35 protein-coding genes and 1 tRNA gene are annotated in these 47,800 nt (G+C 60.6%); 20 read left to right on the top strand and 16 right to left on the bottom strand.

Going from position 1 to position 47,800, the window contains the following annotated elements:
* Window positions 1-225: 225 nt before the first annotated feature.
* A complete protein-coding gene (locus U862_RS0127235; protein WP_025113296.1) occupies window positions 226-1,188 on the top strand; it encodes a Dyp-type peroxidase in 963 nt (320 codons plus the stop codon).
* A gap of 27 nt (window positions 1,189-1,215) precedes the next feature.
* Here U862_RS0127235 and U862_RS0127240 read toward each other — a convergent pair whose 3' ends face one another.
* The 11 genes from U862_RS0127240 to mug all read right to left on the bottom strand — a co-directional run bounded on the left by U862_RS0127240 (window position 1,216) and on the right by mug (window position 15,222).
* Window positions 1,216-3,204 (bottom strand): U32 family peptidase, encoded by a 1,989-nt coding sequence (locus tag U862_RS0127240; protein ID WP_025113297.1) that lies wholly within the window; start codon window positions 3,202-3,204, stop codon window positions 1,216-1,218.
* 290 nt (window positions 3,205-3,494) lie between these two features.
* Window positions 3,495-3,875 carry a RidA family protein gene (locus U862_RS0127245; protein ID WP_025113298.1) on the bottom strand — a complete coding sequence of 127 codons (381 nt, stop codon included), beginning with the start codon at window positions 3,873-3,875 and terminating at the stop codon, window positions 3,495-3,497.
* A 171-nt stretch (window positions 3,876-4,046) separates the two neighbouring features.
* Window positions 4,047-4,121: transfer RNA gene (locus U862_RS0127250), tRNA-Gln, on the bottom strand.
* Between the two features lie 137 nt (window positions 4,122-4,258).
* Window positions 4,259-4,642: a DUF1801 domain-containing protein gene (locus tag U862_RS0127255; protein WP_025113299.1), complete on the bottom strand. Its 384-nt coding sequence runs from the start codon at window positions 4,640-4,642 to the stop codon at window positions 4,259-4,261.
* A 37-nt stretch (window positions 4,643-4,679) separates the two neighbouring features.
* Window positions 4,680-5,075, bottom strand: a complete 396-nt coding sequence (locus tag U862_RS0127260; RefSeq protein WP_025113300.1) for a hypothetical protein — start codon at window positions 5,073-5,075, stop codon at window positions 4,680-4,682.
* Window positions 5,076-5,302: 227 nt separating this feature from the next.
* A complete protein-coding gene (locus tag U862_RS0127270; protein ID WP_025113301.1) occupies window positions 5,303-5,566 on the bottom strand; it encodes a PAAR domain-containing protein in 264 nt (87 codons plus the stop codon).
* Between the two features lie 136 nt (window positions 5,567-5,702).
* Window positions 5,703-6,131, bottom strand: a complete 429-nt coding sequence (locus U862_RS0127275) for an SMI1/KNR4 family protein (protein WP_025113302.1) — start codon at window positions 6,129-6,131, stop codon at window positions 5,703-5,705.
* A 10-nt stretch (window positions 6,132-6,141) separates the two neighbouring features.
* Entirely contained in the window at window positions 6,142-10,833 is a 4,692-nt protein-coding gene (locus U862_RS0127280; protein WP_025113303.1) for an RHS repeat-associated core domain-containing protein, read from the bottom strand.
* A complete protein-coding gene (locus tag U862_RS0127285) occupies window positions 10,830-13,754 on the bottom strand; it encodes a type VI secretion system tip protein VgrG (protein WP_025113304.1) in 2,925 nt (974 codons plus the stop codon). The genes U862_RS0127280 and U862_RS0127285 overlap by 4 nt, the downstream gene beginning before the upstream one ends.
* A 127-nt stretch (window positions 13,755-13,881) precedes the next feature.
* Window positions 13,882-14,397, bottom strand: coding sequence for an Hcp family type VI secretion system effector (locus U862_RS0127290; RefSeq protein ID WP_025113305.1), 516 nt, complete (start codon window positions 14,395-14,397; stop codon window positions 13,882-13,884).
* A gap of 303 nt (window positions 14,398-14,700) precedes the next feature.
* The gene (gene mug, locus U862_RS0127295) at window positions 14,701-15,222 is read right to left on the bottom strand and encodes a G/U mismatch-specific DNA glycosylase (RefSeq protein ID WP_025113306.1); all 522 of its coding nucleotides are present in this window, start codon (window positions 15,220-15,222) and stop codon (window positions 14,701-14,703) included.
* Between the two features lie 86 nt (window positions 15,223-15,308).
* Between mug and U862_RS0127300 the strand changes: the two genes are divergently transcribed.
* Window positions 15,309-16,253, top strand: coding sequence for a LysR family transcriptional regulator (locus U862_RS0127300; protein ID WP_025113307.1), 945 nt, complete (start codon window positions 15,309-15,311; stop codon window positions 16,251-16,253).
* A gap of 44 nt (window positions 16,254-16,297) precedes the next feature.
* Here U862_RS0127300 and U862_RS0127305 read toward each other — a convergent pair whose 3' ends face one another.
* Both U862_RS0127305 and U862_RS0127310 read right to left on the bottom strand, forming a co-directional pair.
* Entirely contained in the window at window positions 16,298-16,549 is a 252-nt protein-coding gene (locus tag U862_RS0127305) for a DUF2790 domain-containing protein (protein WP_025113308.1), read from the bottom strand.
* Window positions 16,550-16,878: 329 nt separating this feature from the next.
* The gene (locus U862_RS0127310) at window positions 16,879-17,331 is read right to left on the bottom strand and encodes an Lrp/AsnC family transcriptional regulator (protein ID WP_025113309.1); all 453 of its coding nucleotides are present in this window, start codon (window positions 17,329-17,331) and stop codon (window positions 16,879-16,881) included.
* Window positions 17,332-17,511: 180 nt separating this feature from the next.
* Between U862_RS0127310 and U862_RS0127315 the strand changes: the two genes are divergently transcribed.
* Both U862_RS0127315 and U862_RS0127320 read left to right on the top strand, forming a co-directional pair.
* Complete coding sequence (locus U862_RS0127315; protein ID WP_025113310.1) at window positions 17,512-18,129, top strand: LysE family translocator; 618 nt, start codon at window positions 17,512-17,514, stop codon at window positions 18,127-18,129.
* A 375-nt stretch (window positions 18,130-18,504) separates the two neighbouring features.
* On the top strand, window positions 18,505-19,476 hold the full coding sequence (locus tag U862_RS0127320; RefSeq protein ID WP_025113311.1) for an AraC family transcriptional regulator: 972 nt from the start codon (window positions 18,505-18,507) through the stop codon (window positions 19,474-19,476).
* Window positions 19,477-19,748: 272 nt separating this feature from the next.
* Here U862_RS0127320 and U862_RS0127325 read toward each other — a convergent pair whose 3' ends face one another.
* On the bottom strand, window positions 19,749-21,668 hold the full coding sequence (locus tag U862_RS0127325; protein WP_025113312.1) for a tyrosine-protein phosphatase: 1,920 nt from the start codon (window positions 21,666-21,668) through the stop codon (window positions 19,749-19,751).
* Window positions 21,669-22,045: 377 nt separating this feature from the next.
* A complete protein-coding gene (locus U862_RS0127330; RefSeq protein WP_025113313.1) occupies window positions 22,046-22,489 on the bottom strand; it encodes a carboxymuconolactone decarboxylase family protein in 444 nt (147 codons plus the stop codon).
* A 310-nt stretch (window positions 22,490-22,799) separates the two neighbouring features.
* Here U862_RS0127330 and U862_RS0127335 point away from each other — a divergent pair, with 310 nt between their 5' ends.
* From U862_RS0127335 to U862_RS0127350, 4 genes are all read left to right on the top strand, one after another.
* On the top strand, window positions 22,800-24,233 hold the full coding sequence (locus tag U862_RS0127335; protein ID WP_025113314.1) for a PLP-dependent aminotransferase family protein: 1,434 nt from the start codon (window positions 22,800-22,802) through the stop codon (window positions 24,231-24,233).
* 123 nt (window positions 24,234-24,356) lie between these two features.
* A complete protein-coding gene (locus tag U862_RS0127340) occupies window positions 24,357-24,650 on the top strand; it encodes a putative quinol monooxygenase (protein ID WP_025113315.1) in 294 nt (97 codons plus the stop codon).
* A gap of 213 nt (window positions 24,651-24,863) precedes the next feature.
* Window positions 24,864-25,265 (top strand): cupin domain-containing protein, encoded by a 402-nt coding sequence (locus U862_RS0127345; protein ID WP_025113316.1) that lies wholly within the window; start codon window positions 24,864-24,866, stop codon window positions 25,263-25,265.
* Between the two features lie 241 nt (window positions 25,266-25,506).
* Window positions 25,507-26,220 (top strand): hypothetical protein, encoded by a 714-nt coding sequence (locus U862_RS0127350; RefSeq protein WP_025113317.1) that lies wholly within the window; start codon window positions 25,507-25,509, stop codon window positions 26,218-26,220.
* Between the two features lie 150 nt (window positions 26,221-26,370).
* Here the strand turns inward: U862_RS0127350 and U862_RS0127355 are convergent, their stop codons facing one another.
* Window positions 26,371-31,266 carry an NAD-glutamate dehydrogenase gene (locus U862_RS0127355; RefSeq protein WP_025113318.1) on the bottom strand — a complete coding sequence of 1,632 codons (4,896 nt, stop codon included), beginning with the start codon at window positions 31,264-31,266 and terminating at the stop codon, window positions 26,371-26,373.
* Window positions 31,267-31,770: 504 nt separating this feature from the next.
* On the opposite strand from U862_RS0127355, the gene U862_RS0127360 reads away from it, so the two are divergent.
* The 12 genes from U862_RS0127360 to U862_RS29230 all read left to right on the top strand — a co-directional run.
* Complete coding sequence (locus U862_RS0127360; protein WP_007968580.1) at window positions 31,771-32,124, top strand: hypothetical protein; 354 nt, start codon at window positions 31,771-31,773, stop codon at window positions 32,122-32,124.
* Between the two features lie 270 nt (window positions 32,125-32,394).
* Window positions 32,395-33,354 (top strand): MoxR family ATPase, encoded by a 960-nt coding sequence (locus tag U862_RS0127365; RefSeq protein ID WP_003218556.1) that lies wholly within the window; start codon window positions 32,395-32,397, stop codon window positions 33,352-33,354.
* 5 nt (window positions 33,355-33,359) lie between these two features.
* Complete coding sequence (locus tag U862_RS0127370; RefSeq protein WP_025113319.1) at window positions 33,360-34,304, top strand: DUF58 domain-containing protein; 945 nt, start codon at window positions 33,360-33,362, stop codon at window positions 34,302-34,304.
* Window positions 34,301-34,798, top strand: coding sequence for a DUF4381 domain-containing protein (locus U862_RS0127375; protein WP_025113320.1), 498 nt, complete (start codon window positions 34,301-34,303; stop codon window positions 34,796-34,798). Before U862_RS0127370 ends, U862_RS0127375 begins: the two co-directional genes overlap by 4 nt.
* On the top strand, window positions 34,791-35,870 hold the full coding sequence (locus tag U862_RS0127380; RefSeq protein WP_025113321.1) for a VWA domain-containing protein: 1,080 nt from the start codon (window positions 34,791-34,793) through the stop codon (window positions 35,868-35,870). Before U862_RS0127375 ends, U862_RS0127380 begins: the two co-directional genes overlap by 8 nt.
* Window positions 35,867-37,603, top strand: a complete 1,737-nt coding sequence (locus U862_RS0127385) for a tetratricopeptide repeat protein (protein WP_025113322.1) — start codon at window positions 35,867-35,869, stop codon at window positions 37,601-37,603. Before U862_RS0127380 ends, U862_RS0127385 begins: the two co-directional genes overlap by 4 nt.
* Window positions 37,600-39,237 (top strand): BatD family protein, encoded by a 1,638-nt coding sequence (locus tag U862_RS0127390; RefSeq protein ID WP_025113323.1) that lies wholly within the window; start codon window positions 37,600-37,602, stop codon window positions 39,235-39,237. The genes U862_RS0127385 and U862_RS0127390 overlap by 4 nt, the downstream gene beginning before the upstream one ends.
* A 142-nt stretch (window positions 39,238-39,379) precedes the next feature.
* On the top strand, window positions 39,380-41,383 hold the full coding sequence (locus tag U862_RS0127395) for a type VI secretion system tip protein VgrG (RefSeq protein ID WP_025113324.1): 2,004 nt from the start codon (window positions 39,380-39,382) through the stop codon (window positions 41,381-41,383).
* A complete protein-coding gene (locus U862_RS0127400; RefSeq protein WP_025113325.1) occupies window positions 41,380-42,246 on the top strand; it encodes a DUF4123 domain-containing protein in 867 nt (288 codons plus the stop codon). Before U862_RS0127395 ends, U862_RS0127400 begins: the two co-directional genes overlap by 4 nt.
* A complete protein-coding gene (locus U862_RS0127405; RefSeq protein WP_025113326.1) occupies window positions 42,243-45,869 on the top strand; it encodes a toxin VasX in 3,627 nt (1,208 codons plus the stop codon). Before U862_RS0127400 ends, U862_RS0127405 begins: the two co-directional genes overlap by 4 nt.
* Complete coding sequence (locus U862_RS0127410) at window positions 45,853-46,980, top strand: SoxR reducing system RseC family protein (RefSeq protein WP_029977879.1); 1,128 nt, start codon at window positions 45,853-45,855, stop codon at window positions 46,978-46,980. Before U862_RS0127405 ends, U862_RS0127410 begins: the two co-directional genes overlap by 17 nt.
* A gap of 65 nt (window positions 46,981-47,045) precedes the next feature.
* Window positions 47,046-47,800: hypothetical protein (locus U862_RS29230; RefSeq protein WP_025113328.1), on the top strand; the 755-nt coding region annotated here is incomplete at its 3' end.

Here is a 47,800-nt window from a genome sequence, read left to right on the forward strand (position 1 = left end):
GCAACTTCTTGCGCACTTGGCTGTAAGGCTCGGCCTAGAGCGTCGGCATCACCACTACGGAACATAATTCACACATCAACTGCGCAACTTCTTGCGCAGTCGCATTCTGACGCTGTGATCCGGATCAGCCCTCCATGCGCCACGCTCAACGATAAACTGCGACGATTCTGCTAAGGTCATGCAACTTTGTCTGACCGTTCATGCAACAGTTTCAGGATCGCCAAAATGCCAGTTGATCAAACTTCCCCGGAGCCGCAAGCCATCTGCAACCCGATCACCAGCAGCGCGATTTTCATCGTCGCCACGCTGATGCCCGGCAGCGACGCCGCCAGCCAGGTGCGCGGCTGGTGCGGCGACATCGCCGCCCTCACCCGTTCGGTCGGCAAACGCGTGCCCAACGGCAACCTGTCGTGTGTCTGCGGTTTCAGCGCCAGCGCCTGGGATGCCCTGTTCGGCAGCCCGCGCCCGGCTTCGCTGCATCCGTTCCGTGAGTTCGGCGTGGAAGGCCGCCGCGCGGTGGCGACGCCGGGGGACATCCTGCTGCACATCCGTGCCGACCAGATGGATCTGTGTTTCGAACTGGCGACGCAGTTGTGCAGCGCACTCAATGGCGCGATCACGGTGGTGGATGAGGTGCAGGGTTTCCGCTACTTCGACATGCGCAGCATCATCGGTTTCGTCGACGGCACCGAGAACCCGGTGGGGCGCAAGGCAGACCACTTCACCCTGATCGGCAACGAAGACCCGGCGTTTGAATCCGGCAGCTACGTGCTGGTGCAGAAGTACCTGCACAAGATGGAGGCGTGGAATGCGCTGAGCGTCGAAGCTCAGGAAAAGGTGATCGGCCGCACCAAGCTGGCCGACATCGAACTGGGTGAAGAGGTGAAACCGAGCAACTCCCACAGCGCCCTGACGACCATCACCAAGGACGGCCAGGAGCAGAAGATCCTGCGTGACAACATGCCGTTCGGCCGCCCGGGGGCTGGCGAATTCGGCACCTTCTTCATCGGCTACGCGCGCTCGCCCGAACCGATCGAGCAGATGCTGGAGAACATGTTTGTCGGCAAACCCGTCGGCAACTATGACCGTTTGCTGGACTTCAGCACGGCGGTCACCGGGGGGCTGTTTTTCGTGCCTTCAGCCGACTTGCTCGAAGCGCTGGCGGATCGAGAGCCCGCGCAGGCGTGACACCGTAGCGCCACGCCCGCCCGTCACTCAGTGTGGCGCGCGCGGGATGGTTTTCAGCAGGTCTTCGGGGCTGATGTGACCCACCACGCTGCCCGGTTGCGGCATGTTGAGGATGTGGCCTTTCATCTTCCCGATGATGTGCATCTCGCACGGCTTGCAGTCGAACTTCAGGGTCAGCACTTCGTCGCCGTGAATCAACTGCATCGGCGCAACCTTGGTGCGCACACCGGTCACACCCTTGGCCTGTTTCGGGCACAGGTTGAACGAGAAACGCAGGCAGTGCTTGGTGATCATCACCGGCACTTCGCCGGCCTCTTCGTGGGCCTCGTACGCCGCATCGATCAGCTTCACACCGTGGCGGTGATAGAAGTCCCGCGCCTTCTGGTTGTAGACGTTGGCGAGGAACGACAGGTGCGACTCCGGGTACACCGGCGGCGGCGTGGTTTCGGCCTTGCGGCCACCCCGCGGGTGCGCCGCGACGCGGGCGGCGGTCAGCGCTTCGATCACTTCGCGGCGCAAGGCCTTGAGCTGCGAGTTAGGAATGAAGAACGCCTGCGGTGCATCCAGCTTCACGTCGATCGCGTGGTACTGGGTGGTGCCGAGCTGGCCGAGCAGGTCTTGCAGTTGCTCGAGCGCCTGCTCCGGCTTGTTGGCCACGCCGAAGGGACCGTTCAGGGTCACGCTGGCACTGATGCCCTCTTCACTGGTGGCGGTCACTTCCAGCTGTTCTTCACGCAGACGCGCAACCCAGCTCAGGGCCACGCGGCGCTCGGCGGACGTCTTCTGCAGCGCCTGTTGCCAGTTGTGGTCGAGGTTGCGGTTCAGCGGATGGTTCGGGCGCAGCTTGTACAGGCCGTCCGGCATCTCGTTCGGCTCGACGCGGTAGCGATAGCGCTTCTCGCCGTCTTCTTCGAACTCGCCCTTGGGCTCGGCGATGTTGGCGCGGAAACCCACCACTTCACGCTTGACCAGTACGTTGAGGCCATCGCCGTTGGACAGCGGCTCCTGGGTCACCACCTGCATGTCACGCTTGCCGACTTTCTCGACCGTGCCCACTGGCAGGCCGGTGAAGGTCGGCGAATCGAACGCGCCGATGTCGATCTTGCGATCGGTGACGAAGTAGTCGGTGCTGCCACGGTGGAAAGTTTTTTCCGGGTCCGGCAGGAAGAAATGCGCGGTACGGCCGCTGGAGGCGCGGGCCAGGTCCGGGCGGTCTTCGAGCACGTCGTCGAGGCGTTGGCGGTAATAGGCGGTGATGTTCTTCACATAGCCCATGTCCTTGTAGCGACCTTCGATCTTGAACGAGCGCACACCGGCCTCGACCAGCGCGCGGATGTTGGCGCTCTGGTTGTTGTCCTTCATCGACAGCAGGTGTTTTTCGTAGGCGATCACCCCACCCTTTTCGTCTTTCAGGGTGTACGGCAAGCGGCACGCCTGGGAGCAGTCGCCACGGTTGGCGCTGCGGCCGGTTTGCGCATGGGAGATGTTGCACTGCCCGGAGAACGCCACGCACAGGGCGCCGTGGATGAAGAACTCGATGGCGGCATCGGTTTCATCGGCGATGGCGCGGATTTCTTTCAGGTTCAGCTCACGGGCCAGCACCAGTTGCGAGAAACCGGCCTGATCGAGGAACTTTGCCCGCTCAAGCGTACGGATGTCGGTCTGGGTACTGGCATGCAGTTCGATCGGCGGAATGTCCAGTTCCATCACGCCCAGGTCCTGGACGATCAGCGCGTCGACACCGGCGTCGTACAACTGGTGGATCAGCTTGCGGGCTGGCTCCAGTTCGTTGTCGTGCAGGATGGTGTTGATGGTGGTGAAAATGCGCGCGTGATAGCGGCGGGCAAACTCCACCAGCTCGGCGATTTCGCTCACCTCGTTGCAGGCGTTATGGCGTGCGCCGAAGCTCGGACCGCCGATGTACACGGCGTCGGCGCCGTGCAGGATGGCTTCACGGGCAATGGCCACGTCACGGGCGGGGCTGAGCAGTTCCAGGTGATGCTTGGGCAAGGACATAGTTTTTTTAGTCAGGCTGTCACGGTTAAGGCGCGCATTGTATCTGCGAAACGCCCGGCCGGCACGTCTGTGCTGCCAAGTGGCAGGCCTTGTGCGAGGGAATCTGCGGCAGGTTGAAGGTTTTTTTGGCAGACAGGCTGGCTGACGCTCACAGGGAACTGCGGTGGCCCGCTATAGGCGGGTTCGCACAAATCAATGTGGGAGCGAGCCTGCTCGCGAAAGCGATTTGTCAGTCAGAGATGTTTTGTCTGACAGGCGCTTTCGCGAGCAGGCTCGCTCCCACAGGGAAATCAGGCCTTGGCGGCCATCGCGGTGACTTCTACGCGCATACCCTCAACCGCCAGCGACGCCACGCCAACAGCAGCGCGCACCGGCCATGGCTTGGCGAAGAAGCGCTTGTAGACTTCGTTGAATGCCGCGCGATCAGCCATGTCGGTGAGGTAGATGGTCAGGTGCATGACCCGATCCATCGAACTGCCCGCCCGCTCCAGCGCCACCTTCAGCGCCTGCAAGGTGCATTCGCTTTGCAGGGTGATGTCGCCCAGCTCCAGGCTGCCGTCGGCGCGGGTCGGGATCTGGGTCGAAACCAGGATGCCGTTGAAACCGACAACGTCGGAGGAAATCGAATCCGCATCCGGATCAGGGGTGAAGCTGAGGTCATGATTAGCCATGTAAGTCTCTTGTCTGGAGAGAGTGAGGGTCGCCGGGCAACAACCCGCCGGGACTTTTCGCGGGGGAGTTTACAACAGTCAATCGCTCCGGCTCAGGCAACTGTCTAGGCCAGACACAAATCGCGCGCATAAAAAAACGCCAGCCCTTTCGGACTGGCGTTTTTCTGAATATGGCAGGGGCGGCTGGATTCGAACCAACGCATGGCAGGATCAAAACCTGCTGCCTTACCGCTTGGCGACGCCCCTGTATCTCAAGCTCTGTAACAAGCTCTGCGAGAATGGGCCGCAATTTACCAACCTTTTTCTGATCTGGGAAGCCCTGCGTGCAAAAAAATTTGTTTTAAAACAGCCAGTTATTCCTGAACCAAGACAAACGCCGCGATTCACTTCGACAAATTCAACGCAATCGCCTCGCGAATCAGCGCTTTCAAGGCCTGCGCATCGACCTGGTCGCCCTCGTGAAAATCAATCGCCCGCCGAGTGTTGCCCTCAAGGCTGGCGTTGAACAACCCCGCAGGATCGGCCAGCGCCGCGCCCTTGGCGAAGGTCATCTTCACCGCCGCCTTGTAGGTCTCCCCGGTGCAAATGATGCCGCCCCGCGACCACACCGGAACACCCCGCCACTTCCACTCCTCCACCACCTCGGGGTCAGCCTGGTGAATGACCTTGCGAATCTCGCCGAGGATGGCACCACGCCAATCGACCAGTTCAGCGATTCGAGCGTCGATGAGTGCCGAGGCGTCGGTGAGCGGTTTTTTGGGTTTCATGGCGAGGTTCTCCTCGGTGTCGTTTGAATCGTTTCGATTACAAGCCGATTTGCTTGAGCCCCTCACGCATCCCTTGATCCGCTTGCTCGCACCATTGCTTGAGGTTCAGATCCGGCGGCAGGTTGCCTTCCAGGCTCTTGTATTGACCGTCAGCCAACACTTCGCCTTTGCGACCGAAACCTTCGCTCTTGTCGCCATCGGCCTTGTCGAACTCGCCCGGCATATTCGCAACGAACGCCACCATTTTGTTGGCGTTTTCAGTGCTGTCCGCTTTCAGGTAGCCCTTGTCGACGCAATGCTTGATCAGGCCCGACATGTTACGGCCGCTGTCGTACATGCCTTTCAGGGTAGCGGGATCTGGCGCTTCTGCGTGGGCCAGACCAGAGAGGCCGACAGTGGCGGCGATAGCGAGAAACAAAGAAGTGGCTTTCATATTTATTCCTTTAACATCCAGAGAGTTTTGAGTTCCATCGTTACTTCAATTACCGGCTTACTCGAACAGCCTGACGTTGATCCAGCCTGTAAAACCCTCGGCTTGTTGGTTGGCATCAATATTCAGGCGATGCAGTAGAACGACTTCATTCATGCTTCAAGTACCCTTCAAACAGGCGGCAGGAACCCACCGCCCTGCAAAAGGCAATCGATGCACAAAATATGGATTCAGCTGATCACAGCCCCTTTCGGCCCACTGGCAATCAACGCCGCACCGCAGGCGGTCTTCATGCCGTCGAGTGCGATGGGTACGCCATCGACGGTGTAGGTGCTGCTGCCCTCGGCAATCGGGAAAATCCCCTTGCACAACGGGCAACTGACCTTGTGCCCAACCCCGGCAATCGGCTTGCCGTTGAGGTCGGTCCGAGAAAAGGCTTCGAGGACCTTGCCACCGTGAGTGGTGGAGTCGCCCAAGCGAATGGCGTCTTTCATGTTGTCACTCCTTTGACTCTGAGCTGGATGGCGTTACTCCGTCATCCAGCTGCCTTCAAACCCTTCGGGGTCGAGCATCAATTTCGCACCTGTGGGCAGGCTGCGACTACTCATGACTAGCGCCAGCATCAAAACATCAGCCTGGCCGCCCCGGCATGACAAGAAATGCGGCAAAACTTTCCGCTACCTGGTCAATTTCACCGGTTTCGTGAGACCACAAGACCACGACCGGCTCTCCTGTCTGCCCCGTTACCGCATAGTTAAAGCAGTAATAATCCCCCGTGCCAAACTCGGCGAACGGCAGAAGTCCTGAAAAGTCGGTAGAGGTATCGGAAAAATTCTCCAGCCAGTCCTGCCAGTCCTTCTTAAAGTGATGATCGATCGATTCCCAGGTCTTCCTTGGGTCACGAGCGTCCAGAACGGGGAAAATCGTTAACGCCCCCAGTGACTTTCCGTTATTTGAAAGAAGCCAATCGGAAAAGGACTTGGGCAGTGTTCGGCCCAGTTTCTTTTCTTCTTCCTGAATAGCGTCTGTCGTTGTACCAATCACACGTGTCTTAGACATAAATCCTCGCTTATGGAAGCGCCCCTCGTTTAGGCAGACTTAACTTACCCGTTCCCGGAAAACCCGATTTAGGCATTCTCGCAGTCCAGCATCCGCCGCGTTTTCGCCAGTAACGGTGTTGAATGCCGCGGTGATCGGCTGCCAGCATCGGGTCGGCGTGAGAATAGTCATACCCTGAGTCATTCTCGAACCGTGGACGGTGTGCCAACTCATAGCCTGGCGGTGCCTTGATATTGGCTTGCTTGCCGGCGTCTACTCGGCTTGCCTGATTTTTGATCCAGCCGCGCATTGAAGACGGCGTATTCGGATCTTCCATGACCTGGCGCCAGCGTGCGTCCTGGTTGACGTAAGGCTCACCACAGCAACAGGTTTTTGCCAGCCCGAGCGGATCGATCCAGCCGGTAGGATTGGGTGCATAACTGTAAAGATTCAATCCACCGACGTAGCTGATCGGGTCCTGCCCGATAAATCGGCCGGTATCGGGATCGTAATAGCGGTGTCGATTGTAATGAAGTCCGGTTTCGTGGTCATGGTACTGCCCCTGGAACCGCAGCGGATTGGTTACACCCTCTCGCCGTGCACCCGAAGAGCGCTGTTCCTGAACCGAGCCCCAAGCCTTGTATTCGGCACTCCAGGCGATCTCACCCTGCGCATCGGTCAACTCTCGCGGCGTTCCCAGATGGTCGCATTGATACCAGTTCAATACGTCAACAGGTTGAATGGCAACTTTATGGTTCCATAACGGATCATCTTCCAGACTGTAATCACCACTGGAATCAGGCAATCCCGTCAGATCGATGGCTCTATGGATCAGCGCCTGGGCAACCGGGACAAAAGTGCCGGGTTCAAAGATGTAATGCACGGTGCGCCCCGTGCCGACGTCCTGTTGGGACGGACTGCTTTCCCAGGCAAGATTGTCACCGTCCCATCCATACAATGTGAAACCGCAGCCAGACTCCCGCTGTTTTCGAGCATATTCACTTTGATTCCACAGCGAACCCGCTTCCGGGCGCTGTTTGAAATGCACGTTGGAGTTTTTATACAGACGTCGGCCCAGAGCATCGTAAGCAAAATCCACGGCCAGGCGAGCGTCGTCAAAATGCACCAGTCGATCGAAAAGATCCCAGCGCATCTCGCGGCGGCTACCGTTATGCCAACGCACCGTCTCATTGCCGCGCTCGTCGTATTCGTAATGGGTACCTGCATAGTGGCGCAGCAAGTTATCGATCAGTTTGCTGCGTAGCGGCGTCTGTTCCAGCGGTCGGCGGATCTGCGTGGTCTGGTTGTCCAGAAGATTACCGGCCGGATCGAAGTCGAAGGTTTCCACTCCCTGTCGAGTGGTGGCTGCAAGCAAGCGTCCCACCGGGTCATAACGGTAGGACGACAAACCATGAAAACTGTCGTCCAGATCCGTCAGTTCACCCACGGCATCGTATTTGTACTCACGCTTCAATACGGCTGTTTTGCTGTCGCCGTGTATGAGCAGTTGCTGTTGCAACTTCCCGGCCGGATCCCATTTTTGGGTTTGCAGCAGGCGATTACCCTGATGACGAACCACCTCTCGATGCAAATCGTCGCGCTCATAGCCGACCAGTTCGTGCTCGTCCAGCCGTAGCCCCAACAAATGGCCGCTGCCATACGTGAGCCAACTGACCCGGTGACCATCAGGACGCGTCGTTGCGACACGCTGATTGAGTACGTCGTACTCGTGCTGCCAGACCGCAACCAGTGGCTTTTCCAGGCCAAGATAGTGTTGGTGCTCACGCAGCAGGTTCCCGGCAGGGTCATGGAACCATTGCAGTCGGCTGTCAGCATTGCTCGCCATGACCAGGTTCCCATTGCCGTCATAGGCGAAGGTCTCGCTTTGCTGTTGATTGCCCAGACTGGCGCGACGCTCCGTTATGCGGCCCATCGGATCGTAGCTCAGAGCAATGCTGCGCTCTGCGGTACGGGTGCCCACCAGCCGACCTGAGACGGAGTCGTACTGATAGCGTGTCGTTCGACCGTCGAAGCCGGTCTCCATCAGGAGACGTCCCACCGGGTCGTAGTGGAACTGCGCACTGCTCTCGTTTTCGTTTTCCAGATTCGTCAATCTTCCGAGCCGATCCCAGCGATAACGCAAGGTCTGTTCGGCTGCATCGACTCGTTCGGAAATCAATCCGGCGGCGGTGTAGCTCCAGGTGGTGCAACGATCCAGTCCATCGGTGTAAGCCAGCAACCGCCCCTCGGCATCGCGCTGAAAGCGCTCCTCGGTCTTGTCCGGGTGCTTGATCAATACCAGGTGCCCAGCCTTGTATTGATATTCAGTGCTGTTCCCGAGCGCATCGGTGAAGCAAACCATCTGGCCCGGTTCGTTGTATTCCCAGGCGCTGGTCTTGCCCGAGCAATCGACATACTCCACCAACTGTCCGGCATTGTTGTAGGCCAGCGTTTTCTCGTTGCCGTTGGCGTCCTTGATCGCGGTCGGCCGGCCAGTCTTGTCGTAGGCGTATTCCGTCTTGTTGCCCAACGGATCGACAGTTTCGACGAGATTCCCCTGATTATCGTAGGCACGAAGCCATTGACCGCCCTCCGCGTCACTTATCTTGATCAGCAAGTCCTGATCGTTGTAAGCGAAATGCACTACCGTGTGATCAGCCTGGATGTGTTCGAGACGGTTGCCGCGCTCATCGTAGCGATACTGATCCGTGCTGCCATCGGCATGTACATGACGAATCACGTTCTTGGCTTCATCTCGGAACAACCATTCCGAACGCTCATCCGGGTATCGAATGCGGTACGTGTAACCAAGAATGTCGTAGTAATGCCAAGTCTCGCCGCCATGCGCGTCGGTGACATAAGTCAGGCGAATGTTTTCGTCCCACTCAAGGCGTGTATCGAAGCTGCCATCGTCTGCCCATTCACGAATGGCTCTGGCATCGGCACCTGTACCCTGCCACTGCAGATTCATTGCGCGGTGGGTACGGTCGGTGTAACGGGTAATCAAGTGATGCTGGAACTCATACGTCCATGCCGCACCATTCTCGTCTTGCGCCTGAATCAGATCGCCAAAATCGTCGTAGCGGTAAGCGCAGAGTTGGCGCAGCGGTGCGCCATTGCAAATTTCCCAAAGGCCTGTGAGGCGCCCGTGATGATCGATCAGGGTGCCGAGGTGCAAGTGGACTTTGCTGATGTCGTTTTCCTGATAGGTAATCAGGTCTGAGAGCACCGCTCGCTCGCCGTGACGATGCTCGTAATGCAGCATGATCCCGGCGCCATTGCGCAACACGATGCCGGTCAACACATAGGTTTGGCCACGCCGGACATAGGTTTCCTTGCGTTCGAAGCCACGGCACAGCAACAACTGATCGTCGCTGGCCCGAATCAGGGTGGTGTTTTCGATGGCGTCGTAATGGGACAAGCCTGCCTTGGGCAGAGGGTACGAATGGCTGCGACCGTCGGCATCGTGGAACGACAGGCCATCGTCAACGCAATCAAAGCGCGTGGTGAACTCACTGATCCAGCGAGCGCCAATTTCGCCCTGATCATAAGCCCCGAGGCGTGAGTGGTAGGTTCGCGTCCACTCGACCGGAAACGGCCCAGGCAAACTGAAATCGGTATGACTGAGGGTTTCCGAACCCAATGCAAAATTGATGCTGTTACAGGTGCTGCTGCAGGTGCCGTTTTTCTGCGGGTCCGGTGCGTGAGTTGCCGGAGCCTGTTGACTGGTGGACTCCAGGCGACCCTCTCCCGCCTGATGTTGAGACTTCGAGGTAGTTCCCGGTTTGACGCTTGCGCCTTGCCCATGTGATCGCCGCTTGCGCCAGGTCACGACAGCGCCCGCCAACATCTGCAGCAACCAACCGATGGAGTGCTGCACGCCCGGATCACCGAGCTTTTTCATCTGCGTTTTAAGTTCCACACCCAAGGTACGCAGCATCCCGGTGTTGCTGAGCACAAGTGCCTTGGCGTCTTCCGGCAGCAAATGCTTCGCAGCACTGTTGGCGACACCTTTCCCCGCCGCCTTGTAGGCACTGTATGTAGCCCCAAGAAAGTTACCGATTGATGCTTTGGGGTCATGCCAGAACTGGTTGCCCGCGGCACTCATTTTGGCACCCGCCGCCTTGAGGTCACCCTTGGCGTCGAGTTTGCCGTTAACCACGGTTTCCAGACCCTTGGCGATCTCGTTCACCGCCTTCTGACCTAGCTCTCCCGCATCATCGAGGATGCTTGCCAGCTTGGGCTTGGCTTGCTCCACAAAGTCATCGATCGTACCAACGATGGTGGCATTCAAATGCCCGATCAACACCTCGATCAAAGAGTCGCCCAACAACATCTTCGCGCTGTTGCGCAGTTCCTGACGAACCAGTGATAACGTCGGACGCAAGGTCATCCGCGCCGACGCCATGGTCGGCGGTGCCGGCAGTACGCCGATCAGGTTGATACCCAGGCTGACCCAATCCAGCAATTGACGCTGCTTGCTCTTCGCCAGGGTGACTATGTCTCCGAGGGCGTCAACCAGAGCCATGATATTGCCCACTACCGGCAGCGCGCCGGCAACGTTCTTGACCCGTTCAAGCGTGACCACGCCACCGCTGATCGACTGCAGCCATGCATCGAACCTGGCAGCCCCACGCCCGACGTCCTTGATATCGATAGTGTTGAGCGGCACGACCGCGACTTGCGGCTCGCGTTTTTTCACAACAGGTGTTGGTGCAGTCATGACAACTTCTCATCGGGCAGCAGAGTAGAGGCGAAACTCAAATCCGGGGTTTTCAAGGAAGGCTTCGGTAGCATCGGCGCCGGCAGCCCCGGCAACTTGCCGCTCTTGCTCGCCGCCCCCAAAATCCCCGAAGCACTCGGCAGCGCCGCACTCGCCAGTTTCGGCAACCCGGTCGCCCCGCCCTGCACCACCCCTTTCACTTGCTGCGCCGTTTGCATCGCGCCTTGTGCGGATTGCATGGCGCTCATCCCGTTTTGCGCCAGTTCCTTACCCTTCTCCAACATGTCCCAGTTCTTGTTCGGCAGAACCTGCGCCACCATCGCCTGCACCTGGCTCGGCACGTCTTCCGCGCCCGGCGGATTCAACGGCCATTCCGGTTTGCCGATGTAGCTGCCGTCGCTCCAGGTGTCCGCCGGATCCTTGCCGAACAGCACCCGCGCCGGCCCCGGCGCTGCACCCGCGACGCTGGCAAAACCCTTGGCGTCGAGCTTGCCCTTGATGCTTTTGCCCAAGGCGTCGATGACTTCGTAATCGCCTTCCTTGATACCCTGACGGCCTGCGTACTGGTTGAACAGTTCCAGATTGCCCTTGCCCGGTTTCGGCGGCTCCGGGAACACCCCCGCCAGACTTTTCGCCCCGGTGTAGGCGAAGTTCGCCGCGTGCGCGGTGTACGGGCCGCTGGTGGCGTGGGTGATGCCGCCGGCGTTGTAGGTGGTCGCGCTGCCGCCGCCCTGGATCACCAGTTCGGTCTTGGCGGTGATGGTGATGCGGTCTGCGTTGGCAGTGATGTTGAGTTTGGCCAGCAGGTTGATGCTGTCCTTGAGTGCCTTGACGTCGATGTCGCCGGAGGCCGCGACCAGGCGCCAGCCCATGCTCTGCACAAACAGGCGCATGCCACGGCTGGCACTGGCCAGCAGGCGTTTGCCGATGGAAAAACTGGTGTGGCCGGTGCTGCTCAGCGCCAGGTGTTCGCCGGTGGCGATGTGGCTGGAACGCGGTGTGGTCAGGGCGATGCCGGCGGGACTCGCGAGCACCAGATGCGGCTCGGTGAACTCCGGAAATTCGTTGGCGGTCATGTTCGCCGGGCCACTGCCAAGCACACCTTGATGCTGCGCGTGCAGGGCTTTGGCGACGTCGTCCTGATCGCCAGCCTCTTGGGCCTGAAGCTCTTTGGCCTGGGTGGCGAAACCGTCCTGCTGATCGCTCGCGGTGGCGAGGCGTTCGGCGGTTTCCGGCAGGTCCTTGTGGTGCCTGGATTCGTTCGGGCGCGGTTCGGTGGTGATCAGCAGACCCGCACCGGCACGCACGGCGCCGTGGCGGTCGGTGCGCAACTCGAACCCTTCGCCACGCGGCTGGCCGCCACTCGGGCGCGGATGGGTCAGGTAACCGAGATTGATCGCGCTCGCGCCGTGGTCACTGCGCAGCGCAATGCTGATTTCGCTGGTGGTGTCGTCAATGCGCAGTTCGTTGGCGCGGCTGCCCTTGTATTCCTTGCTCTTGACCGTGGCCAGGGTCTTGAAGTCCGGCAGTTTGTACGGCGGCAGGTTGGCGCCGTGGTACAGGCAACCGGTGATCAGCGGCTGATCGGGATCGCCTTCAAGGAAGGTGATCAACACTTCCATGCCGACCCGCGGAATGTTGATCGCGCCAAAGGTTTCGGCGGCCCAGTTCGACGCCACGCGCATCCAGCAACTGGTCTTGTCGTCGTGCTCGCCTTCGCGGTCCCAGAAGAACTGCACCTTCACCCGGCCGTACTGGTCGCAGTAGATCTCTTCGCCCTCAGGGCCACAGACCACGGCGCTCTGGGTGCCGAGCACCTTCGGTTTCGGGTGATCGAGCGGCGGACGGTACGGCACGTCCCACGGGATCGCGTTGAAGCGGTTGCGATACCCTTGGTGGAAATCGTCCTTGTTGTCGGCGGTGTCGCTGGTCACCGACTCTTCCAGCACTTGCGGCTGTTTGCCTTCGTGGAAGATCTCGGTCAGCAGCCACAGATCGTTCCACGTCGGGTTGGCGTGTTCGGTCAGGGCGAGGAAATGCCCGCTGACCAGAATCGGCTGATCGCTGTTGCCCTCGGCCAGCCGATAGTCGCTGCGATGGCGTTCCAGTGCGCGATTGGCGAGGTGCTTGCCACGCTCGCGATCGACGAAACGGCCCGGGTAATCGTAGTCTTCCAGATCCGGCTGGGCGCTGCTCTTGGCATCGCTTTCCAGCTCGATTTTCGGTTTGACGAAGTCGTAATCGCGCCGCGTGGTGCGGCTGGTGCGGGTGGCCAGACGCAGGCCGAAACGCTTGACCACCGGTTTGTCGGCGACCAGTCCGGAGTCCTGCTGATAGGCCACCGGCGCGAGTTTCGGGAACACCGTCTGGTCATCGCCGAACATCAGTTTGTGGCCGCTGGACGCATGCTGGAAGTGGTAATGAATCCCCTCCTCCTCGCACAGACGCTGGACGAAATGCAGGTCGCTTTCGTCGTACTGCACGCAGTAGATGCGCTCCGGGTAAATCGCGCTCAGCTGGAAGTGATAGTCGCTGGCGAGGATGCCGTGTTCTTCCAGCACCTTGCTGATGATCTGCTGCACGGTCATCTGCTGGAAGATGCGCTGGTTGACCCGATGCGCGAGGTACGACAGCTGCGGGCGCAGGGAGATTTTGTAGCGGGTCAGGCGCTTGCCGGCCTCGCCCTGGGCGATGCTGTAGATCAGCCCGTGAACCCCCGTGCCGCTGGGCGACAGCTGCAGGAACGCGAGTTTGTGCAGCAGGCTTTCGAGGTTGATCGAGGCCTTCTCACTGACCAGTTCCAGTTCGAACTCGAAGGGGGTGTTGAGCGCCTCTTTCCCGGTGAACGACAGCACCTGGAAATCGCTGTCCGCACCATCGATGGTCAGATTGAAATGAGGCTGGTTGGCCGGTGAGAACATCCCTTGTTCCTCGCGCAATGCTGCGACGGGCGCCCGTCCGTGAAGCGTGGCGCACGCAAAAAAATCTGTAGGTCAAAGCCGCCTCGGCCAGCCGCACTGGCCGGGGCAGTACAACAATCAGTCGCGATTAAACGACTGGAGCACGCCAGTCATCGGAACCCGAAGTACCGGATACTTCGTGGGTCCAGGTGATTTTGCGGTAGGTGAACTGCACTTCTTCCAGGTGGGTGAAGTGCGCGTTGCCTGGGTCCTGGCAGTTGTGCATTTTGTTGTTGATGGCGACGATGATCGCGTCTTCCAGTTTGGTGGTGTAGTAGTGCTCTTGAGTACCTTGAGCCGAAGTGCGGTACCACTGGATAACGATTTCGCTCATGCGCTCGCCGGAGGTCAGAGCCGCTTGCAGCAGAGGCGAAGCCTTGTCGTAGACCTTGGTGATCACCACTGGCTTGTGAACGCGCTGACCGGTTGGCTGACCGGATTGCGGGTCACGCGGGATGATCACGTCGTGGGTGAAAGCCTGAACCATGACCTGGTTTTCGTGACCTTCCTGGAAGGTGTTGCCCACGGAGTCGGCAGTGAAAGCGCCGGCAGTGATCAGACCTTGTTTTTCGCCAGTGACGGACATGTACGCTGGTGTTGCCATGGGGATGCTCTCCTTGCTTGAAAACACAAACCGACAGGCACCATTGCCTGTCCGGGTGCCTGTTCAGTTATCAAGTTCCGTGCCAGCCATCATCTAGCCATTACGGATCAAGGGTTTGGCGACGATGCCTTCACCTTTTGGTGTTTTAAACTTCGATAAACAGAAAAAAGTGCGCAAGAAGTTGCGCAGTACTGTGCAACTTCTTGCGCACTTGGCTGAAAGGCACGGTTTATAAGGGTTTGAAGGGCGTTAACGGGTGAAATCGGCGAAGCAGGTGCGCAACTTTTTGCGCAGTTGCGATGCTTATGTTTTCGGCGTAGACGACGCCACTTGCAGTTGACGATAAGCGTCCACCAGTTGCTGAAGATTGAACGCGAGGTTCCTGCCGCTGGGATTGGGCAGCACCCACACCCGTGCGCCGCCAAAGGTCTTTGCCTGCGCGCCCCACGCCACGACTTTCTGCTCCGACAACGCGGCATACGCAGGCTTGCCGAGAAACGCCACATAGCGCGGCGCATAGCGGGTGATCTTCTGCTCAAAGCCCATGGCCGCTGCGGCAAACTCTTCCACCGCCACCTGATCCGCCCGCGCCGTCGGCCGCTCGACCACCGCTGTCAATCCGCAACCGAATTGCACAAGCCTGCGATCATCCTCCGCCTGCAGTTCATGCGGGGTGAACCCGGCCAGGTGCAAGGTGCGCCAGAAGCGATTACTGCGCCCGGCAAAATGATGCCCCTGCGCCGCCGCGAGCAACCCCGGATTGATCCCGCAAAACACCACCGAAAGCCCCGGCGCCAGAATATCCTCAAGCCCTTCACCCGCCATACGCCTGCCCCTCGTTCGCAAACATTTGCAACACCACCCACGGCAAACCCTAGAATGGCTGCCCCATCCACAGAGACAACAACACGATGGACGTTATTCAGACTCTGCGCTGCTTCGTCGCCGTCGCCCAGAGCGGCAGCTTCACCGCTGCAGCCGACGTGCTCGACACCACCACGACCAACGTGTCCAAAGCCGTCTCCAGCCTCGAAGCCCGGCTGCACACGCGCCTGATCAACCGCACCACCCGCCGCCTCGCCCTGACCGAAGCCGGCGTGCGCTACTTGCAGCGCGCCGAAAAAATCCTTGATGACCTGCGCGAAGCTGATGAAGAAGCCGCAACCGCCCAGACCCTACCCGTCGGGCGTCTGAAGATCCACGCCATGGCCGCCATCGGCAACCACTACGTGATCAACGCCATCGCCCGCTACCGCGAGATTCACCCCTCGGTGATGTTCGACCTGACCCTGAGCAATCGCCTGCCCGACCTGCTCGAAGAAAGCTACGACATGTCGATCGTCCTCGCCCGCGACCTGCCGGATTCCGGCTTCGTCGCGCAACGCCTGGGCACCACTTACAGCATCCTCTGCGCCTCGCCGTCGTACCTCACCAAACGCGGCCACCCCGCAACGCCCGCCGACCTCGCCGCGCATGACTGCCTGCGCATCGTCAACACGGTGATGCCCGCAGAAAACTGGGTATTCGAAGGGCCACAAGGCATGGAAACGCAGAATATCCCCGACTCGCCCTTCCACATCAACACCGCCGACGGCATGGCCACCGCGATCAGAAATGGCATGGGCATTGGCATTCAACCGCTGGCATCGGCCGTCGAAGGATTGGTGGGAGGCACGTTGGTGCGGGTCCTGCCGGAGTACCGCCTGGAGGAATACAACCTGTTCGCGATCTACCCGTCGCGCAAATTCGTCGACGCCAAAATCAAGACCTGGGTGGAGTTCCTGAAAACGGCCATCCCGCAACTGCTGGCGTCCGATGAAGACATGGCCGGGGCCAAAGAACTCGCTGATGCTTAGCGCCGCATGCCTGGAGTGTCGACCCTCCAGCGCCTGCACTGACATCAACCGTTGGAACAACCGCTGCCCATCACCTGGTATTGCACGACATGCCGCGCACCGGTCGAGTCGTCATAAGTCATCTGCACCGGCACCGCACCGCACTGGTTAGCCGCATCGGAGATCGACACCACGTGGGCAATGTCCGGTTGAGCGGCGGCGTTGTAGGCCTCGACTTGCGCGGTTTCGTCCGCCGCAAAGGCTTGCGCGCCGATACCGCCGAGGACTAGCAGAAGAACGATTTTTGAAAGCTTCATGATGTTCACCGTCTCGTGGGGAACCGTGTTTGTTCACGGAGTGGAGACGATGTTAGGGGTTGAAGCGGGCGGCAAAAATCGGTCGGCTGGACAAACACTGTGTCCAGAATGGTGATGAATAAAACCTGAGTGTCGTGGATGCCCCATTCGCGAGCGGGCTCGCTCCCACAGGTTTCGCACCAACCACAACATTCGTGTTCGCCGCAAAACCCATGTGGGAGCGAGCCTGCTCGCGAAAGCGCCAGCCCAGTCACCGAATAACCCGAAGCTGCCGCAGGCTGCAGAACCGACCCCGCAGTTGCCGATTCAACTTGCTGATACAGCCTCTCTCACAACGGTAACGGCCGATCCTGCACTACGCGCTTCATCACCAGCGTCGAGGTCAGCCGCTGCACATTCGGCAATGTCGAGAGGTACTCGTCATACAGGCGCTGAAACGCCGGCAGATCCTGGGTGATGACGTGCAGCAAATAGTCCGGTTCGCCGAACAACCGTTGTGCATCCACCACCTGAGGTATCTCCACCAGCGCCGCCTCGAACGCGTCCACCGCTTGCCGGTCACCCTCACGCAACGTGGCGAAGACCATCGCCGAGAAGTTCAACCCCAGCGCGACGGGGTCGAGTTTTGCGCGGTAGCCGAGCAACACTCCGGACTCTTCCAGCGCCCGCACACGGCGGTGGCATGGCGAAAGGCTCAGGCCCACGCGATCAGCCAGCTCAGTGACCGACAGCCGACCATCTTTTTGCAGCTCAGCAAGAATCTTCCGATCAATTCTGTCCATGCAGTAGAACCTTCCAATCTGTAGCGCCAAGGCGAGTATCTTTGAAAAAATATTCTAGCCTGGTTTGCATATTCTTCCCTCAACCAAAAGTAACCGCGCCGCTGCAACCGGCGCGATACCTGATTGATGGAAAACCAATATGAGCAAAGCAACGCCACATCAACGGCCATGGGTGACGCCATGACCTTCAGCGTATTCGCTGCCTTCTGGGCGGTATCGATTCTGTTTGTGATCACTCCCGGCGCCGATTGGGCCTACGCGATTTCCGCAGGCTTGAAGCACCGCGTCGTGCTCCCCGCCGTGGGCGGTCTGCTCTCCGGGCACTTGCTCGCCACGCTGATCGTCGCGGCCGGGGTCGGCACGCTGCTCGCCGGGCATCCGCTGGCCCTGACGGTGCTGACCATGGCCGGCGCGATTTACCTGCTGTGGCTGGGCGCCAACCTGTTCGCCTGCCCTTCCACTCCGCATGCCGGCGCCAGCCAGACCAGCGACTCATGGACGCGTTGGGCCTTGAAGGGCCTATGCGTCAGCGGACTGAATCCGAAAGTGTTTCTGTTGTTTCTCGCCCTGCTGCCGCAGTTCACCGACGCCGCCGCGCCGTGGCCCGTGCCGATGCAAATGGTCGCGCTCGGCCTGGTGCATACCGCCAGTTGCGCGGTGATCTACCTGATGGTCGGGTTTGGCTCACAAGCGGTACTGCGCGCCAGGCCTGCAGCGGCACGCAGGGTCAGCCGTGCTTCGGGGCTGATCATGATGCTGATCGCCCTGGCGCTGTTGATCGAGCAATGGCGAGCCTAACTGCAGCAATCGACTCCGCCAAAATCCAGTCCCACCTTGCGAGAGTGTCCACAGTATTTCTCTGTAGGGGCGAAGTCGGAGCCTGTGCCGAAATCAACCTGGAAAGCCTGGAGTTTCGCCTAGCCTGAACTTTTCAATGACTACGGCGGACTCCAACGCTCTGCAAACAAGTTTCGGGAACGCAGAAAGGGGAAAGATCTATCTTCCGCATCCCCTCCTGGTCGAAAACCGCCATCGAATGCGCTCTTTTTCTGGTCGAAGCGGATCCAACACCAGCGACTCGATTCCCCGTCACAAACCTGTCACCCCCAAACTGCTAACCTCCCCTGCGCCGCCCCCTTATCCAAGAGCCCCTGACCCAAGGTACCCCCCAAGGTGTCCCCAACCCCACCCCGCCAGAAAATCATCCTGCGCTCCGAAAACCTCCATTCCGAAGACTTCGGCGCCCTCTTCTCCCGTCTCTTTGGCAACCGCTACGCCGACACCCCGCCGATTCCCTCCAACATCATCATCGGCGGCGTCTACGGCAGACACGACGGCGTCAGTTTCCGTCGCATGCATTACCACGGCGATTTCACCGTCACCTTTCCCGACCCGCAAGACGAGATCACTTTCGTGATTCCCACGGCGGGCAAGATTGTGTTCAAGCACAGCACGGAATCCGTCGGTGTGGCGCAGGTGGGATTAGCGATCGATAAGGCGGATATCCGCTCGATGCGGTTTCTCGACAATCATGCGCAGCACGGGATTTCGGTGAATCGGGGGCAGTTGACTGAGCGGTTGTCGGCGTTGTTGGGGCGGCCGATTGTGCAGAAGCTTGTGTTTGAGCCGGTGGTGGATCTGCACACGGCGGCGTTTCAGGGGATCAAGGCGTTGATCGATCTGGCGACGGGGACGGAGTTTGATCTGTTGCTCAACAGCGGCACGCTGATGCCGTCGCGGTTACGCGAGATGTTGATTGATGCGGTGCTGGAGGCGTGGCCGCACAATTTTACCGAGGCGTTGCGCCAGCCGGCCCCGAGGGTCGCGCCGCGGCATGTGAAGTTGGCGGTGGAGTTTATTCAGGCGCATCCGGAGCAATTGGTGAGCGGAGTGGAGTTGGCGCGGTTGAGCAATGTCAGTCAGCGGGCGTTGCAGGAGGGGTTTCGGCGCTTCGTCGGGACGTCGATTGTCGCGTATCAGCGCCAGGTACGGCTGGAGCGGGCTTTCGAGGCGCTGGGGCAACGGCATTCGGCGTCAGTGACGGAGGTGGCGTTGCGCTTTGGGTTCAGTAATGTCGGGCGGTTTTGTCATTATTTTCAGCAGGCGTATGGGGTGAGTCCGGCGGAGTTGAGGGGACGGGGTTGATGGGTTAATAAGCGGGGATGCCTGTTGAGCTTGCGAAAGCGGGGAGTCAGTTGATGGTGTGGTCGGATGGGATGGCGCCTTCGCGAGCAAGCCCGCTCCCACAAGGAGATTGCATTTCAACTGTGGGAGCGGGCTTGCTCGCGAAAGCGGTGGGTCAGTTGATGGTGAGGTCGGATGAGATGGCACCTTCGCGAGCAAGCCCGCTCCCACAGGGTTTATCTGGTGCTTTGTGAATGCTGGTCGTCCTTGACCTTGCGGTTTTATTCGTACTTTTAGAACGCGTAACTGGCCTTTAGGCTGCCGCTGAAACCGTGGCTGTCACCGCCGCCGCTGGCGCCGACTTCCGCGCCGACGCTGACGGGGCCGAGGCTGGCCATCAGGTTGACGCCACCAGTGAACTGGTCACGGTTGTCGAAAGCGGCGCGTTGTTCGATGTCGAGGCCCAACAAGTGTCCCTGGCTGTTGACGTCGTTGTTGCCCAACGTGCGCTCGTATCCGACTTGCACGCCCGGTACCAATTGCCAGGCGCCCATCGCCACCGGGGCGAACGCCACGTTAAGGTTGGCGACGGCGCTTCGGCGGGTGGCGGTGTTGTCGTCGACGTCGAGTGACAGTTCGCTGCCCTTCTCTTTGAAGCCCTTCAGGTCGAGGTGGCTGACCCGGAAGCCGAGGCTTGGTTCGAGAATCATGCCGTTGACCGGGGCGCGGTAACCCATCGCCAGGGAGGCACCGGTGAGGTTGCCGTGGGTGTCGCCCTTGGCCGTGCCGAGGCCGCCACCGAGCTCACGCTTGCTGTCGTAGTCGACGTAACCGGCGCTGGCGTTGGCATCGACGAACAGGCCGCGTTCCAGGCTGGTGAAGCCGTAGCGGGCGCCGAGGTTGAAGAAGGTGAAGTCGGTATCTGCCTCGCCACCCGCGCCGCCGACAGTGCCTTTGCTGTAGCCGAATCCGCCGCGCGCGCTGAGTTGTTCGGAAAAGCGCTGGGTGATGCCGACCATCAGGCCCTGGCTGTGTTCATTACTGCTCTCGGCGTGAGACGAGCCGTCGGTGCCGAGGTAACCGGCGAGCGCCGTGGTCCACAGCCGGTATTGGCCGACCTTCAGGTCGGAGCCGCTGGCGTACGGTGCGGCGGCTTGTTCGATCAGCGCGTTCTGGCGCAGCAGGTAGCTGGCGGCGTCAGCGTGAACCTGGCCGCCGACCTGCGATTCGACACCGCCGAGGGTGCCGGCGTCGATGGCCGATTGCAGGTAATAGTTGTAGGCGCTGTAAGTGCCGGACAGGTTGGTGTTCTGCAACTCGCGGAGCAATTCGGCACCGGCGGCCGCGTTGCCGATCAACCCGGCCTGCCCCGGCAGACTGTTGTACTCAACCAGTTTGCCGCGCAGGACGTAGAGGGTTTCTTGCGACAGGCCGAGGCCTTGTTTGAGGTAGTTGTCCATGCTGCCGTATTCGGCGGTGACTTCATCAAGACCGGCCTGCAAGTAGCTGGCCTGCACGCCGAGCAACGGCGCATAGATCGAGGCCATGCTCGGCGGCAGCGCCTTGAGGGTCGCGGCGACGCGGGCGGCGGTGTAGTCGTTGGTCGCGAGGTAGTTGGCCATGATGGTCGCATTGTCGACCCCGGCGATGCTCTGCAATACGGCGGCGGTCCAGCCGGTGCGGTCCTTGCCGGCGGTGCAGTGGAACAGTTGTGCGCCGTCGGTGGTGGCCAGTTCGTTGAACAGCTTGCCGAACTGACCGCGCATCCCCGCGTCGTTGACGAAGGCGCGGTTGGTCTGTTCCATCATGGCGATGGCGTCGGCGGCGCTTTTGAACGATACGGTGGTGATGTTCGCGCCCGAAGTGGTGCTGCCGATGATGTCGATGTTCTGGTAGGTCGCGCCGGTCAGCAGGGTGTCCGGCGTACCGGCAATTTCGCTCGGGGTGCGCAGGTCGTATACGGCTTTGATGCCGAGGCTGTTGAGGGTCGCCAGATCCGCGGCCGACGGCGTGATCGCGTTGGAACGGTAGAACACGCCGCCGCGCATCGTGCCGTCGTGGGCCGTGGAATACGCGGTGGTGAGGCCGGCGACATCACGGAAGTTGTCGATGCTTTTCAGCCGCGGCGTGTCGAGCGCGACAGGCTCGGCAGCGTGGACAGCAGCGATGGACAGGCTCAGAACGGACAGCGAACACACAAGACGTTGAAACACAGTGCAGCCTCATTGGAATTAGCGTTGGGCTGGCTACTATCTGCAATCAAGTGATAGCGAATATGACAGAACGACTGCCGAAGGAAATGGCTGCGCGATTGGGCCGTGGGCCGCGTTTTTTGTCCATAAGGAATCAGGTTGCTGCATAAACTTCAGGCCCCCTCTCATCAACCTGTGGGAGCGAGCCTGCTCGCGAAAGCGGTGGACCGGTCAACGCGATGTCGGCTGATGATGTCCCTTCGCGAGCAGACTCACTCCTGCAGGGTTATGTGCTGAATTCAGGGTCGGCGGCTGCTGGAGATCCAGTGTGGGCTTTGCACAGACAAACCGCCCTCGCCAGCAGGCTAGCTCCCACAGGATTTTTTAGTTGGCATTGATCAATGGTCTGCGGGGATCTGGCGAAAACTCACCGCCAGGCGATTCCAGCTGTTGATGGTGCTGACGGCCATGGTCAGGTCCACCAGTTCGCCTTCGTTGAACTGCTCCCGGGCCTGTTGGTAGACGTCGTCCGGCACATGACTTTCCGCCAGCAGCGTCACCGCCTCGGCCCAGGCCAGCGCCGCCCGCTCGCGCAGGTTGAAGAAGCCGCTGTCGCGCCAGACTGCGATGGCGTAAAGGCGTCGGTCCGTCTCCCCGGCCCGCCGCGCATCCACCGAGTGCATGTCGGTGCAGAACGCACAGCCGTTGAGTTGCGAGGCGCGGATCTTGATCAGGTGCAGCAGCGGCGCCTCGATGCTCAGGCTGCTGGTCAGTGCTTCCAGGGCGATCATCGCTTTCATGGCTTTGGGTGAAGCGCTGTAGTAATCCAGACGCGGGGACATGGGAGGGTCTCGGGCAGCAGAAGAGTGATTTCACGGTAAGCGCTGGTTCGGCAACGTTACAGCCCCAATTCCACGGAAAACCGGTACACCACTGAACTGCGGATACACACTGAACCTGTGGGAGCGGGCTTGCTCGCGAAGGCGGTGGGCCAGTCGATTTTTAGTTGCCTGACACGACGCCTTCGCGAGCAAGCCCGCTCCCACAAGTGACGGTGACCAATTCAAGGTATTTGTCGTGCGCAACTACTTCCCGATCAGCAACAGCGGTAATCTAGCCGACACTCAATCGCCCCTCAGGAGTCCCGTCAGTATGGAACTGCATGTCGTGATCAACGGCCGCAAGGATCTGGCCGGTCAGTTGTATCAGCAACTGCGCGGCGCCATTGAATCCGGGCGCCTGGCCGCGGGCACGCAGTTGCCGCCCAGCCGCCTGCTGGCCGAGCAACTGGGGATTTCGCGCAAGACCATTTCCGACACTTACGCGCAGCTGACGTACGAAAACTTCCTCACCGGCGTCATCGGCAAAGGCACTTACGTCAATGCGCGCTCGACGCCGGTGCAGCGCAAGCAAAGCCATTCCGAACTGGCCAGTTCCGAGGTGATCGAGAGCTGGTGCAACCTGCCGGTATTTCTGCGCCATCCGACGCTGGAAGGCTCGCTGCGCTACGACTTCATCGGCGGCGCCACCAGCAAGGGCCAGTTCCCCCACGATGACTGGCGCCGCTGCGTGTCCCATGCGATGCGGCAGATGGCGGGCTCCAAGGGCTTCTACAGCGTGGCGGAAGGCTTGCCGGCGCTGCGCAATGCGATTGCCCGGCACATCGCGTTTTCCCGTGGCGTGAACTGCCAGGACGAAGACATCGTGGTGTGCAACGGCGCGCAACAGGCGCTGGACCTGATCGCCCGGGTGCTGCTGCGCCCCGGCAGTCTGGTGGCGATGGAAGATCCGGGTTATCCGCCGGCACGGCTGCTGTTCGGCACTCATGGCGCCACCGTGGTCGGGGTGCCGGTGGATGCGGAAGGGATTCAGGTCGAGCACATTCCCGACGGCACGCGGCTGATCTACGTGACGCCGTCGCACCAGTTCCCGCTGGGCATGCCGATGAGCCCGGCGCGGCGCGAGGCGTTACTGGCACGGGCTTACGAACTCGGCGCGATCATCATCGAGGACGACTATGACAGCGAATTCCGCTACGAGGGCCGGCCGACGGACTCGCTGCACAACCTCGATCAGCGCGGCATCGTCGCTTACGTCGGGACCTTCTCCAAGACCCTGCTGCCGGAGTTACGACTCGGCTACGCGATCCTGCCCCCGGCGATCCTCGAAGCGGTGATCCGCGCCAAGCAACTCACCGACCTGCACGCCTCAACCCTGCCGCAATGGGCGCTGGCCAAGTTCATCGCCGAGGGTTGCCTGCTCAAGCACATCCGCCGCTGCCACACTATTTATGCCCAGCGCCGGGAGCGGATTCTGGCGCGCATGGCGACCGATCTGTCGCCCTGGCTCGACGCGGTGCCGGCCAGCGCGGGTTTTCACATGGCGGTGTTTTGCAAAGTGCCGATCGATCTGCCGCTGGTGATCGACCTGGCGAAAAAGGTCGAGGTCGGGTTGTATTCGATCAATGGTTTCTATCACCAGCAACCGGCGAAAAACGGCCTGTACTTCGGCTTCGGTGCCATCGAGACGCTGGACATCGACATCGCTCTGGATCGCTTGCGCGACATTCTGCAACAAGTCGCGTGAATGATTGGTCTGGGCGATTAACCGCCGATTGGTTATTGGTGATCACGGGGTGCAGGCCTATTCTGCACTGGCGTTATCCCTCAATGAGCAGGATTCGTCCGGCCTGATTCAGGAGTGTGAGCAATGTCCAACGAAGTGATCAACACCGTCGAGGTGCGGGCTGCAGCCGGGCGTTCGGAAGAACTCGGCCGGCAGTTGCAGAAGATCGTCGAAACCCTGCGCGAAACCCCGGGCTGCGATTCCTATATGGTCGACCGCTGCCCCGACGACAGCCACCGCTGGACGGTCAGTGCCCACTGGCAGTCGGAAGCGGCGATGCAGGCGCACTTCAATCGGCCTGAGGCTCAGGGGTTTATCGACTTGATTGACAGTCGGCTGGCCAATAGTGTGGATTTCAACAGTTTCCCTATCGTCTGAACTAACGCCATCGTCGGAACGCCGCCCGGAGCAGGCTCGCTCCCACATTTGAATACGGTTGAATGTGGGAGCGAGCCTGCTCGCGATGGCGTATTTGAATGCGCTGATATCCCCCAGATTGGTCACCCGAACTTCCCGAATATTGGCCGTTTGAATGCCTCACTCCGCGGACTACTGTGAAGACCGATTCCTCCACTTCACAGGTGACCCGCCATGAAACTCCTGCACGGCTTCGCCGCCGCCCTCGCCCTCAGCCTTTCCGTTCCCGCCCTGGCTCACGATGCCTCGGAAAAGGTCTCGGTCCTGCAGGACCAGATGCTGAAAAACGTCCCCGGTAAAAAAGCCATGATGATCGAAGTCGACTACAAACCCGGCCAGTCCTCCATCGCCCACAAACACGATGGCACGGCCATGGCGTATGTGCTCGAAGGCGAAGTGACTTCCCAGGTCAAGGGCGAACAAGCGATCACCTACAAGAAGGGCCAGTTCTGGTACGAACCCGCCGGCTCCGAACATCTGGTGTCGAAAAACGCCAGCAAAACCAGGCCAGCGAAGTTGCTGGTGTTCATGGTGCTATCGCCTGACGAGCAAGTGCTGATCCCATTGAAAAACTGATGGTTGTTTAACCAGCCATAAATAAAAGGCGCAAATCATTGATTCGCGCCTTTTTTATTTCCTGCGGCAATTAATCAATAACGCTTACAGCCAATAAAACTATTGCATGACAGTCATTCAGCAAATTGTCAGGTTGTTTTCAGTTTGGCGGGAGTAGTCTGAGGCCACTGTCGCCGGTTTTATTTAATCAACCCCGACACCTCTGACTTTCCGACTGAAGTTGCTTCACAGGAGACTCACCATGAAACTTGCATTTGCCAGTACATTGGCGATATCGGTTTTAGCCTTGTCCGCCTGCTCTGTTCCTACCGCCCCGACAGCGGTTTCCTCACTCGACACGCTGTTCACCCAGCCGGTCGGCCGCAGCAGCGCCGCCCAGGTCAAAAGCGGTCCCGGTGTCTCACTGGGCGTGGTCTACAGCCCAAGCACCCAGACCAACCGCGAATACCTGCGCGACTATCAGGCCAACGCGGGCACCGGTTTCGGCCAGAGCCTTCTGGTGCAACCGATCCATGACGCCTATGTCGCCACCTCAAAACCGGACATGGCCGTGGATTGGGTGAAAGCCTCGCTGCAACGCCAGTTCGGCTCGGTGACGGTGTACCCGGACATGCAGAGCCTGCGCGCGGCCAATCCGGACGTGGTGGCGATCGTCGACACTCACAGTCAGTTGATGACCTCGCGCAGTTCCGACATCAAGGCGGATGTGAGTGCGGATTTTTATGACGGGAAGTTTAACTATATCGGGACGGCCAAGGGGGCTGAGGCGAAAGAGTTGACGCCGGTGTGGGCGGACTTCAAGCGTTCAGAGGAAATTGTTGCGGATATTAATCAGCAGCAGGAAGTTCAGGTTCGGGCATTGCAGAAGTTTGACCAGTCGCTCAGTAATTTATTGACCAGGCCGACAGATAAAGTGTCGATGCTCGATACTAAACAAGGTCTTAATGTGCGGTGATAGTTAGACCGCTGCCCTCACCCTAACCCTCTCCACCTTGGGGGAGAGGGCTGGGGTGAGGGGGTAAGATTTAACGGACACAAATAAATCAGCAGAAATAAAAAAGCCCCCGCATCTCACAATGCAGGGGCTTTTTCATTCAGCAGCTACTCAAGCAAGCTCAAGCTCCGTAGTCGCTGCAGCAGCAGGCACAACCGCCTGACCGCTCAGCGCCACGTCGTTCAGCTCACGGTTGGCCACCGCGTACATGGCGTAGTCGGTGCCGCTAGCGGCTCGGATTTCCACCAGCATGGCGCGCCAACGTTCGATCATGGCTTCGTGCTGACCCATCCACAGCGCCAGACGTGCTTCCACGTCCAGATCGCCGTTGCCCGCTTGCAGGACAGCGATGGTGATCGCGCGTTGCTGCCAGTCGACGTCATCGCGGAACGCTTCACGGGCCAGGGCCTGCCAGTTGTTTTCAACCGGCAAGGCGCTGATCTGCGAGATGTACCAGGTGATGTCCAGCGCGCTACCCACGGCGAAGTACGCCTTGGCCACTTCGGCTGGATCCTGACCGGTTACATCGGCAGCCTCGATGATCGGCAGCAGCGTGTAGAGGTGGGAAGTCCCCGCGACCATACGCGCCAGCAACTCCGGTACACCGGCTGCGACGTAAGCCTGATAACGCGCCTGCCAATTTTCGCGGATTTCGCCGCTCAGCAGTTCGTCCAGCTTCAGACCCAGCTCCTTCAGATGCGGGCCGAAATGCGCGACGTCACGGGCAGCGTTCTGCTCGTTGCGACGGGCACGCAGGAACCAGCGCGTAGCGCGACGGCCCAGACGCATCAGCTCATCCATCAGCTCCAGTTGCACGTCAGCGGAGACCTGATAGTCCAGCGCTTCGATCTGACGGAACCAGTGTGGGAGGTGGAAAATGTCACGCACGATCACGTAAGCGCCCGCCACGTTCGCCGGGGTCATGCCGGTGGACTCTTTGAGTCGCTGAACGAAGGTGATGCCCATGTGGTTGACCAGATCGTTGGCGATCTGGGTGCTGACGATCTCGCGCTTCAGACGGTGACGGCGCATGGCATCGGCGAACTTGCTGACCAGGCTCGGTGGAAACGCGGTTTCCATGTCGCGGGTCAGGTAGTCGTCGTCCGGCACCAGCGAGTCCAGCAGCTGCTGCTTGAGGTCGATCTTGCTATACGAGATCAGCACCGACAGTTCTGGACGCGTCAGGCCCTTGCCAGTCGCGGCGCGCTCGGTGAGCTGCTCCTCGGTCGGCAGGTACTCGATGGCGCGGTCCAGCTTGCCACGGCCTTCCAGATCGCTCATCAGGCGTTTGTACTCGGCGGCACGCTCGTAGGCACGGCGGGCAGCCAGGGACAGGGCCTGAGTCTGCTTGTAGTTGTTGCCCAGCACCAGACCACCGACTTCGTCGGTCATGCTTGCCAGCAACTGATCGCGTTGCTTGCCCGTCATGTCGCCGGCCTGAACCACTTCGTTCAGCAGGATCTTGATGTTCACTTCGTGGTCGGAGCAGTCCACGCCACCGGCGTTGTCGATGAAGTCGGTGTTGGAACCGCCGCCATTGAGACCGAATTCCACACGACCCAGTTGGGTCATGCCGAGGTTACCGCCCTCGCCCACCACTTTGCAGCGCAGTTCGTTGCCGTTCACGCGCAGTGCATCGTTGGCCTTGTCGCCGACATCGGCGTGGCTTTCGGTGCTGGCCTTGACATAAGTACCGATACCGCCGTTCCACAGCAGATCCACCGGCGCCTTGAGCAAGGCGTTCAGCAGTTCGGTCGGGGTCAGTTTGTCGGCCTTGATGTCGAAGCGTTCCTGCATCTGCGGGGAGATGGCAATGCTCTTCGCGCTGCGCGAGAAGATACCGCCACCTTCGGACATGATGCTGGTGTCGTAGTCGGTCCAGGCCGAACGCGGCAGGTCGAACATGCGCTGACGCTCGACGAAGCTGGTCGCCGGGTTCGGGTTTGGATCGATGAAGATGTGCATGTGGTTGAAAGCCGCGACCAGTTGCAGCTTGTCGGACATCAACAGGCCGTTACCGAACACGTCACCGGCCATGTCACCCACGCCGACCACGGTGATGCTGTCTTCCTGGACATTGATGCCGCGCTCGCGGAAGTGGCGCTGTACGCCAACCCAAGCGCCTTTGGCGGTGATGCCCATTTTCTTGTGGTCGTAACCGGCCGAACCACCGGACGCGAATGCGTCACCCAGCCAGAAGCCGTAGTCGATGGCGATGCCGTTGGCGATGTCGGAGAAGGTCGCAGTGCCCTTGTCCGCGGCGACTACCAGGTACGGGTCATCGTCGTCATGACGCACGACGTTGGCCGGCGGCACCAGGGCGCCGTCTTTCAGGTTGTCGGTGATGTCCAGCAGACCCGAAATGAAGATGCGGTAGCAGGCGATGCCCTCGGCCGCGATCTCGTCACGGCTGCCGCCCAATGGCAGGCGACGCGGCAGGAAGCCGCCCTTCGCGCCCACTGGCACGATGACCGAGTTCTTCACTTGCTGGGCTTTTACCAGGCCGAGGACTTCGGTACGGAAGTCTTCTTCACGGTCAGACCAGCGCAGACCACCGCGAGCGACGTTGCCGAAGCGCAGGTGCACGCCTTCGACGCGTGGCGAGTACACAAAGATTTCGAACTTCGGAACCGGCTTCGGCAGCTCAGGGATTGCGTGCGGGTTGAACTTGAAGCTGAAGTACGACTTGTTCTGGCCGTTGGCATCAGTCTGATAGAAGTTGGTACGCAGGGTGGCTTTGATCAGGTCCAGGTAACGACGCAGGATGCGGTCTTCGTTGAGCACCTGAACATCGTCCAGTGCAGTCAGAATCGCTTGTTCCAGACGTTGTTGCTTGTCTTCCAGATCATCGCTGCCCAGCTTGCGCGCCAGGTAGAAACGGGTCTTGAACAACCGGGTCAACTCGCGAGCGATGTCGGTGTGGTTGTTCAGGGTGCTGGCGATGTAACCCAGGTCGAAGCCCAGACGAATCTGCTTCAGGTAACGGGCGTAAGCGCGCAGCAGCGCGACGTCGCGCCATGGCAGGCCGGCAGTCAGCACCAGACGGTTGAACGCATCGTTCTCGGCATCGCCACGGACGATGTGGACGAACGCGTCCTGCAGGGTGTCGTTGAGCTGCTGGATGTCGAGGTCCAGGCCTTCGGCAGCGGTGAACGCGAAGTCGTGGATCCAGAACTCGCGGCCGTTGGTGTGACGCAGGCGGTACGGGAATTCACCCAGCACGCGCAGGCCGAGGTTTTCCAGGATCGGCAATACGTCGGACAGCGCCAGCGGGGTGTCGGCGTGGTACAGCTTGCAATGCAGCTCGCGCTGACCGGACACCTGACCCAGCGGCTGATAGAAGCTCATCACCAGCGGATTTTTTTCGTTCAGGCTCAGCAGATGCTGCATGTCGACCACGGCCGAATGCGCAGCGAAACGCTCGCGGTAGCCGGCCGGGAAGCCTTTCGGGAAATCCGCCAGCACGTTGGTGCCGTGGGCTTCACCGAAGCTTTCGACGGTCAGTGCAGCGTAGTCGTCCTGCCAGCTGCGGCAGGCCTGTACCACTTCTTTTTCCAGCAGCAGCGGGTCGATGTCGAGGCGGTTCTTCGGATCGACGCGCAGGATCAGCTGTACGCGGGCCAGCACGGACTCGGAGAAGAACGTCCAGAATTCGCAGTCGGTAGCCTTCAGGCGCTCCATCAGGACTTGCTGGATCTTCTGGCGCACTTCGGTGGAATAAATGTCACGCGGCACGTAGGCCAGGCAGTAGCAGAAGCGACCGTACGGGTCTTTGCGCAGGAACACGCGGATCTTGTTGCGTTCCTGGATCTGCACGATCGACATCACGGTGCTGAACAGCTCGTCGACCGGGGTCTGAAACAGGTCGTCACGCGGCAGTACTTCCAGAACCTGCGCCAGTTCCTTGCCCAGGTGAGCCTTGGACTGGAAGCCGGAACGGCGTTCGATTTCTTCGACCTTGCGGCGAATGAACGGGATAACCCGCACGCTCTCGCCATACACCGAAGAGGTGTACAGGCCCATGAAGCGGTGTTCCTTGATGACGTGGCCGTCAGCATCGATTTCGCGGATCGACACGTAGTCCGGGTAAGCCGGACGGTGCACGCGGCTCGGGTGCGCAGCCTTGGCGAACGACAGCAAGGTCGGTTCGCGCAGGTAGTTCACGGCGTAGTCTTCGATGTGACGGTCTTCGTTGGTCAGACCGGTGCGCAGCAGTTTGGTCAGACCGAGGAAGGAGTTCTGGTCGTATTCGATGTGGCCGCCATCGGCCTGATCGACAACGGTGAACTCTTCGTAGCCGAGGAAGGTGAAGTGGTTGCCCACCAGCCATTCCAGGAAGCTCTTGATTTCGGTCTTTTCGTCGGCATCGACGGCGAATGCGCTGTTATCGAGCTTGGTGAGGATTTCCTGCACCTTGGCCTTCATCGGCTCGAAATCGGCAACCGCGACGCGCACTTCACCAAGCACCTGTTCCAGCTCTTTGCTCAGCACGTTCAGTTCGGCCGCGTTGGCGCAGCGGTCGATTTCCAGGTACATCAGCGATTCATGTTGCACGCCTTCGCCGGTGCTGCCTTTTGGCAGGATTTCCAGCAACTCGCCCTTGCTGCCACGACGCACGCTGAGCACGGTGGTTTGCAGGGTGTGGATGCTGTAGCCGCGGCGGTTCAGCTCGGTGCGGACCGAGTCGACCAGAAATGGCAGGTCATGGTGCAGGACTTCGACCGCGGTGTGGGTCGACTGCCAGCCATGACGCTCGTAATCGGGGTTGTAGACGCGCACTTGCGGTTGCGCGTGATCGAAGCGCTCAAGCAGGCGCCACGCGGAAAGAGTACAGCCAGCGAGGTCGGAGAGGCGACGTTGGGTCAGCTCGTCCAGGGAAATGATGCCGAAGAATTGTTCAGCGAACAGCGCCACTTGTGGCAGTGCCTGTTCACTGATGTGCTGCGCCAGTGCCGCTTGCAGTTGGTGCTGGAAGTCGGCTTTGCTGGCTGCGGTGAAGAACGCCATCTGTGGTACTCCGCTTAAGCTTGTTATTGATGGAAAGCGTCGCGTGCAACACCCCTTTCGGGGCTTGTGTCGCCCTGTTCCTGATTCTCGGGCAGAGGAAACAGGGGGACAGGTGGGTGAAGCTGGACGAGACACTCAGGTCACATTCACCTTCCATTGAATGGGCATCTGCAAAAACGACTGTTGGGGCTGCCGACAATGTCTTTACGGGTGCTCATCCGTTGCGCAGCTTAATGGGTGCGACAATGTGTCTGCTTGCGGTGCTGCGACATATTCGGTCATTGGCACGTAAACCAAGGCTTTGGCAACGGTAAACACTAGCAGCCACGGTGGAAAATGCTGGTCTGAATGCCCGATTTCACGGTACATCCGTGCCAGAAATGACCATTGACCTGTGTCGCGTTCACGACACATCCTCTGACACTCTCACATGCAGAAATTCCCGAGGGCTGGCAGAATCGCGCCCAATTGCGACCAACACGCCCGCCGAGGCAGGAATTCCCCATGCAAATGACCACCGCCCTACTGATCGTCAACCCGTGCGACGACGAAGAAGACAACATGGCCATGCTCTGCTGCCACAGCGACAAGGGCGATATGTTTCTGATGAGCCGCTACCCGGACGAGGACGAACTGGAAATCACCCTGGACGGCGAACCTTCGACCCTCGACGGCGTAAAGGTCACCTTGAGCAAGACGCTGCTGAAGATCGAAATCGCGGCGGCGGATGCCGATGCGTTGAATGGGGATGATGTGCTGGAAATCACCTTCAACCCGGACATGGTGGATCTGGATGAAGTTGAGGAAACCCTGAAGAACATTCTGGATGGCACCGGGACTTACATCAGCCAGATTTGATGTTGGCCACACGGGCCCTTTCGCGAGCAGGCTCGCTCCCACTCTGACCGGTGTACGCCGTTCAAATGTGGGAGCGAGCCTGCTCGCGAAGAGGCCTTGAAGAACACCGCACCTCTCCCCCGCTACAAAAATCCAACAATTACCCCGGTCATTTCCTGCACTTTGCGCAAAATGCCGTTAGTCGCCACCCCCCTCGATGGATTAAAGTAACGCCCCCAGCCCCGGCGTTATCCGAACGCCTGGGGCCACCCTTTCCAGGAACAGTCACCGATGGAACATCGTGAAGCGCTGCTGGCGCTGCGAACCTTTCTTTCAACGCAGATTCTCGGCCAGGAAAAACTCATCGAGCGCTTGCTCATCGCCCTGCTCGCCGACGGCCACATGCTGGTCGAGGGCGCTCCGGGTCTGGCCAAGACCAAAGCGATCAAAGAACTCGCCGAGGGCATCGAAGCCCAGTTCCATCGCATCCAGTTCACCCCCGACCTGCTGCCGGCCGACATTACCGGCACCGAGATCTATCGCCCGGAAACCGGCAGTTTCGTGTTCCAGCAAGGGCCGATCTTCCACAACCTGGTGCTGGCGGATGAAATCAACCGCGCCCCGGCCAAGGTGCAATCGGCGCTGCTCGAAGCCATGGCCGAACGTCAGGTCAGCGTCGGGCGCAGCACGTACGAACTGTCGCCACTGTTCCTGGTGATGGCCACGCAGAACCCGATCGAGCAGGAAGGCACCTACCCGCTGCCGGAAGCGCAGCTCGACCGCTTCCTGATGCACGTGAAAATCGGCTTCCCGGACGCCGCCGTCGAACGCCGGATTCTGCAACAGGCCCGTGGCGAAGCGCTGAACGGCGAAACCAAGCCTGAACGCCGGGTCAGCCAGCAGGCGATCTTCGCCGCGCGCAAGGAAATCCTCGGTCTGTACATGGCCGACGCCGTGGAGGAATACCTGGTGCAACTGGTCATGGCCACCCGCACCCCGGCCAAATTCGACCCGGAAATGGCCGAGTGGATCGCTTATGGCGCTAGCCCGCGCGGCTCCATCGCCCTTGACCGCTGCGCCCGTGCCCACGCCTGGCTGGCCGGGCGCGACTTCGTCAGCCCCGAAGACATTCAGGCGGTGCTGTTCGACGTGTTGCGTCACCGCATCATTCTGTCGTTTGAAGCCGAAGCCGCCGGCATCGATCAGGATCGTGTGGTGCAGCGGATTCTCGACGTCGTAGCCGTCGCTTGACCCCCATGAACGCCCCCCTGCCGTCCGAACCGGGCATCCGCATCAGCCTCACCGACCTGATCGAGATGCGTCACCGTGTGCGCGAAGTGCAGCTGTTTTCCACGCCGAGCCAGCGCAGCCCGCTGATCGGCCTGCATCACTCGAAATTCCGCGGTCGCGGGGTCGACTTCGATCAAGTGCGGGTCTATCAGGCCGGCGACGACGTGCGCACCATCGACTGGCGCGTGACGGCACGTACCCAGGAGCCGCACACCAAGCTGTTCCATGAAGAGCGCGAGCGGCCGATCTTCATCATGGTCGAGCAGAGTACCCGGCTGTTTTTCGGTTCCGGGCTGATGTTCAAGTCGGTGCTCGCGGCGCAAGCGGCGGCGCTGATCGGCTGGGCCGCGTTGGGCCACAACGACCGGGTCGGCGGGCTGGTGTTCGGTGACAACGAGCATTACGAAATCAAACCGCGCCGCAGCAAGCAGAGCCTGTTGCAGTTGCTCAATCGCCTGGTGAAGGTCAATCAGTCGCTGCACAGCGAACGCGAGCCAGACCGCGACGCCCTCGGCGTGGCGCTGCGCCGGGCCCGCGAGGTGTTGCGCCCGGGCAGCCTGGTGATCGTGATCTGCGATGAGCGTGCGCTGTCCGACAGCGCCGAACAGCAACTGAGCCTGCTGTCGCGCCATTGCGACCTGCTGATGCTGCCGCTGTCCGATCCGCTGGACCACGCCCTGCCCGCCGCCGGGCTTTTGAGGTTCGCGGAAAGAGGCGCGCAACTGGAACTCGACACGCTCAATTTCGACCTGCGCCAGACTTATCGCGCTCAGGCCGAAGCCCGCATCGCGCGCTGGGAATTGCTCGCGCAGAAACTGCGGGTGCTGCTGATGCCGTTGAGCACGCAAAGTGAAATGGTCGAGCAGATGCGTGAATTCCTCAATCCGCAGCGCCCGGGGAGCAGTCGATGAACGGCCTCGAGCAACTGCAACCCCTGATCTCCCCGCCCCCGATCGACTTCTGGCCGCCGGCGCCAGGTTGGTGGTTGCTGCTTTTATTGTTGCCGCTGCTGGGTTTCGGGGCGTGGCGCCTGCGCCGGTTCATACCGACCAGGAAACGCCCGATCGTACGCGCCGAGCAACCGCTGGACCCGGTGCGCATCGCCGCGCTGGCCGAACTGGCACAAATGCCCAAACCCTACGACGGCGCGCCGGCCGGGGCGTGGCTGCAGCAACTCAACGGCTTGCTCAAGCGCCTGTGCCGCAACCATTACCCCTACAGCCAGAGCCACACCCTCAATGGCCGCAAATGGCTGGCGTTTCTCGACAACCGTTGCCCGGCCGCCGGCCTGACACGCTGGATGGTGCTGGTCGAAGGCGCCTACAAACCCGAATGCAAACTCGACGACAAAGCCATCGCCGGCCTGACGCAAGCCGTCGACACCTGGATTCGCAAGCATGTTTGAGTTCGCCTGGCCGTGGATCTTCGTGCTGCTGCCGCTGCCGTGGCTGATGCGCCTGGTGCTGCCGGTGGCCGACAGCGGCGAGCCGGCGCTGCGCGTGAGCTTTTTGTCCGACCTCGAAGGCCTGGCGCGTCGACGTGCCCGCGCCAACCTGCCGGCGTGGCGCCAACAAGCGCCGTTCCTGCTGCTGTGGCTATTGCTGCTGAGCGCCGCCGCGCGTCCGCAATGGCTCGGCGAACCGTTGCCGATTGCCGCCAGCGGTCGTGATCTGCTGGTGGCGGTGGACGTGTCCGGCTCGATGGATTTTCCCGACATGCAGTGGCAGGACGAAGACGTCAGCCGCTTGTCGCTGGTCCAGCATTTGCTCGGCGATTTTCTCGAAAGCCGTGACGGCGACCGGGTCGGTCTGATCCTGTTCGGCAGTCAGGCGTACCTGCAGGCACCGCTGACTTTCGACCGCCACACCGTGCGCGTCTGGCTCGATGAGGCGCGCATCGGCATCGCCGGCAAGAACACCGCCATCGGCGATGCGATCGGCCTGGCGCTGAAGCGCCTGCGCATGCGTCCGGCACAAAGCCGGGTACTGATTCTGGTGACCGACGGGGCCAACAACGGCGGCGAAATCGATCCGCTGACCGCGGCAAAACTGGCCGCCAGCGAGGGGGTGAAAATCTACCCGATCGGCATCGGTGCCGACCCGCAAGACAGTGGCAGCACCGGCTTGCTCGGGGTCAACCCGAGCCTGGACCTCGATGAACCGGCACTCAAGGCCATCGCCGCCGCCACCGGCGGTCAGTACTTCCGAGCCCGCGACGGCAAGGAGCTGCAAGCGATCAAGGAGACCCTCGATCAACTCGAACCGGTAACCCAGCAGCCGACGCAGGCGCGCCCGGCGCAAGCCTTGTATCAGTGGCCATTGGCGTTTGCCTTGCTGCTGAGCCTGTTGCTGGTCGCCCGTGAATTGTGGCCGGACAACCCGCTGCAACGCCTGTTCACCAAGGAGCTGTATCTGCAAAGTCCGTTGCCTGACTGGCGCGCGCGCCTCAAACGCCTGCGTCTGCGGAGGCGCCGATGATCGCGCTCTGGCCGCACTGGTTCCGCCCCTGGTGGCTGCTGTTGTTGCCGCTGCTGGGCTGGCTGCTCTGGCAACTCTGGCACCGGCAGAAGCGCGCCGGGCGCTGGCAGATGATTCTGCCGCCGGCGTTCCACGCCACCCTGCTCAGCGGTGGCAGCGGACGCGACAGCAAGCTGCCGTGGGTTGCCCTCGGGGTGGCTTGGCTGCTGACCCTTGTCGCGCTGCTCGGGCCCAGTTGGGAGCGGGTCGAACAGAACAGCCAGAAACCCGCCGATCCGCTGGTGGTGGTGCTTGAACTGACCCCGGAAATGCTCGCCACCGACTCACCACCCACGCGTCTGGAACAGGCCCGGCGCAAGCTGTTCGACCTGTTGCAGGCCCGCAGCGATGCGCAAACGGCGATCGTCGTCTACGCCGGCAGCGCGCATACGCTGGTGCCGCTGTCGGATGACCTGGCGACCAGTCGCAATTTGCTCGACGCGCTCAAGCCGTCGTTGATGCCGGAAAGCGGCCACCGCGCCGACCTTGGCGTGAGCAAGGCACTGGCATTGCTCAAGCAAGGCGCGCTCGGTCAGGGGCGGATTCTGCTGATCGGCTCCTCGCTGACAGAAGAAGAACGCCAAGGCATTCGCCGCGCCCTCGGTAAACAATCGGCGCAACTGCTGATGCTCGGCATCGGCACCGCCGAAGGCGCACCGATTGCCCAGGAGGACGGCAGCTTCCTCAAGGACGAACAAGGCGCGATCCGCGTGCCGCAACTCGACAGCCCGAGCCTCGGCGCTTTTCTCGCCAGCGTCGGCGGCGAATACCACAGCGCGCGGCTGGACGAGACTGATCTGCGCGCCCTCGGCCTGCTCGACGGCCCCCGCAGCCTGCGCAACGACGGCCAGACCGTGCGCCTCGACACCTGGGCCGATCAGGGCTACTGGCTGTTGTTGCCGCTGTTGCTGCTGGCTGCCTGCGCCGGGCGACGTGGCTGGCTGTTCTGCCTGCCACTGCTGTTTTGCCTGCCGCAGCCAAGCTACGCTTTCGACTTCGAAGACCTGTGGCTGCGTCCCGACCAACAGGGCCTGCACCTGCTCAAGCAGAAGCGCCCGGCCGACGCCGCCGAGCACTTTGAAGATCACCAGTGGCAAGGACTGGCGTTGTATGAGGCCGGCGATTACAGTGGCGCCGCTCAGCGTTTCGCCGAAGGCAGCGATGCCCGCGCCCACTACAATCGTGGCAACGCCCTGGCGAAAAGCGGCGAGCTGGAAGCAGCCATCGACGCCTATGAGCAAGCGCTGGAACTGCAACCGGATTTGCGCCCGGCACTGACCAACAAGGCGCTGGTGGAAAACCTGCTCAAGCAGAAGCAGACTCCGCCGCCGGCAGAACCGCAGACGCCACCGGCCCAGCCGAACCTGCCCGGCGATGAGCCACCGCCGGCGACCGCGCCGCCAGCGGCAGTCAAAAGCGAGACCCCGAGCGAGGCGCAACCCGGCGAATCGACCAGTGAACCGCCGCCGACCACGCCGCCGCAGCCAGGCCCCAACGAAGTGCCGGGCATTGATGAAGCGGAAGAAACGAACACCGTGCCGACGCTGCGTCCAAGCGAGGACAACCTCGAAGGTGAGCAACGTCAGGCCCTGGAACAATGGCTGGGCAAAATCCCCGACGACCCGGGCGAACTGCTGCGACGCAAATTCTGGTACGAACAGCAACAACATCAGGATCAGGAAAAAACTCGATGACCCGTTTCACCGCTCTCTTGCTGCCCCTGCTGATCTGCACGGCCACCGCCCAGGCGGCCGAGTTGACGGCCAGCGTGGATCGCAGTCGCCTGAACTCCGGCGAGACGGTCGAACTCACCCTCGAAACCAGTGATGTCACGCAGTTCGGCAAACCTGACCTGACGCCGCTGGAGCCGTTGTTCGAGGTGCGCGGTACGCGCCAGGTCAACCAGTTGAACACCCTCAGTGGCGACAACCGCGCCACCACTCGGTGGATCATCACCCTGCTGCCGAAAGAGAACGGCAGCGTGGTCATTCCGCCGCTGCAACTGGGTGATGTGCAGAGCCAGCCGATCACCGTGCAAGTGGTCGAGAGCGACACCCGCGAAGAAAAAAGCAATCCGGCGCCGGTGTTCATCGAGGCCAGTCTCGACCAGTCCAGCGTGTATGTGCAGGCGCAGGCGATCCTGACGTTGCGTATTTACCACTCGGTGTCGCTATACGACGACAGCAGCCTGACCCCGCTGCAGATCGCCGATGCACGGATCGAGCAACTGGGCGACACACGCACCTACGAAAAAGACATCAACGGCGTGCGCCATGGCGTGATCGAGATGCGCTACGCGATCTACCCGCAGCACAGCGGCTTGCTGCTCATCGCCCCGCAGACGTTCAGCGCCACGCTGGTCGACACCCAGCCCAGTCAGGACGCCACCGCGCAAGGACCGAAACCGGGCAAGCTGCTGCGCGTCAATTCCGCCGAGATTGCGCTGACGGTCAAACCGAAACCGCTGACCTATCCGGCCGATGCGCCATGGCTGCCCGCACGCAGCCTGAGCCTGAGCGAAAGCTGGAACCCGGAGCCGGAGCACATTCAGGTCGGTGACTCCCTGACCCGCAGCCTGACCCTGAAAGCCGAAGGCCTGGCCAGTTCACAGTTGCCGGCCCTGCCCGCCACCGACGCCAACGGCCTGCGTCGCTACCCGGATCAACCGGTGCTGAGCAACCAGAGCGGCGAGCGCGGCCTGATCGGCAGCCGTGAAGAACGCGAAGCGCTGGTGCCCAGCCGCAGCGGCGCCATCGAACTGCCGACCGTGGACGTGATCTGGTGGAACACCTTCGAGGATCACCTGGAACACACCAGCCTGCCGGCGCGCACTCTGCAAGTGGCGAACAACCCGAGCCTGCAGGTCGACACCCCGGCCGGCACCCTGCAATCGGCCAGCGTCGACAGCGACACCCTGTGGTGGTGGAAACTCAGCACGCTGATCCTCGCCTGCACCACCCTGCTGGGCTTCGGTCTGTGGTGGCGTGCGCGCTGGCAGCCGGCGGTGCACCGCGCCGCACAAACCGGCCCGAGCCCGCGCACCTTGATGGACGACATCAAACGGGCGAGCCAGGCGAACGATCCGCAAGCGACGCGGCAGGCGCTGGATGCGTGGGCGCGGCAGCAGCCGGAAACGCTAGCGGACATGGCAGCGCGGTTTGTGCCGTTGTCGGATGCGCTCGACGGCCTCAACGGCGCGCTGTACAGCGAGACCGGTCAGCACTGGCAGGGTGAGGACTTGTGGCGGGCGATCCGCACGATTCCGGCAGCGGAGCGAGTGCAGGATCCGGTGGGTGACAGCGGCTTGCCGCCGCTTTATCCGAAGTGATTTCTGTAGGATTTATAGCCTGACAGCAAGCCGCTCAGCCCAACCGGAAAGGCCCTACGTCAAACGCCGATTTATCTGACTTCACCGATGTGCCCATCTTCCCCCACAGTCCTGTGCCTTACACAGACACAGGGAAATGTGGATGCTTACCGCCGGCCAATCCGTCGTTTTCAGACTCGATATCAAGGACGTTCCCCACGACTTTCAGGTATACGAGTTCTGCGCCAGTGAGGCGCTCAACCAAACCTACAGGGTCGAACTCGAACTGGTCAGCGAGCACCGCGACCTTGATCTCGAGTCCTTGCTGCACCGTCCAGCGTTTCTCTCATTCTGTGCCAACGGCGATGGCCTGCATGGTCAGATTTATCGAATCGCCCAAGGTGACTCCGGTGCTCGCCTGACGCACTACCAGATTGTTCTGGTGCCGTATCTGGCTTACCTCGCCCACCGCCACAATCAGCGGATCTTTCAACAGCAAAGCGTTCCGCAAATCATCGCTACCCTCTTGAGCGACCATGGTTTGCAGCCCGATGCCTGGCGTTTTCAACTCGGTGCCGATTACCCGCCACGCCTGTACTGTGTGCAGTTCGACGAGACAGATCTGCACTTCATCCAGCGCTTGTGCGAGGAAGAAGGCCTGCACTTTCATTTCCAGCACAGCAGCGATGGGCACCTGCTGGTGTTTGGCGACGACCAGACCGTCTTCCCCAGACCTGACGCGCCAACCGCTTATGCGCAAGGCAGGGGCATGTTGGCCGACAAGTCGGTGATCGACCGCTTCAACGTGCGCCTGGAAACTCGTACCAGCCACGTCAGTCGCCGCGACTATCACTTCGAAAAACCCACGGTGCAACTGGACGCGGAAGTCAAAGAGCAACGGTTGCCGGCGCTTGAGGATTACCGTTTTCCGGGGCAGTTCACTCATCGTGATCAGGGTAAGCATTTGAGTCGGCGCGCGCTTGAGCGGCACCGCGCCGATTACCGTCAGAGTCAGGGGCGCAGTTATCAAAGCCTGATGCGCAGCGGCAGTTTCGTCGATGTGAGTGAACACCCACGCGCCGACTGCAATGGCTTGTGGCTGCTGACGCGTGTTGAACACGTCGGCCGACAACCGCAAGTGCTTGAGGAAGCATCAGCCGCCCCGACTACGGACGATGGCTTCAGTCAGGGCTATCGCAATACCTTCGTCGCGACGCCTTGGGAAGTGATTTTCCGTCCCGCACTGCAACACCCAAAACCACGAATGACCGGCCACCAGCACGCCGTGGTGACCGGGCCGGCCGGCGAAGAAATCTACTGCGACGCCTATGGACGAGTAAAAGTCCAACTGCTGTGGGATCGCGAAGGCCAGCTCAATGAGCAATCCAGTTGCTGGTTGCGCGTCGCCACTGGCTGGGCCCATGACCGATACGGCAGCGTGCAGATTCCGCGCGTTGGCATGGAAGTACTGGTCGGGTTCACCGAAGGCGATCCGGACAAGCCGTTTGTGACAGGTTGCCTGCCCAACGCGACGACGCCGCTACCGCTGGACCTGCCGGCCGAACGCACGCGCAGCATTTGGCGTAGCCAGAGCAGCCCCGGCGGTAGCGGCTATAACGAACTGCGCATCGAGGACAGAAAGGGCGTTGAAGAAATCGCCATTCGCGCCCAGCGTGACTTGGCTCAGTGGGTGCTCAATGACCAACGGGTGCAGGTCGACAACTCGCACACCATGGTCGTCGGCGGCGTTTGCAGTCTTGACCTGCGCAGTGATGAGCATCATCTGACCCACGGCAATCGCCTCACCGAACTCAAGCGGGACGACCATCTTTGGGTGCAGGGCGACCGCCATATTCGGGTCGCCAGCCAACGACTCAGTGCCAGCGAGCAAATTCACCTCGGCGCCGGCCAGCAAGTGGTCATCGATGGCGGCACCCATGTAACGATCAAGGCGGGCGGGCATTGGCTGACGCTGGGGCCTGAGGGCCTCTGCAGCAGCGTGCCGATTGTCCAGGGGGGCGCGCCTGCGGTTGGGCAGCCCGCAGAACCGTTGGTGGCGGGCGCGTTGCCGTTGTTGAAGCTGACGGTAGATCCGCTTCAGCAACGCATCAATCTGCTTTCAAACAGCACATCACGCTGCCTGATTTGCGAGGCGAGCCCAGCATGAACTTCTCGCCTTTACTGCCCACAGACCTGCCGTGGAATGAGCAACTCGCTTTTGTATTGCTGGACGGCGCGAGCCAGACAAACCTGTTGGAGCGCTTGAAACAGCATGACCCCGGCGTCAGCTCTATCGCCCTGTTCGACGGCACGCCCTTCACCGAGCTACGGGACATCTCACCGCTGTTGGTGACGATTGAACACCCTGAGGCGGCCATTTTTCAGTTCTATTGCGAGCATGCCCAAGAGGAATGGGGGGTGCTGCTGTTCAGCCCTGAGCCTGCCCATGCCGTGGCACAGCATTTGCGAAAACTGCTGGCGGTTGAAATCACGGAGGACCTGCCAGTCATGCTGCGACTGGCCGATGCTGCCGTGGCGAACGTGCTGTTTGGCAGCGACGATCAACGACTGTTTGGCCCGCTGTCCTGTGTCCTGACGGCTGATTGCGTTGCTGCGAATTGGCATCGACACCAGCCTCGTCTGCCTGAGCGCCTCGACCTGCCGACGCCCTATCGCCTGAGTGCTGAGCAAAATTCAGCACTGGACCAGGCGGATCACCGCCGCGCGCTGATCGAACTCGACGCCCATCTGCTCAGCTACTTCCCGGCCCACCATGACGGTAAAACCCTGGCCCAGCGCTGGCCACGGCTCGAACAGCTGCGGGAGCAGGCCCGTGCGCTGGATTTGAGCAGCAAGTCCGAACTGTTCTTCTACGCCAACGTCATGGCCTCAATGGAGGGCGCGACGCCCGAACAGCATTCGCACATTCATCAATTGCTGCAGACGTCATCACTGCAACCGCCCGATGAGCGCGTTGCGCTGGCTGCAGAGCTTGCTCATCAGTGGGCCATTCAACGGGGCCAATCATGACATCACTCGCCAACCTCGCCGCGGCTGCGGCCTCCAAAACGCCGATTGGCTCGCTGGGCGCCTGCCCCTTGCGCAAAACCCACGTGCAGCTTCTGCCTTTGCGCTACGGCCTGGTGGAAAAAATCGTCGCCCCCGGCGCCTCGCTGAAACTGCCCTACGCTCTGCAGACCCGACAACTGGGCATCCGCAGGCTGCGCGATGGCTGGTTATATGTGATCGATAGCGTGACCGGCCACTTGCATGAGTACCGGGTTCTCGATGGATCGATCAGCGCCTTGCTGCACAAGGGCGCCAAGGTCGACAGTGACCAGCGCACAGCGATCGAAGAGCGCCCGGCACTGGTGTTTTCCCGACGCAGCCTGTTGCATGTGTGCTTTGCCGAAGTCCAGTGGGCCGCGGCCAAATGCGCGCAAGTGACCGACAACCCCAAGGAGCGCGAGTACTTCATGCAGGCCATCGATCTCGGCCCGGTGAATTGCGAAACCGGTGGCGAGCACCTGTTGACGGTCACACAGGCGAGGACATGGATGGCAGAGATCGCGACCGTGCCGACCAAGCAGGCACAGGCTGAAGAAAATCGCGCCATGCTGAAAAAAGCCTCGCCAGCAGACGCGGTTCTAATGCCCGAAGTTGAGGTCTACAGCGCCCCCGAGCACGAACGCGAACCTTATCTGTGGGAGCAGCCTCGACGCTTTCGCGACGCGCATATCGGTGAGTTGCTCGGGCGGGTGCGCCCGGCTTATCAGGACGACACGCTGTTTCTCGTGATTGAGGACGATCTCGGGGTGCTGCGTGACCTCGCCAACTATCAAGATACAGTGGCCGGTTGGCTCGACCACTGGAGCAATACCTACAACAACGAGCGTGATTATCTGCTGGCCTGCTATATCGAGTCCCTGAGCCAGCTCAGTCCGGCAGATGTCGGCAACCTGAACAAGGCCAGCGATGACCCGGCGGTCAACGCCCTGCTGGGCGATCTGCAACAGTTGCCTGAGCCCACTCAGGGACGCACGCGCGAAGCCTTGCTTAACTACTTGAACAAAGGCGGCAAGGTCGAGGTGGACGGTGTTCCCGTCCCGCCCGAACTCGAGCAATTGCGCAGCGCGGCGGCGGCTGAAGCAAAGAAGATGCTTATGCTTCAGGGCGCAGCGCCAGACCTCAATGCGCACCGGCGCGCAATTGAAGACGCCGACCGCACCTACTACACCCGCCAGCACTTTGCGATGGCACCTCCCGACTTCGTTGAGCGGCATCTCGCAACGCTGATCAAACTCGGCAGGGAGCAAAACAACCGTATTGAGGACGTGCTTGAAGGCTCCCGTCTTTCCGGCAAACGCGGGATCAACGATTTCATTGATCGCCCGGCCATGGACGAGACGCTGTTTCAACACCGCGCCGACCTCAAGCGCTGGAACCGCTTGCTCGAACGCATCACCGCCGACCGCACGGACCTGGTATGTGCCGGGCGTTTCCATCGCTCGGCCTGGTATTACGATGCGCACCACCCGCAGCAACTGGCCGAGGCCTTCGCGGCCGAATACGCCTGCATCAAAGACATCTGCCGCAGCGACCACGCCAGTGAAAAAATGCTGGGGTTTCTGGAAGAACACCCGCAGATGACGCGATCGCCGTTCTATACCTTGCCGCTACGGGTCAGACCTGACCTGCTGGTGCAATACAGCCTGCTGTCGAATGCCGGAGCCGGCCTGTTCAACAACCTTCCCGATTGGCTGGAAACCCTGCGCAACCTCGAGCATCCGCACCTGCCGGCCCTCGATGATTTACCCGAACATACCCGAGCCCTCGCCGACGCGGTGCAACACAGTTACAGCCCGGCGTTGAATCTGGGGCTGAGCCGCGCACTGGAAGGCTTCGACCTGGCGCAAGGGAAAATCCCCGACCTTGACGAACTGTTCCGCCATCTGCCCAAGGCATTGCCGGCACGCATCCTCGATGCGGCGAAAAGCACCGGAGTGACCTTCACCGTCGCCACCCCGGCCGAACACAAGGCGCTGCAAACCGACATCAAGGACCTGCTCCGCGAACGTGCCGACCTCAAGTTACTCAACAATGAGCGCAACCGGCTTACCCACAATAAAAATCTCGCGGGCCACAAGACTGCACGTGCGATGGAGTTGCAGACCGAGATCGTTCGGGTGCGTGCCGGGTTGACTCAACTTGAAGGCAGGCTCGCGGGCGCGCTGAGCCCGATTGCCGAATTGCCGGATGCATCGGTGCGCCTGTACGGCGCCGCCCCCGCCCGGGCGGGAGTGACGGTGGTGTTCGCTGCGGCGCAACAGCAGGAGGTGAGGAGTTTGCTGAAGAACATTCGGCTGGGGGTTCAGAGTGTGCCGAGGGCAGATTTGATCAAGAGTGAAGGGGTTGGGTTGTTGGTGTTTTTGGCGCAGGCGGTGAATTTGGTGGGGGTTTATCGGGAAATGATGAAGCAAACCCGCAACGAACGAGTCTGGAAGACATTCGGCAACGCAGCGGCTGCCACAGGTGCTGCGGGGTTTGCGGCAGCACAAAGCCTGGCAGATACCGCTTTGAAAACGCAGAGCGATAGGCTGGTCCGATCAGCTCAACATCACGCGTTAGAGAACGTGCATGTGCAGATGGGGAAAATGCATGTGGGGCTTGGTTTTGCTACCTACATTTTTGGGCTTTCATCATCATTGGTAAGCCTCAATACACAGCAACAGAATTGGCAGAACTCCACGCGAAGTGGCAATCGTGCGGCACAGGCAAGTGCTGCTCTTGCCACAACAGGCGCGAGCGGCATGGTTGCAGTTAACGCCTACGGCCTTGGTCATACCGTTTACGCCACTTTTCAAGTGGCGAAAGCCGGAAGTGCTGCGGCACGAACCGCTGCCTGGGCCGCCGCAGGGACACGGCTGTCCACCGTATTTTTCCGGGTCAACCTGGCCGGTGCGTTGTTCACCGTACTGGAGCTGGGCGGCACCTGGCTGTACAACCGCTACAACATCAGCACCCACGACAAGTGGCTGAGAACCACACCCTGGAGCCTGGACAGTGATGAACGCGGTAACTACACCCTGGATGAGTACCAGCGTTACCTCGGCGACTTGATTCATGCCCCTTTTGCACTACTCGGCCCCGAAAAGCATGACTCACTGCTGAAGAACCTGTTTTTGCGCGCCAAGCCCAGTGATATTCATCTGGAGCTGCCGGGCGTACAACTCAGTGACTTCCAGCCACCGTTAAGCGGTAAAGCGTCTCACCGCCTGGGCATCGGCGCCCATCGGTTGTTTCGCCCGCTCGACAGCCGCGGGGTCGCGCGGGAACGCAAGGATGAGATCAGCAATGAAGTGGCGGACAGCCTGCAGATCGTGCAAACAAATCCGCTGATCCTGTGCCTGAAATATCCGCTTAATCGTGAGGCGCCGTTGACCCCCGTGGTCGAGACACTCGAGTTGGGCGTGTGCGTGCAAAAGCTCAACGGCAAAGGCGAGTGGATCTCTCGCACACACTTCATTCATCTCAACCCTCGAGGCGAAGGTCGTTACCCTTCGTTACCGCCCAAATCCGTCACCGAGCCCCCGCCCCTGTTACTGGTTGAAACCCATTTGCTGGAGCTGGTCGACCATGCCCAAAAGCCTTGATCCCGTGCCGGCGCCGCACCTCGAGCAACCTCGCAAGGCAGGCGATGTCGAGCCTTTTCCCAGCGGGAAGATCACCTATCTCGCGCCGTTGCCGCTGCCGACACTACTGCCACCTCGTGGCCCGCATATTGGGGAGTTAAATGAGGTGTACATGGACTTCGGGTTGGGATCGCCGCAAGTGTTCTCATGGCAAGTCATATTAGGAGGACCATTCAGTGGGGCAGTTATGATCGCCTTCCTGTTTCCGCTGTTGGGTGGTTTTCTTGGCGTTGTATTTGGGTATGGCTGGGAAGACATTCGGGACTCAATAGAAGGGATTTTCCAGGCGTCTTACGAAATGGCCCTGACAACAGGCTTCATCAGCCTCTTCATCGGCCTCTGCGTCTGGCTCCACAATCACAACAAACGCGCTGAAACCATCCCCACCCGCTTCAACCGCCAACGCCGTGAAGTCTGCTTCATGCCCGAGGACGCCACCGAACCGCTCTTCGTCCCGTGGGAGTCGCTCTCGGCCTGGGTCATCGAAGCCCAAAGCGCCACCCAGTACGGCATCCGCCGCCAATACGGCATGGGCATCGGCTTCCAGCATGGCGAAGTCCTCACCAGCGTCGAATTCCCTTGCACCGGCCTGCCCATCGCCATCAGTCATTGGGAAGCCATCCGCGGCTACATGGAGTTCGAGGTCAACGACCTCAAATCGATTCAGTACCAGCAAGACCTGCAAGGCCCCGACGATCCGCCCCATGAAGGCCTGCACACGTTCCATAACGCCCGCGCGCGCATGCATCAGCAGATCCGTGATGGCGAGCGCGGCCGGGTGTCGGGGTTCTTCTGGTACCTGTATCACGTCATGACCTTCTGGACGCTGCCCAATCATTTGGTCGAATGGGAAATCCGCCGCATCAAGGCCATGGGCCAACACGTATTGCCCGAGGTTATGCGCCAGTGGTCAGAGCCGCTGCCAAAAGACCAGTGGGCCAAGCCGAGTGAAGAACTGCTGCGAATGAGCGCACAGGTCAGGACACTACAAAAACGCCTGCCACACCGGGCGATCACCGCGATATTTGCTGAAGTGCAGCGAATGGACAGCAGCACCACACATCGCGCATGAAGCGAACGCAAGGAGATGATCCACCGTGTTACTGGTTGAAACCCATTTGCTGGAGCTGGTCGACCATGCCCAAAAGCCTTGATCCCGTGCCGGCACCGCACCTCGAGCAACCTCGCAAGGCAGGCGATGTCGAGCCTTTTCCCAGCGGGAAGATCACCTATCTCGCGCCGTTGCCGCTGCCGACACTACTGCCACCTCGTGGCCCGCATATTGGGGAGTTAAATGAGGTGTACATGGACTTCGGGTTGGGATCGCCGCAAGTGTTCTCATGGCAAATTATTTTAGGGGGTCCCTTTACCCTCGTATTCATGATTACTCTTCTGTTCCCGCTGTTTACGGGATTTCTTGGGGTCGTTTTTGGTTATGGAGGAGAAGCTATTTGGGACTCAATGATCGGGGTATTCCACGAAGGTTATGGAAACGCGCCAATAGCCGGCTTCGGCACCCTCTTCATCGGCCTCTGCGTCTGGCTCCACAACCACAACAAACGCGCCGAAATCATCCCCACCCGCTTCAACCGCCAACGCCGTGAAGTCTGTTTTATGCCCGAGGACGCCACCGAACCGCTCTTCGTCCCGTGGGAATCACTCTCGGCCTGGGTCATCGAAGCCCAAAGCGCCACCCAGTACGGCATCCGCCGCCAATACGGCATGGGCATCGGCTTCCAGCATGGCGAAGTCCTCACCAGCGTCGAATTCCCTTGCACCGGCCTGCCCATCGCCATCAGTCATTGGGAAGCCATCCGCGGCTACATGGAGTTCGAGGTCAACGACCTCAAATCGATTCAGTACCAGCAAGACCTGCAAGGCCCCGACGATCC

Source organism: Pseudomonas sp. H1h (assembly GCF_000633255.1).
Taxonomy (GTDB): Bacteria; Pseudomonadota; Gammaproteobacteria; order Pseudomonadales; family Pseudomonadaceae; genus Aquipseudomonas.

Bases quoted from the DNA above. Each gene is read 5' to 3' on its own strand.
- U862_RS0127235 (WP_025113296.1), top strand. From the start codon at position 226: ATGCCAGTTGATCAAACTTCCCCGGAGCCGCAAGCCATCTGCAACCCG.
- U862_RS0127240 (WP_025113297.1), bottom strand. From the start codon at position 3,204: ATGTCCTTGCCCAAGCATCACCTGGAACTGCTCAGCCCCGCCCGTGAC.
- U862_RS0127245 (WP_025113298.1), bottom strand. From the start codon at position 3,875: ATGGCTAATCATGACCTCAGCTTCACCCCTGATCCGGATGCGGATTCG.
- U862_RS0127255 (WP_025113299.1), bottom strand. From the start codon at position 4,642: ATGAAACCCAAAAAACCGCTCACCGACGCCTCGGCACTCATCGACGCT.
- U862_RS0127260 (WP_025113300.1), bottom strand. From the start codon at position 5,075: ATGAAAGCCACTTCTTTGTTTCTCGCTATCGCCGCCACTGTCGGCCTC.
- U862_RS0127270 (WP_025113301.1), bottom strand. From the start codon at position 5,566: ATGAAAGACGCCATTCGCTTGGGCGACTCCACCACTCACGGTGGCAAG.
- U862_RS0127275 (WP_025113302.1), bottom strand. From the start codon at position 6,131: ATGTCTAAGACACGTGTGATTGGTACAACGACAGACGCTATTCAGGAA.
- U862_RS0127280 (WP_025113303.1), bottom strand. From the start codon at position 10,833: ATGACTGCACCAACACCTGTTGTGAAAAAACGCGAGCCGCAAGTCGCG.
- U862_RS0127285 (WP_025113304.1), bottom strand. From the start codon at position 13,754: ATGTTCTCACCGGCCAACCAGCCTCATTTCAATCTGACCATCGATGGT.
- U862_RS0127290 (WP_025113305.1), bottom strand. From the start codon at position 14,397: ATGGCAACACCAGCGTACATGTCCGTCACTGGCGAAAAACAAGGTCTG.
- mug (WP_025113306.1), bottom strand. From the start codon at position 15,222: ATGGCGGGTGAAGGGCTTGAGGATATTCTGGCGCCGGGGCTTTCGGTG.
- U862_RS0127300 (WP_025113307.1), top strand. From the start codon at position 15,309: ATGGACGTTATTCAGACTCTGCGCTGCTTCGTCGCCGTCGCCCAGAGC.
- U862_RS0127305 (WP_025113308.1), bottom strand. From the start codon at position 16,549: ATGAAGCTTTCAAAAATCGTTCTTCTGCTAGTCCTCGGCGGTATCGGC.
- U862_RS0127310 (WP_025113309.1), bottom strand. From the start codon at position 17,331: ATGGACAGAATTGATCGGAAGATTCTTGCTGAGCTGCAAAAAGATGGT.
- U862_RS0127315 (WP_025113310.1), top strand. From the start codon at position 17,512: ATGACCTTCAGCGTATTCGCTGCCTTCTGGGCGGTATCGATTCTGTTT.
- U862_RS0127330 (WP_025113313.1), bottom strand. From the start codon at position 22,489: ATGTCCCCGCGTCTGGATTACTACAGCGCTTCACCCAAAGCCATGAAA.
- U862_RS0127335 (WP_025113314.1), top strand. From the start codon at position 22,800: ATGGAACTGCATGTCGTGATCAACGGCCGCAAGGATCTGGCCGGTCAG.
- U862_RS0127340 (WP_025113315.1), top strand. From the start codon at position 24,357: ATGTCCAACGAAGTGATCAACACCGTCGAGGTGCGGGCTGCAGCCGGG.
- U862_RS0127345 (WP_025113316.1), top strand. From the start codon at position 24,864: ATGAAACTCCTGCACGGCTTCGCCGCCGCCCTCGCCCTCAGCCTTTCC.
- U862_RS0127350 (WP_025113317.1), top strand. From the start codon at position 25,507: ATGAAACTTGCATTTGCCAGTACATTGGCGATATCGGTTTTAGCCTTG.
- U862_RS0127355 (WP_025113318.1), bottom strand. From the start codon at position 31,266: ATGGCGTTCTTCACCGCAGCCAGCAAAGCCGACTTCCAGCACCAACTG.
- U862_RS0127360 (WP_007968580.1), top strand. From the start codon at position 31,771: ATGCAAATGACCACCGCCCTACTGATCGTCAACCCGTGCGACGACGAA.
- U862_RS0127365 (WP_003218556.1), top strand. From the start codon at position 32,395: ATGGAACATCGTGAAGCGCTGCTGGCGCTGCGAACCTTTCTTTCAACG.
- U862_RS0127370 (WP_025113319.1), top strand. From the start codon at position 33,360: ATGAACGCCCCCCTGCCGTCCGAACCGGGCATCCGCATCAGCCTCACC.
- U862_RS0127375 (WP_025113320.1), top strand. From the start codon at position 34,301: ATGAACGGCCTCGAGCAACTGCAACCCCTGATCTCCCCGCCCCCGATC.
- U862_RS0127380 (WP_025113321.1), top strand. From the start codon at position 34,791: ATGTTTGAGTTCGCCTGGCCGTGGATCTTCGTGCTGCTGCCGCTGCCG.
- U862_RS0127385 (WP_025113322.1), top strand. From the start codon at position 35,867: ATGATCGCGCTCTGGCCGCACTGGTTCCGCCCCTGGTGGCTGCTGTTG.
- U862_RS0127390 (WP_025113323.1), top strand. From the start codon at position 37,600: ATGACCCGTTTCACCGCTCTCTTGCTGCCCCTGCTGATCTGCACGGCC.
- U862_RS0127395 (WP_025113324.1), top strand. From the start codon at position 39,380: ATGCTTACCGCCGGCCAATCCGTCGTTTTCAGACTCGATATCAAGGAC.
- U862_RS0127400 (WP_025113325.1), top strand. From the start codon at position 41,380: ATGAACTTCTCGCCTTTACTGCCCACAGACCTGCCGTGGAATGAGCAA.
- U862_RS0127405 (WP_025113326.1), top strand. From the start codon at position 42,243: ATGACATCACTCGCCAACCTCGCCGCGGCTGCGGCCTCCAAAACGCCG.
- U862_RS0127410 (WP_029977879.1), top strand. From the start codon at position 45,853: ATGCCCAAAAGCCTTGATCCCGTGCCGGCGCCGCACCTCGAGCAACCT.